We start from the raw sequence: 40,487 nt of genomic DNA, 5'->3' as shown, positions 1-40,487 counted from the left end.
AAGATATATTCATAATTTATAAAATTCACGAAATATATAATATGCAATTCACATAACTTTTTCGTTTGGGTAATAATTTACATTTGTTTGATTATATACATTTTGCAGAACTTATTTGAAAAATATTCTATAATTTCAATTATTACAAAAACTCATTACAAGATACTGCAATGAGTTTTAAGCTAATCTCTCAACATTGAGGGCAACAGAAAACCCCCGACTTTCACAATCCTGTGAAAGCCGAGGGCTAATGATTTCAGTATAAAATTATTTACGGCCCATAGATTTACGTACGTCGAAAGCAACCGCTACGACAATGATTAAACCTTTGATAATCAATTGCCAGTATGGTCCCATACCAACGAATGTTAAACCGTAGTTGATAACTGTGAAGATCAATACACCTGCGATGATACCAGGTACAGTACCGATACCACCTGTGATAGATACACCACCTACAACAGATGCTGCGATAGCATCTAACTCGTACATATTACCATAGTTGTTAGTAGCACCACCTGTACGGGCTGCTTCTAATATACCACCTACGCCATACAAAGCACCAGCGATAACGTAGATAATCACTAACGTTACTGCCACATTGATGCCAGATACGACAGCTGCTTGTGGGTTACCACCAATGGCAAACATATTTTTACCAAGAATTGTTTTATTATATACCACATACATGATTAAAGAAATCACTGCGGCGATAATAACAATGTATGGAATCGTCATAAATCCTAGGTCTAATGAACCTGTACCGATTTGCGTAAACTCTGGACGCAAACCGCCGATTGGTTGAGAGTTATTTGGTTCCATATCAAAGTACAAGGAACAAATACCGTAGGTAATAACCATAGTACCTAGTGTGGAAATAAATGGTACAATTTTTAAATACGCTACAATGACGCCAGATACTAAACCGATGATAGCACCCACCACGATAGCAATCACGATTGGTAAAATCAATGGTAGTTCTGGTAAATGTTCAAAGAACGGACGTGGATAATCTGGCAATTGTGTTAAAGATGCAGATACCACAGCAGTCAAACCAACCACACGACCTGCAGACAAGTCACAACCTGCGGTGATCAAAATCATAGCAGAACCCAACGCAATAATAACACGTGGGGAAGATTGAATCAAAATATCACGAAAACTTGTGACGGATAAAAAGTTCGGGCTATACATAGAAATAGCCGCTACTAGTACTACTAGTACCAAATAGATAATATTCTGGGAAAGAAACTTTCCTAATTTACCTTGGCTCATACGATACCTCCTAGACTAAACCAGCTGTCGCTAGTTCCATTATTTTTTCTTCTGTCGCTTCATGTGCATCTAAGATGCCACTCATATATCCATTACTCATAACCATAATGCGATCACTCATACCCAATAACTCAGGCATTTCTGAGGAAATCATAATGATACTTTTACCAGCACTAGCCAGTTCATTAATAATGGAGTAAATTTCATATTTCGCTCCTACGTCGATACCCCGTGTCGGTTCATCTAAGAGTAGGATTTCTGGATTCGTATTTAACCAACGGGCAATCAATACTTTTTGTTGGTTACCACCAGAAAGACTTTGAATTTTTGTTTCAGTAGATGGTGTTTTTACTCGCAAGGAGGCAACACCCTCTTTTGTATCGTCTAGTCGTTTATTGTCGTTTAACAATTTAAACTTATTCTCGTATTTTGGCAACGCCGCCATTGTCGTATTATCTACAATGGTGAGCATCGGGAAGATGCCTGTTGTACGGCGCTCTTCTGTAAGCAATGCCATACCCAATTTTTTCGCATCTCGTGGATGACGGATGTGCACTTCCTTATTGTGCAGGTAAATCTTACCCTCTTGAAGGCCTCTGAGTCCAAATAATGCTTCGATAACTTCTGTACGCTGTGCCCCTACAAGACCACCTACGCCAAGTACTTCACCTTTACGAAGAGAGAAGCTTACGTCTTTAAAAGAGTGTGGGTGTATAGATGTCAAATTTTCCACGCGAAGTACTTCTTCCGATGGAGTATTGGTTTTTTCAGGGAATAACTGCGTCATTTCACGACCTACCATTCGTTGAATGATCAGGTCAGTTGTTAATTCATCAGCATGCCAAGTTCCTATATATTGACCATCACGCATAATCGTTACTTCATCAGATATGCGTAGGATTTCTTCCATTTTATGAGAAATATATATAATTGCAACCCCTTTTTTGCGTAAGGAGTTAATGATTTTGAAAAGATGTTCTACTTCATCGCTTGTTAGAGAAGAGGTAGGTTCATCCATAACAATAATTCTAGATTGATGAGATACTGCTTTTGCAATCTCAATATTTTGTAGCTTAGAAACAGATAAATCACCAGCTAATTGTTCTGGATCGATGTCTACATCGATTTCATCAAACAATGCTAGTGTGTCTTCTTTCATCTTTTTATGGTCTACAAATTTGAAAGGACCAATTTTTTTGGTTGGGAATCGACCTAACCATAAGTTTTCCATAACATTCCGCTGTAACACAGGGTATAACTCTTGGTGGATCATGGAAATTCCCATTCCAAGAGCTTTTCGGGAATCTGTCATTTCTACTACTTCGCCGTCAATGACAATGTCCCCTTGATCAGGCTTATAAATACCGAACAGGCATTTCATAAGAGTAGACTTTCCCGCGCCATTCTCTCCCATTAGAGCATGTACGGTGCCTGGTCGGACTTTGAAAGTGACATTATCCAAGGCCTTTACGCCAGGAAATTCCTTCGTAATTTGGCGCATTTCTAATATGTACTCGCCCATACATTTTCCTCCTACTAATCAGATAATTAAGGGGGCAAAATGCCCCCTTACTGCATTTTCTTATTTGTCACCTAAAATCTTATCCGCATTTTCTTTCGTTACGATTTCGTAAGGTACCCAAATATATTTACCGTCAACAATCTCAAAACCTGTATTGTCTTTATTTGGTGTTTCGCCTTTAGCTAACACATAGGAAAGATTGAATACAGCTTGACCTTGTTTTTTAGCATTGTTTAATACTGTACCCAATAATGTGCCGTCTTTCAACGCTTGTACTGCTGGAGTTGTAGCGTCAACGCCTACTACTGGAATGTATTTGCCATTTGTGAAGTAACCTGCTGCTTTCAATGCTTCGATAGCGCCTAATGCCATGTCGTCATTGTTACAGATAACAGCATCGATTTTGTCGCCGTAACGGCTCAAGAACGCTGCCATTTTTTCTTGACCTTTAACGCGGTCCCACATACCTGTATCGCTAGCTAATTCTTCAACTTTCATACCTTCTTTTTTAAGGGATTCTACAGAGTATTGTGTACGAAGTACCGCATCTTGGTGACCTGGTTCACCAGTAATCATTACATAGTGAATAACACCATCATTGCTATGGTATGCTTCTGGATGTTTTTTGAAGTAATCTGCCAAGATTTTACCTTGCATTTCACCACTTTGTTCAGCTTTTGCGCCTACATAGTATACTTTGTCCCATTTAGCCATATCTTCTTTCAATGGTTCACGGTTTAAGAATACCAATGGAATGTTAGCTGCTTTAGCTTTATCAATGATAACGCCTGCTGCTGTACGGTCTACAACGTTAACGCCGATTGCTTTGTACTTCTTATTGATGAATAAGTCAATCTTTTCATTTTGTGTTGGTTGAGAGTTTTGGCTGTCTACAATATCCACTTTCGCTTTATCTTTAGCGGCTTTGTCAATTTCTGCACGTACGCCACTCATGAAAGTGTCATCAAATTTGTAAATCGCAACCCCAATTTGAGGTTTGTCACCGCTTGCTCCTTGATCGCTTCCGCAACCACCTAACACAAGTGCACCTACTGCTGCTGATGCTAGCAACGCTGCTTTCCAAGATCGTTTCATAATAATATCCTCCTTAATTAGATATCCTCTATACCTATAAGACTAGTTGTCTAGTCGTGGTACCTACCCTAACCAAGCTTCTTCAGCTCGTTTTGCACTCACGATATCAATCATTCCTAGCAATGTATAATAAGAACCATTGCCAGAATACTCAAGATTAATCGCATGAGTCTTATACGAATTGCGTTCTAACACTCCTCGTAATATAGGATCCATCACACCTACTGCATTGCCCATAGCACTACTTAAAATAATCCGTTCTGGATTAAATAAATTCGCAATATTCGCCAGTGCAATACCGAGGTAATGGCCTACCCGAGATAAAGCTTCCAAACACACTTCGTCCCCTTCTACTGCCGCTTCATAAATAGGCTCAACGCGAAAGGCTTTACTGGTCACTAATGGATTATCTTGTACCGATGTGTATCGGCCCTTCTCCATTTGTTCCATCACATACCTGTGAATCGATGTCTCTGATGCAATGTCTTCTAAACGAACTTCATTGCCTTCTTGATCCAACCGTATCACACCATAGCCTATTTCGCCAGCACTATCGTTCACTCCACGATACAGCTCACCGTGGTAAATCAAGGACACTCCTAACCCATAACTAAACTTAAGGACAATTAAGTTATCCATCTCTTTACCACTGCCAAAATAATATTCACCCGTTGATAAACAACGAACATCGTTTTCTACATATACAGGTACATGGAATCGTTCTTCTAAGATATATTTGAAAGGAATATTATTCCACTTTCCATTTGGTGAATAAATAGAAATTCCTTTACTAGAATCTACAGGGCCTCGTAAAATCAAGCCAATGCTTTTGATTTGATAGTCCCCATTGAAGAGTTCCTGCATACCTTTATACATATGTTGCATAATTTCATCTGCCGTACATCCAATGATAGACGTCTCAGCCTGATATAAAATACGCTGACCCACCGTCGTCACATAATACACAATCGCATGGGTTCTAACATGTACAATCAAGATAGTTTCAATATCGGTGTTAAAGCCCAACAACATAGATGGTCTTCCCAAGGCAGACCGTTCTTGACGATCTTCATAGACCAACCCTTGTCGAATCAAATTCGCACAAATGTTAGTCACTGTAGGAGGAGTTATCTTAGTCTGTCTAGCAATCAATGCCTTTGATACAGGGCCATGACGCCTGATGTAATTCAAAATTATTTCATCATTGCTAATCTGCGGCTTTACCATGATTCTATCTCCTTTACATCGAATACACCCCATCACCGATATCTGCAATGTATAGACTAGGGGTAACACCAATTTGTTTCTCGTACTCTTCTGGAAGAGCTCTCATAAAAGCCTCTACGTGTTCATCTTTTACAAGGGCAATTGCACATCCACCAAATCCTGCACCTGTCATACGAGACGCAATACATCCCTCTTGAGCGCGTGCAATAGTAACAATCGTGTCTAATTCTTTTCCTGTTACTTCAAAATCTACTTGCAAGGATCTATGAGACTCATTCAAGCAATGGGCAATACCTGTTAAATCAGCAGCTTCCAAAGCCTTCATGAATTCTAAAACCCGTAGATTTTCAGTAATAACGTGGCGTGCTCGACGTTGTAACACATCATCGGTAATATAGTCTAAATCCTCTAGTGTAGCTAATGCTAATCCAGAGATATCTTTATGCTTTTGAATGATTTCATGGGCTGCATCACATTGGCCTTTGCGTTCGTTGAACTTAGAGTCTACAAGACCACGTTGTTTATTCGTATTCATAATGATCAATGTATAGCCATGCCAGTTTAAAGGAACTAATTTGCGTTCCATTTTTGTACAATCCAATAGTACACCATGGCCTTCTTTACCATGAGCAATGGCATACATATCCATGATGCCTACTTTTACACCCACAAAATGATATTCTACATGCATGGCCATTTTAGCTAGTTCAGTTCGATCAATCGGTGTCAATCCCAACTCTGAAAGCAACATATATCCAGTCAAATCTAGCATACATGCGGAAGAAGACAAACCTGCTCCTGCTGGTAAGTTACCATTAAAGTAAATATCCATGCCTGGCACTGTATGTCCTTTATCTTTTAAAAATTGGATAATTCCCAATGGATAGTTAGCCCAATCGTGTTCAATATTGTATTGGAACTGTTCGTTTACATCGACAATCACAGTTTTTTCCATGTTATCAGAGTGTAAACGTACTTTACTATCTTCGCGTAAACGAATAGCTCCGTGGATACCCACTTTTAATGCTGCTGGGAATACATGTCCACCGTTATAATCTTGATGTTCACCAATTACATTTACTCGACCTGGAGCAAAGTAACAGTGTACATCACCAGGACCCTCTCCAAAAAAGGAAAGAAATCGCTGTTGTAGTTCTTCTTTAACCATTAGATTGTTCAACCTCACTATATAATTTGCGCAATTCTGGCGCTGTTTCTTCTACAGCACTCGTATTGGCTGCTGCCCATGCTCCCATTTCTGAAGATGCATAGTATTTGATTTTATTTGCTTCTCTGAATGGTGGGTAGAATTGAATATTAAAGTGATAATATTCTTCATGACCTTCATATTCAGAACTATTCACTGGATTTTGGTGATATACCATCATATATGGGAATGGCATATCGAACAAACGATCAAAGGCTTCCGTTAATGTTTTTAACATGTGCGCCAAATCTTTCGTTTCTTTTTCATTACAGTCTGTAATGTAATTCATATGTCGTTTAGGAACTACGAATACACCATATGGATAATCTGTAAAGAACGGAATATACGCCAAGAAGGAGTCATTTTCACCCACAATACGAGCATCCTTTTCCTTCTCTACTTGATTCATCTTACAGAATAAGCATTCTCCATGCTCATGATGATGATCTTTGGCACTCTCTAACTCCACTTGTAATTTTTGTGGTACAAAGGAGTAACCATATAATTGACCATGCGGATGAGGCATCGTTACGCCTACCGCTTCACCTTTATTTTCAAAAGGATAAATATATTTAATCTTTTCATCTTTTGCTAATTCGCTATGACGCTCTTTGATGAGGTTTAGCAATTTAACAATGTGTTCTTCCGATAGTTCGTAAAATTTAGCAGTGTGCTCTGGAGAGTATAAGATAACTTCGCATTTCCCATAGTTCTCTTGGCTTTTGTAAAAATCATTGCCATCTTCATATGGTACCTCTGGCGTTTGCGTCAAGGCAGGAAAATCATTATCATATTTCAACACATCATACTCTGCAGGGACTTTCTTATTAATACCTGGGCAGAATGGGCACCAATCCTTTGGCATCGTTGGGCGTGCTTTACGGTTTGAAGCGACCATTGTCCAAGTCCGCAGTAAAGGATTCCAGCGTAATTCCGACATGGAATACCTCCTATCTATGGATTTATAATTTAATTACTATAAGGATAATTTTTTATATAGTTCTATTCTTTCATATTTTAACATTTTTTTCAATACTTAATTAAATAATAAGTTATATGATTTACTCATAATCTGATGAGCAGCATGATTTTTATCACAATTTTTCCTTATTAGATACAAAACCGGCGCCACATCCCCCTTCTCTCACTGCATTCTGAATGTTCGTTCAAGGGAATATGGCACCGGTTCCTTATTACTTTGGTGTGATTTGTATAAAATTCTAATGATCCATAGATTATGTGTACATCATATGGGGCGCTTATTAGGGATACATCATCCAATGGTATCACTAAATGTAATAGATATATAAACTTTCCTTACCTATGCATCGCCTTAGTAGATACTATAGCAAACTAAAAGAATGCGTCTTGTGTACCGCTTTGTTTGACTTCCATTTGGGCCCGTCGTTCATCTGTGATAAACGAATCGGTCTTCATGTTGAGCACATGTAATAAGCCCTTCAATGAGTCCACATGTTTTTCTTTCGCTGCGGCGATGGCAACTTTTGCACACACCTCAGAGTCATCGAGGGCATTATGATGATTAAAAGTAATACCTAAAAAGCCACCCAATGTATTGAGTCGATGGTTCACAAGATCTGGCCATACTTTGCGCGTAATACGTACGGTACAAGTATATTCTAAATCCGGCCACTCTATATTGTAATGATCTAAGGTAGCTCGCAATACATCAATATCAAATTTGGCATTGTGAGCCACTAATAGTTTTCCTTTTAAATGATTGTTGTAAATAGCCGGCCATAATTGGTCAAATGTGGGTTTATTGAGCACCTCTTCTGGTTGAATACCATGGATGCCGATAAACTCTTGGTTGAACTGCATCACCGGTGGTTTAATCAAACTGTATCCACGTTTTGTAATACGACCATCTTCTACGGTGACAACCGCCAAAGAGATAGCACTATTTTTACTTTCATTAGCCGTTTCAAAGTCTAAGGCAACAAAATTTAACATATATCCTCCTTCCACAGCCTACTCAAGACTGCGGCCTATATCTGAAAAAAGCAGATGCACGTAATGGCATCTGCTCTTATTATATAGTATTTTTCAGCAAAGTGAAATCAACAGTTCTATTGAATTGCTTTTTCGAACACAGCTTTGATCAATACTTTTGTTTGTTCGTAACTTTCACCTGGTTGCGCTTCATATTGTTTGTCCAAGTCGAACCATAAATTTGGATAGTATTCATATGGATGTGTTTTGAACAATTCCACTGCATCTTGATCTTCTACCCAGTTAATCTTGATATCTTTGAAAGCAGGGTTCTCTGCTTGAAGTTCTTCAATAGCGCGGAATGCGTTAGCGCAATATGGACAATGATGTAAATGGAAACCTAAAATTTCTTTCATGTTATACTCCTTTCATCGAATCGATCTATTATATCGAATTTATTCAATTATAAGATTAGTATACCACAAGAAAATGTATGTTACAACTATAGACCTGCTTGGTATGTCATCACAGTTATCCAAGATGTATGAATCCAACTAGGCACATCAAATGAAGTGTGCAAAACAATGGCTAAAAACATGGCTCCTGTAATCACTGTCGTTGCAGTGCTACTTAACATCGTATCAATTCGTTCTAACATAAGAACACATCCTCTCTCCTTAACAGTCTATACCACTAATGAGTTCCATAACCGTCTATGATATAGCCATGGATTCTTTCAACTCATTATCTTATGATATATTCATATATACAAAGATATGAAACACTTTGTTACTTATGATATACTACTAGTATAAGGGAATTGAGAAAATTTACAAGAATCACTTTTTCTATTTTGTTATTTACAGAACATATATAAAAAAGTATCCAATATTGAACAAGTATCTCATTTTGTTTGATTCATATGTGTAAGGAGAAACGATGGATAAGCGACAAGTAAAAACTAGAAAAGCCATTTTTGATGCCTTTGTAAGGCTTTTAGAACATAAAAATTACAACTCTATCATCGTGCAAGACATTATTGATGAAGCCCTGATTGGGCGCAGCACATTTTATGCCCATTTTGAAACGAAAGAGGATTTATTAGAAGCTCTATGTCAAGAACTATTCTCGCATATTATCGATACTGCTTCAGACTTCTCTCATGCTCATGGTTTATACAAAAACAGCCATATCAAGGAGGCCATCTTCCTCCACATCTTGCAGCATTTAGAGGATAATGACAATAATATTTTAGGCCTACTTTCCTGTGAAAGTAATGAACTCTTCCTTCGCCACTTCAAGAATAGTTTAAAAGAACTCATCCAAAGTCATTTTTTAAACAACCAAACATGTCCACATAATAATATCCCTCATGATTTCATTTCTAACCATATTGCAGGATCCTTCGTGGAAATGGTCCTATGGTGGTTAGAAACAAATCGCCAGTACTCTATCGAAGATATGTCACGGTACTTTTACCATATTACAGAGCCATTGATCTTAGAACATCAACACGAATAATTCCGTACATACAACAAGGCGCTACCTTGAGCATACTCGCTCATCGGTAGCGCCTTGTTATTATAACATCAACTGTATACCTTTTTACTTATCATTAAGATATTCTTCATAGTATGTGCCAACTAGAATATAAAGCATCCATCTACTATCGATTACGATACTTTGTAAAATAGCAACCTTCATCAGAAATATACTACACCGACAAGGAAAACCGTTTTTTTGCTAACGGCAAGAACAACACTAAAATGATAGATTCTAATAGGTACGTGAGCACATAAGTCATCCATATGCCGTCATTACCAAATAGAGGGATAAGCAATTCTTGCATACCCACGAAGAAGATAACCGCAATAAACATCATATTCCGGACAGATGCAGTCTGACCGATACCATTGTACATACCATATAATAATAAGCCTACTGCTGCACAGATAGGATAGAGCAATAGATAATGGGAATATTCCAAGGCCATCGTGTAAATCTCTGGTACTGAGGTCATAAGCATAATGGCATCGTTACGGAATAATCCTAACACCACTTCTACGATCACCACGTACACGGCTAAACAGACTAAGGAAATTTTCAAGGTATCTTTCCAAAGCACCAAGTCTCGTTTTCCAAAAGCTTTGCCTGTAAATACGCTAACCCCATTGGCCTGTCCATCTGTGAAGTATGCCATGATGAAGATAATCTCCAAGATGACTGCATTCGTGGCTAACACATCACTGCCCATAGCACTGCCTGCTTTAGCAAACAAATTGTTGATGGTCAATAAACAAAATGTACGAAGCATAAGGTCTGTGTTGACTTTCATAATAGATAGGAATGGTTTCACCTGTTTCAATGTGCTCCACATACGGGAAGTTAAGTCTAATCGCTCACGTACTAAATACATAGCACCTAGCCCTACTAAGGACGCATAGATTTGGGAAATCAAGGACGCCCAAGCGACCCCTTTCACACCGAAATCAAAACCAAAGACAAAGAGAAAAGACAACACAATGTTGAGCACGTTCATTGAAATTTGCATAATCATAGTGGCGCGTATCATCATCTGTCCCATGAGCCATCCTAAGGTAACGTAGTTAACCAATACAAAGGGAGCTCCCCAGATTAAAATATCTGTATAATCCGCCATCAGGGCAATCACCTCTGGGTCGGGATGCATAAAACTTGCATAGTAATCAAATATCCAAGGATAGCCAATAATAAAGGCCACGCTAATCAGCAAGGCAATGATGAGAGGGCGAAAAAAACTTAAGGATGTACTTTCCTTCGATTGTTCTCCCAAAGCCTGTGCAGAAAATACAGTGGTTGCTACCCGCAAGAATCCAAAGAGCCAATACATATTGTTAAATAAGATAACTCCTAGGGCTACAGCTGCAATGTACATTGCATTGTCCATATGCCCCATAATCCCAGTATTCACAGCGCCTAATAAAGGTTGAGTCACCGTAGAAATCATAAATGGAATCGTCACTTTTAAATAGTCTTTATAGGTCAATCGTTCTTCCATAGTACCCTCATAAAAAAGAGGAGCCCCTTACGGCGCTCCCCTTGAAACATTCTATTTACACACCTTTTGATGCAATCATTATATCAAAAAGTATTCATGTTTAACAAATATCCATTATTCATAGATTTTGTACTACTTTGCAAAACAATCTATTCAGTTGTTGAATATTGCTATCGCCAACTGATTACCGATCTAAGTTATAAACCGCACTTAATAATTGTTTTGTATACGGATGCTGTGCTTCTGCTAAGGCATCTCCATTGAGGCGTTCCACTACTTCCCCTTTATGCATGACCACAACTTTGTGACAGAATAAATGGACTAGTGCCAAATCATGACAGATAAATAAGTAGGTAATACCTTTCTCTTTTTGCAAACGCACCAATAGCTCGATAATCGTATCTTGTACAGATACGTCAAGAGCACTTGTGGCTTCATCGCAGACGATAATTTCTGGTTCTAATGCTAAGGCTCTAGCAATGGCCACACGTTGCCGTTGTCCACCACTCATATTGTTCGGATAGCGACCAGCAAAGTCTTCTGGTAGGTCTACCATTTGTAACAACTCTTTAGCTTTTGCATCCACATCAGCTTTATTGATTAATCCAAAATTACGCAACGGTTCACAGATGATGTCACGTACTTTCATCTTTGGATTAAAAGCAGCTGTTGGATCTTGAAATACCATTTGGATATGACGATAGTTTTGGCGTTTTTCTTCGCCTTTTAATTTCGTAATATCCTTGCCGCGAAACATAACCGATCCAGAAGTAGGTTCATGCATGTTCATGATTGTTTTTACCAACGTAGATTTACCACAGCCAGATTCGCCTACGATAGCTAGGGTTTTCCCCTTTTCCACATCGATAGAAATACCATTACAAGCACGCAAGGTGGAACCATCGGCAAGAGGAAATTCTTTCACAATATCTTGAATTTGCATAATAATCTCAGACATAGCGTTTTCCTCCTATTTCTGGCACTGCATTGAGCAATTGTTTCGTATACTCTGCTTGTGGGTTACGAATGATTTCCTCAGCTGTACCATATTCCACCACAGCCCCTTGTTTCATGACCATGATTTTATCAGACATGTGAGCCGCTACACCGATATTGTGAGTCACAATAATCATAGATGTTTTATTTTCACGATTGATACGTAATAATTCTTCTACAATTTGTGCTTGTGTCGTTACATCTAGAGCCGATGTCGGTTCATCACCTAGCAATAGTTTAGGAGAGAATGTAATTGCCATCGCAATCCCTACACGTTGGCGCATGCCGCCACTGAGTTCAAATGGATAGGACTTCATAATCGCTTCAGGATGTGGCAAGTTTGTACGGGCCAACATCTCAATCGCTTTTGTCTCAGCTTCTTGTTTCGACATTGTACTATGTAATTGAATGAACTCTACGAATTGCTTGCCTATCGTTTGAATAGGGTTCATCATATTGCCACTATCTTGGAAAATCATAGCAATATGATTGCCTCGTAAATCTAACCAATCTTTGGTTGAAAAGGCCAATAGATCTTGTCCATCAAAGGTGATGCTTCCTTCTGATACCCGACCTGTATTTGGCAATACGCCAAGCAGTGCACGGATGACTGTAGTTTTACCACTACCAGATTCCCCAACAATGGAAACAATCTCTCCCTCTTCCAAGGTCAAGTTCACCCCAGAAATTGTTGGCTTCGGATTATTTCCATAGGTAACTGCTAAATTTTTAATATCAAGTAACATATATATCCTTTCTACTTAGTTCTCAGAGATGCTAGTGAAAGTTACTATTTCATACATACAACAAGGGGAGGCAAAGTGCCTCCCGATTGTTGCGGACATCTGCAAAGGATTATTTTGCTGGTTTTACGTCTTTAGTCAACCAGTAGTAGTCTGTTGGGTACATCACTACATTTGTTAACCAAGTATTGTTGACGATGTTTGTTTTAGGGTAACCTAAGAACAATGCCGCACCATCATTCAATAAGATTTGTTGTGCTTCGATAATTAAGCTTTGACGTTTAGTTTTGTCGAATTCAACTGCTAATTGATCCATGATTTCATCAAATTTAGGGTTGCTGTAACCGGAACCATTTTGAGGATTTTCACCGTTCATGTTAGTTTTCCAGTACCATTTCAAGAAGATTTCAGGGTCACCAGTATTCGCTGTTACGATGTTGGAGATCAACAAGTCATAGTCCCCATCGATACCCATTTTATCGATTAAGTTATAGTCCACGGATTCGATGTTTACTTTGATACCGATTTTTTTCATGTCCGATTGAACAGCTTCTGCATAGATAGGAAGCTCTTGACGGCTGTTATACACTACGAAACGCACTTCTAAGTTTTTGCCATCTTTGTCTACGAAACCATCTCCATCAGTATCTTTCCAACCGGCTTCTGCCAATAATTGTTTGGAACGCTCAGGGTTGTACGCATTAGGGTCTTTCAAGCTATCAAATCCATAATCCAAGCTTGGTGGAATTGGTGCTTTACCAGGAATGAACGTATCTTTTAATAATACTTTGTTGTAGGATTCACGATCTGTACCACTGATGAAAGCAGCGCGAACTTTTTCGTCACCTAGTACACCTTTTTGGTTGATACGAGCTAATACTGTACGTAAAGACGCAATTTCATCTACTTTGAATTTGCTGTCATTACGCATGGACTCAAGGTCGCCAGCACCGATATTAACTGCGAAGTCTACGTCACCGTTTTGCAATGCCAACGCACGTGTAGTTGGGTCATCGATGGATGGAATTTCTACTGTTTTGAAAGGAACTTCTCCATCCCAGTAGTTTTCGTTAGCTTCTACTACTGCTTTTTCTTTTGTGAAGGATTTCACTTTGTACGGGCCAGTACCAATAGGACCTTCTTTTGCGAAGTCACGACCCGCTTTTTCAGCAGACACATCTACGATGATGAATAATGGGTCAGCCAAGAAACCAGGCACATTTGGATACGCTTTATCAGTAGTGATGATCAAGTTTTGACCTTCTGCTTTGATATCTGTGTATTTGAAGAATGTAGCGGCACGTTTATTTTTCTCGAAAGCACGCTCAATAGATTCTTTTACCGCTTCTGCTGTTACTTTGTTACCATTGGAGAATTTTGCTTTATCACTAATTTTGAAAGTCCAAGTCAATTTATCGTCAGATACAGACCAACTTTCAGCCAACCAAGGTTGCGTGTTCATTTTATCGTCAAATTTAGCCAAAGTTTCGCCAATACCATAGCGCATAACTACCCAACCGAAGTAGTTTTGTGTAGGTTCTAATGTGTCAGCGAAGTTTGTAACACCGAATTTTACTACACTTTTGTCTGCAGGTCCATTGTTATCGCTACCACAACCTGCAATCACACCTAATGCTGCTACGGCCATAACGCCAAATGTAGCATTACGAAGCCACTTTTTCCAACTTTGTTTCATCTTAAGTTCCTTTCTACAAAACTTGTTACTAACACATTTTAATGAGAGTCTGTACTACGAGGATCTAAAATATCTCGCAGTGAATCGCCCCACAAGTTAAAAATCGTTACGACAATAAAAATTGCCATACCTGGATATAACATTAACTCTGGTGACGATAAAATATATTGACGGTTCTCATTGAGCATTAAGCCCCATTCTGGTGTTGGTGGCTGTGCCCCAAATCCCAAAAAGGAAAGACCCGCAATTTCCATCATCATCGTACCGATGTCCATCGCCCCCGTAATCACGATTAAAGGCAATACATTCGGCAATACATGGCGCCATAAAATAGTAAATTGCTTCGTACCATTCACTCTAGCTGCCGCAATAAAGTCATTATGGCGAAGTTTGATGACTGCAGACCGTATAAGTCGTGCATATTTCGCCCAGCTCACCACTACGAGAGCCAAGATCGCATTGATGGCACTACCACCCATAATTCCGGCAATGGCGATAGCCAGTACCACTCCTGGGAAAGACAACATAATGTCTGTAAAGCGCATCAATACTAATTCTACTTTACCTCCAAAGAATCCAGACAAGATTCCTACTACTGTACCAACAACGGCTGTTAAGATAACAAGGATGATAGTCATGAACAAGGAAGTTTGTGTACCGTAAATAATACGGGAGAACGTGTCACGTCCCAATTTATCCGTCCCCATCAAATGCTGTGCAGAAGGTTTTAAAAATGCTTTCGACATATCTGCATTGAACGCATCATGCGGTGTAATATAAGGAGCAAATATAGCAATTCCCACTACAATAGCCACTAAGAGGGAATAGAAAGAGAATCGTTTATGCTGCAATATAAAGTCTTTCATCTTATCCCCTCGCTTTCAATCGTGGATCTAATATAGAGTACGAAATATCGACTAAGAAATTAATCACTGTGTACGCAAGAGCAATCCACAATACAAAGCCCTCAATCAATGGATAGTCACGCATAGCGATGGCATAGACTGCCATTTTACCCATTCCTGGCCAAGAAAATACGATTTCAATCACCGCAGAACCAGCTAGTAACCAACCAATCCCCATACCCATAATTGTAATTAAAGGTAATAAAGCATTTGGCAACACGTGCTTCCACAGAATTTGAGACTCACTCATACCACGAGCTCTAGCACCCATCACATAATCTTGATGTAGCTCTTCAATGATCACAGTCCGTACTTGACGCGTAAACTTAGCAGCCATCACACCGGCAAGTGTAATTGCTGGTAAAATCAATGCTTTGAAACTAATCGTAGACGTCGCAATCGGCACCCAGTGCAATTTCAAACCAAAGATGTACAGTAAAATCATACCTAACCAGAAACTTGGCATCGATACATTCACAAAGGCAAAGAAGCGAATAATAAAGTCGGGCAGTTTATTCGCTTTCACCGCCGAATAAATCCCCATTGGTATGGAAATGAGCACATTCAATATAAAGGCTGATACTGCTAATAGTGCCGTCGCACCCAAACCTTCCGATAATTTTTCTGTAACTGCTTTTTTACCAGAATAGGAGGTCCCTAAATCACCTTGTACAGCCCCCGCTACCCAACGCACATACTGTTCCATAAATGGACGATCTAAGCCCATCTCTTTTCGTGTCGCATCAATCATTTCCTGTGATACAATGGTGTCCCCTGCTTCCAATACCATTAAGGCTGGATCTCCAGGAGCAATGTAGGTCAAGCAAAATGTCAGAAACGTAACACCAATTAATGTAACCAGCAGTTGTGATACCTTACTTACTATGGTTTTCAATCATCCACGTCCCTTCTAAATAGTACTTGGGCTTCCCCTCTACCACTATGAAACATCTGGTCATAAAAAAAGCCACCTTTGAGGTGGATCTTCTACATAAAGTCAGCAAGGGCTACAGCTCAGACAATCTTGCTCCATCTTGCCCATAACCCCATACAACTTTTAGCAATATCTTCCCCAAAATATTCTTCCCTTATTTAAGGCATTCATAGTCAATATCTACGCCCAACTATATTATAGATATTACATAAATATGTTAATTTCTTTTATCAAAATTGTCAAATGACTAATGTGAATATTGCAAGACATGGAATGCATGCTTGTTTGAAAGTGTACATTTATAGGCATTTATCTGTGATTTATATCATTTTAAATCATTATTTTTACACAAATCGAAAAATATCTATATATCAAATCTATTCATTTTGTTTAATTTTTATAACTTTAAAAATAGAAATAAAAAACTTTCATAATTAACCTGAATCATAACATAGAAAAACACACCTAAAGGTCTCGCCCTCAGGTGTGTTTTATCATATATAGTATTACTAAAAGAAATCATTTTTCCAGAGCCAATAGCCTGCCAGCGCTGCAAAACTAATACCAATGCCAATCACATACTCAAAACCATATGGAGTATCAGCAAATGGAACAGGCACATTGATGCCCCATAAACTAAATATCGCTGTCGGCACCGCTAACATAATCGTCATGGCTGCCAATAATTTCATAACTAAATTCAAATTGTTAGAAATAATAGATGTGAAGGCATTCATCATATTCATCAAAATATTAGAATACATTTCAACCATTTCCACGGCCTGCTTGTTTTCGATAATCACATCTTCTAATAGGTCTTCATCTTCTTCGTACATTTTTAGTAAGTATCGTACATCATCATGACGACGAATCCGCAAAATGCGTTCCATCACTGTTCCATTACCACGCAAAGCAGAGGTAAAGTACGTCATAGATTTTTGCAACTCCAAGAGTTGGAATAAATCTTTATTACGTGTTGTATGGCGCAGTTTCTTTTCAATATCATCAGTACGGCGATCAATTTGTTGCAAGTAACGTAAATATAATACGGCCGTGCGATACATGATTTGGAATAAAAATCGTGTCTTTTTATAAGTATAGAACGTCGGCATCTGATTGCTCAAGAATGGATAGAGCACTTCTGCTTCTTCTAAACACACAGTAATGAAAAAATCTTCTGTTACAAAAATACCTAATGGTACTGCATCATATACGTCAGATCCGCGTAGCACTGGAATATTAATAACGACAAAGATATATTCGTCTTCAATTTCCACGTGAGACCGTTCTTCCGTATCTAAAGCGGCTTTCAGTACATCCGTTGGAATCTGTGTCATCATATTGACGATAGCCAACTCATCGGGGTCTGGGTTCACCAAATTTATCCATGAACCTTTTGTAGCATCTTGTACAGTGGAATCTGTAAACAATTCCCCCTCTACGTGTTTGTGTACCGTTAACATGTGACACCTCCTTAACGTCTTAATAACCCTACCCTTTATCTTAATCAATCGTGGCCAATTCGTCAATTTTTTTATGATTTCTTGTGAAAGTTTCTAACAAAAAGGACCTAGCCTCATGACTAAGTCCTCTTTGCTGTATAGTTATTATGTAGTGATATATACCTTGTATAACTACAAGGGGGGGAAGATATCACAATGCCTCCTGCTACATAGTAGGGCGTACATGCTAGCAGGAGGACTTATATTATTTACTGTAGAAAATACGGATAGAATTCAAGATACAAAGAATGGATACCCCTGTATCTGCAAAGATAGCTACCCACATATTGGCAAAACCAAATACGCCTGCTACCATAACGATAATTTTTATAGCAATAGCGAAGAATATATTTTGCCATGCAATAGACAAGGTACGACCCGCAATACTCAAAGAACGCCATACAGACTCTAGGTTAGAATTCATGTATACTACGTCTGCTGCTTCAATGGCAGAATCTGCACCACTACCCATAGCACCACCTACATCGGCACCTGTCAATACAGGAGCGTCGTTGATGCCATCGCCTACGAACATGACAGAACCATGATCGTTGCGAAGAGATTGAACTACCTCTAACTTATCTTGTGGTAATAATTCAGCACGCACTCCTTGGATGCCTACTTGTTGAGCAATGTACTTCGCACTAGCTGCCACATCACCTGTAAGCATCACTGTTTGATATCCTTTTCCATTCATGCGACGAATGGCTTCCTTGGAATCAGCTTTTAAAGCATCGGCAATGATGATACGACCTGCGTATTGACCATCAATGGCTACGAATACTTCACTACCATACACATAATCAATCAATGGCGTTGCCACATTTTCTTTCGCCAATAAACGACCATTACCGACTAATACAGTATGACCTTCTACAGTGCCTACCATGCCGTGACCAGAGATTTCTTTTACATCCTTGGCTGTATTAAATTCTACACCTCGACGTTGTACTTCTTCTACGATAGACATGGCAATTGGGTGTGTAGATACGGCTTCTAAGGCTGCTGCATATTGCAACACTTCGTTTTCTGTATATTTACCAGCTACTTCTACAGTTTGTACGTTGAAAGTACCTGTTGTGATGGTACCAGTTTTATCAAATGCAATCGCTTTCACACGGCTCATAGCCTCGATTGCTTTACCACCTTTGAATAAGATACCTTGTCGAGAACCAGCACCAATGCCAGAGAAGAATGCCAATGGCACAGATAATACTAAGGCGCATGGACAAGATACTACTAAGAAAGTTAAAGCTGTATAAATCCAATATTGCCATTCTCCTGTGAATAAAGGTGGTACCACGGCAACGATAATTGCCAATGCCACTACGATTGGCGTATATACACGAGAAAAACGAGTAATAAAACGATCAATCTTTGGTTTCGATGCTGCTGCATTTTCCACAGCATCTAGAATACGCATAACCATGGAATCTTTTAATTCATGCGTTACTTCTAAGACAATGCGACCATCTACATTGATGCAACCAGACATCACTTCAGTGCCTACCGTAGCACTCACAGGAACTGGTTCACCAGTTACCGCTGCTGTGTCGATACGTGTAGTCCCTTCTACAACACGACCATCCAATGGAATACGATCACCAGGACGAATTTCGATATGAGATCCGACTTGTACATCTTCTGGGTTCACCACCTGCACGCTGCCATCACAAGCGATTAAACGCACTTCTTCTGGGCGAAGATCCACTGCATCCATAACCGCATTACGACTGCGTTCTGTAGCACGTTCCTCAAAATAAATGCCCACTTGGAAGAACAACATAACCCCAACTGCCTCTGCATATTCACCAATGATTAACGCACCAATAGTAGCAATGGACATCAAGAAATTTTCATCGAACAGTTTACCTTTCATACCATTCTTAATTGCTGCCCATACAATGCGCCATCCTAGTATAACAAAAGTCACCACCATCAATGGAATCATATATTGCTCAGACACCCAATTGGTAAACTCTGCTACTACCATCACGATAGCGCCTATAATAATCCCCACTAAACTAGAATTATGCTCATGGTCATCCTCTGCTTGTTGTGCTTTTTTAGATGCACGCACAAATGGTACCACTACTACACCATCTTCCGTAGCATCACAAACCGCTTGGATTTGTTCTTGCAAAGCATCCGTATCTTCTACGGTAGAAGTAATCCGCAATTGTTTCGTACCAATTGTGAAAGTCGCTGCCGACACAGATTCTAGTTGATTTAATTTTTCTTCAATGACACTAGCGCAATTTGCACAGTTCAAATTTTGTAATGTAAAAATGCGTTCCATCGTATCTCCTTTATGAATTATAATATGTAACCTTACTACTTGTTTTAAAGTTTGTTTTAACACTGTTTTAACACTTGAGTGTTTGTTCACATGTTTATTATATCTATAATTTTCTATTTTGTCAACATATGATTGTGTATTCATTTATATTTTTTTATCCTATTTTCATCTTACCTCTATAATAAAAAAGCACCCTATTACTTTAGAGTGCCAAATAAATTATTTTTATAACCAAATCTACCAATCAGGAAAAGAAAATATTTCTACCAACGTTCTATGTAAAGACGAAATATTTTGGATGACACAAAAAGATATAGCAACAAAGAGGACTTAGCCTAATAGCCAAGTCCTCTTCGGTGTATAGTTATTATGTAGTGATATATGCCTTGCGTAACTGCAAGGAGGGGAAGATATCACAATCCCTCCTGCCACATAGTTGGGCGTACATGCTAGCAGGAGGACTTATATTATTTACTGTAGAAAATACGGACAGAGTTAAAGATACAAAGAATGGATACCCCTGTATCTGCAAAAACTGCCACCCACATATTTGCAAAGCCAAATACACCAGCCACCATAACGATAATTTTTACAGCAATGGCGAAGAAAATATTTTGCCATGCAATGGACAAGGTACGCTCTGCAATACTTAAGGAACGCCATACGGAATCCAGGTTGGAGTTCATGTATACTACGTCTGCCGCTTCAATGGCAGAGTCTGCACCACTACCCATGGCACCGCCTACATCAGCACCAGTTAACACAGGCGCGTCATTGATACCATCACCTACGAACATGACAGAACCATGTTCGCTGCGTAGAGATTGCACCACTTCTAATTTATCTTGTGGTAATAACTCGGCACGCACACCTTGGATACCTACTTCTTGGGCAATATGGTTCGCACTGGATGCCACATCACCTGTGAGCATCACTGTATGATATCCTTTTCCATTCATGCGACGGATGGCCTCTTTAGAATCCTCTTTCACAGCATCGGCAATGACGATACGACCTACATATTGACCATCAATAGCCACGAATACTTCACTACCATATACATGTTCAATGATTGGTACCGTTACATGTTCTGTTTCTAATAAACGACCATTACCAACCAATACGGTATGGCCTTCTACAATGCCTACCATACCATGACCAGAGATTTCTTTTACATCCTTAGCCGTATTAAACTCTACTCCTCTACGCTGTACTTCTTCTACAATGGACATAGCAATCGGGTGTGTAGAACCAGCTTCTAGAGCCGCTGCATATTGCAACACTTCATTATCTGTATAAGTGCCAGCTACTTCTACTGTTTGTACGTTGAAAGTACCTGTTGTGATAGTACCTGTTTTATCGAAGGCAATCGCTTTCACGCGACTCATAGCCTCGATCGCCTTGCCACCTTTGAACAAGATACCTTGTTTAGAACCAGCGCCGATACCGGAGAAGAATGCCAAAGGCACAGATAATACAAGAGCACATGGGCAAGATACTACTAAGAATGTTAAAGCTGTATAAATCCAATATTGCCATTCTCCTGTGAATAGAGGAGGTACTACGGCAACGATAATCGCCAATGCTACTACGATTGGCGTATATACGCGAGAGAAACGAGTAATAAAACGGTCGATCTTTGGTTTCGATGCCGCTGCATGCTCCACAGCATCAAGAATGCGCATAACCATGGAATCTTTTAATTCATGCGTTACTTCTAAGACAATGCGCCCATCCACATTGATGCACCCAGACATCACTTCTGTACCTACGGTAGCGCTCACTGGAACTGGTTCACCAGTTACCGCTGCTGTATCGATACGCGTAGTACCTTCTACTATACGGCCATCCAATGGAATACGATCACCAGGACGAATTTCGATATGAGACCCTACTTGTACATCTTCTGGATTCACCACCTGCACGCTACCATCACAAACGATTAAACGCACTTCTTCTGGGCGAAGATCCACTGCATCCATCACCGCATTACGACTGCGTTCTGTAGCACGTTCCTCAAAATAAATCCCTACTTGGAAGAACAACATAACCCAAACAGCCTCTACATATTCACCGATGATTAACGCACCAATAGTAGCAACAGACATCAAGAAGTTTTCATCGAATAATTTACCTTTCATAACATTTTTAATCGCTGCCCATGCAATGCGCCAACCTAATATAACAAAGGTTACAATTAATAATGGAGTCAGGTATTGCTCTGGCACCCAATTTGTAAACTCTGCTACCACTATCACGATAGCGCCTATAATAATCCCCAATAAACTAGAATTATGCTCATGGTCATCCTCTACTTGTTGTGCTTTTTTAGGTGCACGCACAAATGGTACCACTACTACGCCATCTTCCGTAGCATCGCACACCGCTTGGATTTGATCTCGTAACATATCTGTATCTTCTATACTAGAGGTAATGCGCAATTGCTGGGTGCCAAGCGTGAAAGTTGCTGCTGACACAGATTCTAGTTGATTTAATTTTGTTTCAATCACGCTAGCGCAATTGGCACAATTCAAATTTTGTAGTTTAAAAATGCGTTCCATAGTATCTCCTTATACTTTTACTTCGCCTTTATATGAATGTTTATCCATATATCTTGTGGCGTTATTATATCGAATATTTTCTAATAGCCAATATATGATTACTTATTTATTATTGCATTTTTGCAAATGTTTTACAAGGATTTAAAATTATTTCTATCACCAACAGCCTATCATGTCGCCCCATACCACATATCTATTTTCATATAAATATGTAGTATCTATAAAAACTATCTATATATGCTCTTATTCTATTCCAAACGATGTTAGCATATTGACAATATCTTGTTGTACAAGCACATCCAAAGCACTCGTCGGTTCATCGACAATGAGCGCAAATATTTCATTCATTTCTATGGAAAAGGACACAGAATCTACAACTTGTATGTATGACTAGATTAATGATCTTCTTTTACTGCGAAGATTTCACCTGTTATTGCATCAATTTTAATTTCTACATCACGAGTCATTGTTTCGCCATCAATTTCATAATGAGCACGACCATGATCCGTATCAAATTTTACTTTTTCAATTCGATAGTCTGGATAAGCCCCTTTAAAAATTTCAATAGCCTTCTCCTGTGTAATTTGCACTTGTTGAGTTGTTTGTTGTGGCGCTACTTGTCCTGCTTGTTGTGACACAGTTCCATTCGTTGTCGTACCTTGTGTGCCATTGGCAACTTGTACTAGTTGAGGTGGTACACTTACAGCTGGAATCGTTCGTGTATATTGCTCACGATCATGGTACCAAAAACCACCCATGACACCCGCATTAACAACTGCCCCTATAACAAAAGAAAGTATTGCTTTTTTCATTAATTTGCTCCTTGCTCATTCTTCATTGACTATCTCACCTATAACAATAGATATCCCACAACGTACACACTTATAAAACGTCATAAATTTTATAATGTCCTAGCACTTGTAAATAATCCGTCAAATTACGTACTTTCTCAAGCGCTTGCATCAATTCAACCTGTCGACCTTCTCCTTCAATATCTATGTAGAAAAAATATTCCCATGGTGTATGCATAGAAGGACGGGATTTGATATTCACCATATTTAGCTGATGGTCTTCAAAGACACGAAGGACTTTCACCAAAGCGCCTGGCGTATTCGGAGTTTGTACAATAATACTCAGTTTATGTGCATTATGAATCACCACATCCTTATGGGTAATGATGAAAAATCTTGTATAGTTTTCTTTAAAGTTTGCAATATCGGGAGCCAATAGTGTGAGGCCGTATAATTCTTTAGCCGATGCATTGGCGATGCATGCTTTCGTTACGTCTCTAGTGTCACTGACAAACTTGGCACTCACTGCTGTATTACTCATAGGTCCCAACTGCCACGAACTATGGGTCGCCAAAAATTGAGAGCATTGCATGAGAGCTTGCTCGTGAGAATACACTTCCTCAATCGCATCTAATGTCGCCTCTGGTACACCTAGCAAGCTATGACTAATACGATGGCGGACCTCCCCTACAATGTGGATGTTCTTATCTTTAATTAGGTCCGTACTATCCCGTACTTCCCCAACAATGGAATTTTCAATAGGCAATATGGCATAATCGATGCGCCCTTCATGAACAGCCTGTACCAACTCACGGTGACTTTGACATCGCTCAATTCGTTGCCCCTCTATAGACCCACCTTTTTCTTTATACTTTGAAAGTAAATTCTGTAACACTTCATAGGCATAGGCACCTGGCACACCCGTATAGCCTAGTACAGCATGAGCAAGCTGTAAATCCGTTACTCGTTCATCTGCCATAGTAACTCCTTCCGTTCCCTATTTTTCAACATTGACATATGTAATCTATTATACATAAAAATACACAAAAAATTAAATGCAAAGTATAGCTTCTATATAGATACACCTATGCTAGAATATGGTTAATCGATTAATAAATAGTTCTTCATCCTAATTGACATGCCTATATTTCTGTGATAGGATGAACTTGTAAATGTATATCTAAAAGTGCGGAACTTTATCGTTGGTGCTCCCCACCATAGAATGCTCTATCATTCTAAAAGCGAGGAACTTTACCGTTGGCGCGCCCCGCCATAAAATGAAGTATCATTTTTAAAGAGAGAACCTATAAGTATGGTGCCCCCCACCGTGGATATACTTTATTTGCAATGTAAGCCAGGATGTACCTCGGCTTTTCTTTTTTTGGATAAAAGAGCATACATAATATTGTTGCAAAAAAACGCGGCATACTCCGGAGCAAACCTAATGATAGTATCAGTTTGTGGAGGAGTGTGTCGCGATTTTTATACCTTATATACTGCGAAAACTTACCTTAAATGCGCTATAACAGCATCAGTCATGCCTTGGGTATTCACTTTTGTGAATCCTTCGCGGTACATATCACCTGTACGGTAGCCCGCATCAAGAACAGCTGTCACCGCTTCTTCAATGGAGTCTGCTACTGCTGGCAAGTCCAAGGAGTAACGACACATCATAGCAGCAGACAAGATTGTTCCTAGTGGATTAGCAATGCCTTGTCCTGCAATATCTGGTGCCGATCCATGGATTGGTTCATACAAAGAAGTACCTGTACCGATGGAGGCAGATGGCAACAAGCCAAGGGATCCAGAGATAACAGCCCCTTCATCGCTCAAGATATCTCCAAATAAATTCGTTGTCACTAGTACATCAAATTGACCTGGGTTTGTCACGAGTTGCATAGCTGTATTATCTACATAGTAGTAATCCATGTTGATATCTGGATTCGCTTCTGCTTTTTCTTTTGCAATTTTACGCCATAAACGAGAAGACGCCAATACATTAGCTTTATCTACGCTCACCACTTTACCAGATCGTTTACGAGCTGTTTCCACAGCTACATCCATAATACGTTCTACTTCATAACGAGCATAGGTCTCTTTGTCCCAAGCAAACTCTGTTGGACCTTCTCCTTGTGCTTCTTCCCGCTCCCCAAAGTAGATGCCGCCTGTTAGTTCACGAACAATGACAAAGTCAACGTTTTCTACCAATTCTGGTTTCAACGGAGAAAATTCACGCAATGCTGGATAGATTTTCACTGGGCGCAAGTTACAGAACAAGCCCAATGCTTTGCGTAAACCAAGGATGGCTTTTTCTGGACGGATGGACGGATCTACGTCATCCCATTTAGGGCCGCCTACAGCACCTAATAATACAGCATCTGCTGCTTGGCATGCATCGATGGTATCTTGTGGCAATGGTTCACCGAAGGCATCGATGGCCGCACCACCTGCTTTTTTCTCAATCCAGTTTGCTGTTACACCAGCTTTGGCAAAGGCTGCATCCACCACAGCGCGTGCCGAATTTGTTATCTCTTCCCCAATACCGTCACCAGCAATTAGGACAATTTGTTTTTCACTCATCATATTACTCCTGCCTTGTTTTTGCAAAATTCACCAGTCCACCTGCTTTGGCAATATTTTGCACAAATTGTGGTAGCGCTGTTCCTTGATAGCTTTCACCAGTTGTCACATTATGGACAACACCTGTGGCCATTTCCACAGCGATTTCGTGACCTTCTTGAATGCGGTCCACAGCTTCGCCAATTTCGATCACTGGTAAACCGATGTTGATGGCATTGCGGAAGAAAATACGAGCAAAGCTATCTGCTACGATACAAGAAATACCTTTTTCTTTAATCACTGCTGGCGCATGTTCACGAGAGGAACCACAACCAAAGTTTTTGCCAGCTACCATAATTTCACCAGCTTTCACATTCGGTGCAAATGTAGTATCAATGTCTTCCATAGCATGTTCTGCTAGTTCCGCCATATCCGCTATGGCCAAGTAGCGCGCTGGAATGATTACATCTGTATCTACATTGTCACCGTAGCGCCAAATTGTTCCTTGAAAGTCTGCCATATTATACCTCCTCAGGGCTTGCTAAATACCCTGCTACTGCACTTGCTGCCGCCACATAGGGGCTTGCTAAATATACTTCGCTGTCCACGTGTCCCATACGACCACGGAAATTACGGTTAGTCGTGGAAACCGTGCGTTCTCCTTCTGCCATAATTCCCATGTAACCACCTAAGCAAGGACCACACGTTGGTGTACTTACGGCACAACCTGCTTCGATGAAGATGTCCATTAAGCCTGCTTTTACAGCTTGGTTATATACATCTTGGGAACCTGGGATCACGATGCAACGCACGAAGTCCGCTACCTTGCGACCCTTAAAAATTTCTGCGCACATTTGTAAATCTTCAAAGCGTCCATTCGTACAAGAACCGATGATAACTTGGTCGATTTGAATGCGCTCTTCTTTCACGATATCTTTCATGTAATGCGTATTGGAAGGAAGATGTGGGTACGCCACCACTGGTGTTAATTCATCTAATTGGATGGTCACCACTTGGCAGTATTCTGCATCTTCGTCTGCTGCAATCGGTTCAATAGGACGTGTGATGCGACCTTGGATATACTCCTCTGTCACTGCATCGTAGGGAAATACCCCGCATTTACCGCCCGCTTCGATAGCCATGTTGCAGATGGTCAAACGGTCTGCCATCGTCATGTATTGCACACCAGAACCATGGAACTCAAGGGCTTTATAACGAGCGCCATCCACACCAATTTTACCAATTAAGTCCAATACAATATCTTTACCGGAAATCCATTTCGCTGGTTTTCCTTCTAGAACAACCTTAATAGTTTCTGGCACTTTGAACCAAGTTTTGCCTTCTGCCATAGCTACTCCGGCATCCGTAGATCCAACGCCTGTAGCAAAGGCATTCAACGCACCATAGGTACAAGTGTGAGAGTCGGCACCGATGATCATTTCCCCTGGCCCAATCAAACCTTGTTCTGGCAACAATACATGCTCAATGCCCATACGACCTACTTCAAAATAGTGTGTAATCTTATGTTGTCGTACGAAATCGCGCATTACTTTGGCTTGTGTGGCAGATTTAATATCTTTATTTGGCGTAAAATGATCCGGTACTAAGTAGATCCGGTCCGCATCGAATACAGGTTTACCGATTTTTTCAAACTCTTTTTTCGCTGGTGGAAATGTAATATCGTTCATCAAGATGAAATCTAATTGACACTCGATCATTTGACCTGCTTTTACTTCTGCTAGCCCTGCGTGACGAGCCATATTTTTTTCTGTTATGGTCATACCCATGACATTAACCCTCCTGGTTTCCAAACTCTTGTTCTAACTCTTTTGCTAAATAAATAGCGTTTACTGCATTAATATAAGCGTTTACACTAGATTTTACAATATCTGTGCTCACCCCACGGCCTTGGAATCTGCGGCCATTATAGTTGACTTTTACAACCGCCTCACCAAGGGCATCCTTACCCACTGTTACGGAACGGATTTGGAAATCTTCCAATACAAATGGTGTGTTCACTAATCGTTCGATGGCTCTGAAAGAAGCATCTACTGGGCCATCACCGACAGCAGCATCCATACGTTCCCCATTCGGAGTTAATACACGAATGCTAGCAAGAACGTATCCATTTTGATCGGAATGGTAATCATGTTGTATCACGTGGAATGCTTGTTCGTGATGCATAGTATCCATCACCAAGGCATAAATATCTTCATCATAGACTTGTTTTTTCTTATCTGCTAAGGCTTTAAACTGCACAAATAGCTCATTCACTCGTTCTTCTTCTAACTGAAATCCCAGATTCACTAGATGATCTTCAAAGGCATGACGACCAGAATGTTTACCCAATACGATGGACGTTTTTTCTGCCCCTACACTAGCTGGTGTCATGATTTCATAAGTCGTTGGATTGTTCAACATACCATGTTGATGAATACCAGACTCATGTGCGAAGGCATTCGCACCTACGATAGCTTTATTAGGAGATACAGCAACACCACAAAGTTTGCTCACCAATTTGCTAGTACGAGTGAATAGTGGTGTGTCGATGTGTACATCGAATGGGTAGTGGTCATGACGAGTTTTGATAGCCATCACTACTTCTTCAATGGCCACATTACCAGCTCGTTCGCCTAAACCATTCATAGTACATTCCACTTGACGAGCCCCAGCTTCAATAGCTGCCAACGTATTGGCATTCGCAAGGCCTAAGTCATTGTGACAATGTACACTGATGATGGCTTTTTCGATACCTTTCGTATGCTCTTTAATGTAGCGAATACGATTGCCAAACTCTTCTGGTGTCATGTAACCTACTGTATCTGGTACATTCAAGATCGATGCGCCACCTTCGATAGCTACTTCAAAGACACGGCATAAATAATCTAAATCTGTACGAGATGCATCTTCTGCGGAGAACTCGATTTCATCAAATTTACCTTTCGCAAACTCAAGGATGTGTTTCACAATGTCTAACACTTCTTCACGAGTCTTTTTCAATTTATACTCTAAATGTATATCGCTAGTAGCGATAAACACATGTAGACGACTGCGCTCTGCACCTGCAAGTGCTTCTGCCGCTTTTGTCACATCATTCTCATTGGATCGAGCAAGCGCTGCGATAGTACATCCACGCACTTCTCTAGCAATCGTAGCTACTGCTTCAAAGTCACCTTCCGATGCAGCTGGGAACCCAGCTTCTATAACATCTAACCCAAGACGCACAAGAGCTTGTGCAATTTCTACTTTTTCTGGTGTTTGAAGGGACACACCTGGAGTTTGCTCCCCATCGCGTAATGTAGTATCAAAAAAATAAATTCTGTTGTCCATAATTGTTCCTCTTTCTGACTAATCTATATCTGTTCGTATTTCTATTCTAACGAATAATTCTAAGAAAACTGAATATGTGGCCTCCATATCTCACCTTTGATAAAATCATTCCTATGGTGGTTTTAAGTACGTGCCGCTAAAATTACTTTCAGAGAATAAAAAACGCCCCCAGAGATGACTATGCATCCCTAGGGGCGTTATATGTAGCGTATTGGTTTCATAGAGGTTTTTACATTTTACATACTATAGTTCTAGTCGTACTACATCACAGATTTTTCTCTATCTTGTGTAGCGGTTTGTTCACAACCACCCGCATATTCTACTGCTAGTAAGCTATGCTTACAACTATCAGAACATTCTAATAGAGTCTACTTGTACTGTATACCTTATACAGATCTCATCGTAAAATGTAAGAAACACTAATCAACCTATGATACAAAAAAGCCCCTCAATGTGCAGCGCACATCAAGGGGCATTATCATTTCAATAACACGGTCCCACCCTAGTTGGTTCTCACAGTTATAACGGAACTACCGTCGATGACTACTTGATTTCACCATCGCTGCTCACAGGGGAGTTTCAATATAATCGTTCTACTACTTCGCACCAACCAGTAGCTCTCTGAAAGCAACTAACTATATCTTTATACCTGTTCATCGCATTTACTTTATCTAACTGAAGATTATTTTATAGTATTTTTAGTCGCTTGTCAATAGACTAATGTGTTTTTTATTTTTATATATACACAATACGAATAGATTTTGCTATAATGAAATTATAGAAGAGTCTTCAACGTGCGTTGGGCTCATCTCTTCCTACTCTATAGGAGGAGGTGGTACTATGAAAAAGTTTTTTAGAAAAATCAATGTATTGATTTTGATTTTAAAGCTAATAGTACAAATCATTGATTTGTTTAAATAATTAATGATGAAGCCTAACGAAAGAGGTTCGCACCCTCTATACGTTAGGCATCATTTTTTCTAGCTTGAGATGAGCCTAACGCCTGCACACGTTGACGGCTCTTCTTATTTATGTCTTAAGTATAGCATTGTTTGAGATAAAAAACAATAGAGTGACTATATCAAACAATATATGTTATATCATTCTAATAACTGCGCAGTGGTTCTTCGCGAACTGCTGCGGTTTTGTATTTTCTGATATAGATTTTAGCCTACAACTCTTCTGTTTTATACACGGTATACCCTTCATAGTAATAACTATGGTCAATGCCCTTCATATAAACTTCCCTATCATCTATCCGATCAGTTAATGCTCTTTTTAAGAGGTGCTTGATTTCAATATCTTTAATAGGGCTTCGTTCCATGGCTAGCAAATAATCATCTTTATCTACTAAACTCCAATCTACAACGAGATGTAGTTCTTGTTTCAGTATTAGGTCTAGCCAGATTCTAGCACTTCTTCCATTGCCTTCTCTGAAAGGATGTGCTACATTCATCTCTACATATTTATCAACAATCTCCTCGAATGTAGATTGTGGCATGTTCTCTATACTTTCAAGGGCCTCCTGTAAATACATAACAGAAGCAAATCTGAAATTACCTTTTGCTATATTTACAGACCTAACTTTTCCTGCAAAGTCATAGATATCTTCAAACAAATATCTATGTATCGCAGCTAATTGCGCAAAAGAACCTACAGGATACTTCTCTAATACAGTAGTATCAAACAGATCTAAAGCTTTCTTTTTACTAATCCGCTCTTCCTCTCTAGCAAGTTCTACAGAGTTAGTAAGACCCAATTTATTTTGTAATATCATGTCATCACCACCTGCCAGCATAAATTAAGTGAATTTCTCTAATATTCATCATTTTTATAAAAATCTTCTAAGATATATATTGTCACTAGTTCTATAACCAAGTCATATACATCGTATATTTCAATAAGATCATCGTCATCTATTCATACAAAAGGACTGCAACCAGAATCTATTATATTCTGTTACAGTCCTTTCTATGTTACATAATCACTATGTCTTATTTTTTATTCTCAATGGCCGCTTTCACGAATCCTTTAAACAATGGATGGGCATTGTTTGGACGAGATTTCAATTCTGGATGGAATTGTACGCCTACGAACCAAGGATGATCTGCTACTTCAACGCATTCTACTAAACGATTGTCAGGAGATGTACCAGAGATAATCAAGCCTGCATCTGTCAATTGTTGACGATAGGCATTGTTGAATTCCCAACGATGACGATGGCGTTCATAGATCAAATCTTCGCCGTATGCTTCATGTACTTTTGTACCAGGTACTGTTTTACATGGATATACGCCAAGACGCATTGTACCGCCTTTTTCATCCACATCTACTTGATCGTCCATTAAGTCGATCACAGGGAACTCACAACTTTCATCAAATTCTGTAGAAGTAGCGCCTTTCATATCCAATACAGAACGAGCAAACTCCATAACAGAAGATTGCATACCTAAACAAATACCAAGGAATGGCACTTTATGTTCACGAGCATATTGGATAGTCGCAATTTTACCTTCTACACCACGGCAACCAAATCCGCCTGGTACTAAGATACCGTCCACATCTTTATATACTTCTGCTAGATCAGTACCTTCTGCTTCTACCGCTTCAGAGTCAACCCATTTAATGTTAACTTTTGTATCTTCTACGATACCTGCATGGCCCAATGCTTCGGCTACAGAAATGTATGCATCATGTAATGCTACGTATTTACCAACAAGAGCAATGGTAATCTCTTGTTTAGGGTTCAAGATTTTATGAACCATTTCTTTCCATTCTGTCATATCTGCAGGACGATCTTCTAGGTTCAATTTGCGCACTACAATGCTATCTAATCCTTCATCTTGCATCATCAAAGGCACTTCATAAATGGTACTGCAAGTACGGTTTTCTACGATAGCATCTGGATCTACGTCACAGAATAATGCCAATTTATCTTTCATGTCACGAGAAATTTCTTTTTCCGTACGACATACGATGATATCTGGTTGAATACCAATACCGCGAAGTTCCTTTACGCTGTGTTGTGTTGGTTTTGTTTTCAACTCACCAGCTGCGCTGATATATGGTACCAATGTCACGTGGATGTATAATACATCATCACGGTTCACTTCTTTTTTCACTTGGCGGATTGCTTCTAGGAACGGTAAGCTTTCAATATCTCCAACAGTACCGCCGATTTCTGTAATTACCACATCAGCATTATCTTCTTTACCTACGCGGAACACGGCATTTTTGATTTCATTCGTAATATGAGGGATAACTTGCACTGTAGAACCTAAGTATTCCCCTTTACGTTCTTTATTGATCACAGACCAATATACTTTACCAGCTGTGATATTGGATGTTTTACCTAAATTAATGTCGATGAAACGTTCATAGTGACCTAAATCTAAGTCAGTTTCTGCACCGTCGTCAGTGACGAACACTTCACCATGTTGATAGGGACTCATTGTACCTGGGTCAATATTGATATATGGATCAAATTTTTGAATTGTCACCTTATATCCACGGTTTTTCAACAAACGTCCCAAGGATGCTGCAGTAATGCCTTTACCTAATGATGATACGACGCCACCTGTTACGAAAATATACTTTGTTGACATGATGCCTCCCTAATAATTATAGCTTCTGATTACATTTTTTCAGGAGCGGAAATACCTAAGATACCAAGACCATGTTGCAATACATGTGCCGTTGCCGTAATCAAGCCTAATCGAGCTTGTTGCAATTCTGGGTCAACGCCCATAATACGGCCTTGTTTATAGAAGGAATGGAATAGACTTGCTAAATCATATAAGTATTTAGCTATACGATGTGGAGCTTTGTTATTAGCAGATAATTGAATTTCTTCTGGGTAGGCTGCTAATTTTTTAATCAATTCCACTTCTTGTTCACTTTGCAATGCTGTGAAAGATGTATTCGCCCAATCACCATAGGCAATACCAGCTTCTTTCACTTGGTTGAAAATACTATGAATACGAGCATGTGCATATTGGATATAGTACACTGGATTGTCATTAGATTTAGAAGATGCCAAGTTGATGTCGAAGTCCAATTGGCTATCTAAGGAACGCATCAAGAAGAAGTATCTTGCTGCATCTACCCCTACATCTTCGATTAATTCATCTAAAGTAATGGTTTCACCAGTACGTTTAGACATTTTTACAAGTTCTCCATCACGGTATAAGAATACCATTTGTAACAACAGAACTTCTAATTTATCTGGATTGAATCCAAGCGCTTCCATAGCTGCTTTTACACGAGCAATATAACCATGATGGTCAGCGCCCCAAATGTTGATTAATTGTTTGTAACCACGTTCGTATTTATCTTTGTGGTACGCAATATCTGCCGCTAAGTATGTTGGTTCTCCATTGTCACGGATAACAACGCGATCTTTGTCATCGCCATATTGCATAGATGCCAACCAATAGGCGCCATCTTTTTCATACATTCCGCCAGATTCTAATAACTGATTCACTAATGTGCGAATCTCCCCGCTTTTATGCAAGCTACGTTCGCTAAACCAACGATCAAACCCTACACGGAAATTGCTCAATGTTTTACGTAAACCATTTAATTTTTCTGTTAAAGCAAATTCTTTGAAGAATGGAACACGCTCTTCTTCTGGCAGTGCAGCGAAGAAGTCACCTCTCCAATTGATCAATTCTTGCGCTGTATCAATGATATCCTGTCCACGATAACCAGACTCTGGGAACTCGTGTTTCATATCTAATAACTCTAAATAACGAGCATTTACAGAGGCCGCTAAATTATCGATTTGTTTACCTGCATCATTGATATAGTACTCAGCAAATACATTATATCCTGCAGCACGCATCAAATTCACCAAAGCACTACCGTAAGCAGCACCACGGCCATGACCTACGTGTAGCAAACCTGTTGGGTTCGCACTCACATACTCAATTTGCACTGTATCTTCTTCACGAAGTGGCGCATTACCATACGATTCACCAGTCGTTAAGATATTTTTTAAAGTATCATAAATCACATCAGAAGCTAAGAAAAAATTAATAAATCCTGCTCCTGCCACTTCTGCACGCTCTAACCAATCATACTTCATATGGGAAATGATGATGTCAGCAATCGCACGTGGATTGGATTTTGCCACTCTAGCAGATTGCATCGCAATATTCGTAGAAAAATCACCGAACTCTTTTTGTGGTGGTACTTCTAATTGTGCCTCTGGATAGGTTCCTTCAGGTAATTCACCTTGTTCCAATGCTATCTGTAAAGCATCCTTAATGGCTGCTTTCAAAACTTCTTTCATGTCCATAATGTATATCCTCCCGAATCTCTACATACAGTTGATTATAGAATTGCCATTCCCCACCAACCGATATATCATATCCTAACAGAACATGGCCCTCGCCATCCTCTAAGTCTATTTCTAATTCATGTGTTAACATCGCTAATTCAACGGCACCATAAGGTGTTTCTAGACTCGCCACATTCGTCTTGCCTAATTGGTATTCATGGCGCATAGAAAACTCTCCTGTCCGCAAAAGAACTACAGAATCTTTGTACACCTTAATCGTCGTTTTCGTATTACCTAATCCAGTCACTTCACTTTCATCATAGATAATATGCTTGGCTAGCGCCGTCTCATAATACTTGCCAGAGGATACTAATTCCACCACCGTATCTTCTCCATCCGCATCACGTTGCGTACTCTTCACAGACACAATCACTCGTTTCATTAGCATACCTCCTCTCGTATACACATTATTTGTATCATTTAATTATATCACAATTTGCTGCAATGAGGGCGTCTTTTTGAGACCGTTCCATGCGTTTCACATGTTGCTCCATAGACTGGGCATCTTGCTTTCTTGTGAAAGCCGTACTCCACACTAGTGTCACCGGTCGTCGACCTCTCGTATATTTTGCACCACCTTTAATTTCGCCATTATGAGCTCGTATCCGCTTCTCTAAATCCGTCGTCCATCCTGTATAAAGAGAGCCATCTGCACAACGAACCATATAGGTGTAAAACTTTTCATCCATCTTACTCACCAGCTGGAATAGGAGCTAACTCAACAGATTGAATCACCACAGGTTCTTTCGGAGCATCACGTTTATCTCTTGGCACTCGGCTAATCGCCTCTACTACATCCATCCCTTGTACTACAGTACCGAAGATCGTATGCTTATTATCCAACCACGGTGTAGGAGCTACGGTAATAAAAAACTGTGCATTTCCCGTATTAGGACCAGCATTTGCCATGGCTAGCACGCCCATTTTATTAAAGTGCAAATCATTACTCACTTCATCCGGTATGTTGTACCCCGGTCCACCTTTTTTATTGTCCCCCCCTTGGATCATAAATCCATCGATGACACGGTGAAAGGTTAAGTTATTATAATACCCTTGTTCAATCAAGCTTTTAAAATTTTTCACTGTAATAGGAGCTTTGCTACCAAATAGGCGTACTTTGATATCACCTTTATTCGTATGCAAAACAGCATACTCATCAGCAATTGGTGTAGCATCAAACTTTGGCATCTTAGCTTCTACCTTTACATCTTTCGTCACATTTGATTTTGCTTGCTCAGCTGCATCAGTCCCACAAGCAGCAGTCACCACTAACGTGGCCCCTAAGACAGCACTTAGCAAGATACGTTGTATATTCATTAGTTGTCTCCATTTCTAAAATAAAAACCACCGTTAGATGAAACCTCTAACGGCGGTCTTTACTTATTATATCATACTTGGAGAAGATGTGCAAAACGAATCTACCTTATCTCACTAAGACTTGGCGAATAAAATAGCCACGTTCTCGCAAAGAACCATTCAAGTAAACAATCTTATTCGATTTTACACGAATCAAGTACAATGCATCATTACGTTCTAATAATTTTTCCATACCAATCTCGTGTAACACTTTCGCATAGTCTTCATCATCAGGACCTAACACAGTTGCCACGCCTTGAATCTGAACACTTCTTGCCGTACCTGGACCCTCATAAGGATCAAACACAGTAAGCGATACATTTTTATCTTCTTCTAAGTGAAAGAACTTCTCACCACCTTCAGAAAAAATATCAATGTATCCACCATGTACAGTATACGATAAAGGAGTACAACGTACACCCGTTTCACTATGTGTCGCAAACGCACAAGTATGATGTGCTTTCAAAAAGTCAACAATCTCAACATGCAATTCACGTGGGTCCATCTTTCTTGCAGTTGTATCCCTCTCTGTCCAAAAAGAAGCTGCCACTTTATAATCCATGAGTTCTCCTTTCAACTCCTGCACGAACTTACCTCATCTTATTATAACACTAACAGGTATATCCATTTCAAGTATCAAAAGATAATTTTGAAAATTATTCTTAATAATAATCCATACTACAACAAAGTAAATTCGATACTTTCGAAGCAAACTAAGCAAAGCGCAAGTTTGCAAACGATACCACCACCCCATCCTAAGGAACGCAGTTACGAGTAGTAGCCTTGTGGCATCCCTTACTGACTAAATCACACAAACACAAAAAGAGCACGACATGTTCCGGAGCAAACCTACCGTAGGATCAGTTTGTGGAGGAATATGTCGTGCTCTTTCCTTTGCTTGATTTAATTAAGAATGCCACAGGCTACATAGCATAATAAGTAACGACCCTACCGTAGGATCAGTTTGAGAAGGAGTATGTTGCGGTCTTTCATTACTCTAAATTAGACTGGAACACCATAGGCTACATAGCATTACAAGTGACGAATTACGAGATACGTCACTCCCAACATAACAAAGAACGCCAAATAATCTATTTCTCGAAGACTTACTTTGCGCATAAATGTATGTTGTTGATTTCCAAAGCCTCTAAGCTCCAAGGACAACGCCATTGTCTCAGATCGTCCCAAAGATTTCAGCATCAATGGCTGGATAACTGTCATATAGGATTTAATTTTAGCCATCCAATTGCCTTCCAAAGACATACCACGACAAGCTTGTGCCTCTTGCACTGCTTTACTTTCACGTAAAAAGTCTGGAACAAAGCGTAGGGCCGCTGTAAACATAAACGCATAGGCATACGGAATACGGCATTGTTGCACAAGAGCTACTGTCAAATCCTGTGTTTTTGTAGTTACAATGAGCATCATAAAGATGGTAGTCATTGTCAACATGCGCAATGCTGTCACAATAGCAGAATCCACAGACCAGCTACCCAAATACTGTACGATACCTAAGAAGGCAGAAAACCCGATCAAAGCAAATAAAGCTTTCCATTGACGGAATAGAATGCCACCAATCAGCATCAACAACAACTCTACCCCAAATAAGGCCAAGAGTAGCTCTGGGGTTTTCATAGCAATAGCTAAGATGGACACGAAGATAGTAGCCCAAATTTTTGTTAATGGTACAAATGTCATCGGTCTCCTCCTAACCTTTCACATACTCTGCGTAACGCAGTTCAAATTCTTTCATCGATTTACAATACCCTAAGGCTGGTACTGTTTCACTGAGCACAACGCTCGGTGGTTTTGTTAACCCTAGTTCCAACAGATCATCACGATTTGTAAATAGCTCTTCTGGTGAACCATCGAAGGCTTTTGTTCCATACCCCATGATGATCACTCGCGTAGAATATTCCGCCATGATTTCCATATCATGAGTAATTAATAGTATAGTCAATCCTTGTTGTTGTAACTCTTGTAACAACGCCAATAACCCTTTTGTTTCTGTTCCATCTTGGCCGCTCGTTGGCTCATCAAGAATCAACAATTTCGATTGCATCGCCAGCGCGGAGGCGATAGCTACCCGTTGCTTTTCTCCACGGCGCAATCCCAATGGATACGCCTCTGCCAGATGGGAAATACCTACTCGGTCTAACGCATCTTTTACAATACTTCGTACAGTTTCTTTGTCATACCCTAACTGCTCTGGCCCAAATGCCACTTCTTCTGCCACCGTTTGGCGGAACATTTGGCGATCTGGTTGTTGGAATACATAGCCAATAAAACGGCCTCTTTCAGAGGTAGCCATATTCGTAATATCTTGGCCATCGTAGGAAATCTTACCTTCTACAGGCATTTCCAAACCCACTAATAAACGGGTTACCGTAGTTTTACCACAACCATTACGGCCACCTAATGTAATGAACTCTCCATCTCCTATAGTAAAAGTTACATCTTTCATAATGTCTTGTCCTGGTACATAGGAAAAGCGCAAATTTTCAACTGTTAACATATTAGCGTTCTCCTTTCATAAGACTAGACTGAGCAGATGTTAAGGATAACCAAGGTGTGTCTAAGGCAATTCCTTTCGCTGCTAAAGATTTATAGGTCACAAATAAAGATGGTAATGCATCTACGTATGTATTCGTATCGTACATATATGACAATACGTCTTCTACAGAACTATCAATTTTCAATGTTCCACCATCGACTAATACCATACGATTTGCATACGGTAATACGGCATGTAAATCGTGGTCGATAACAACCACTGTGATACCATGGTCACGATTCAAGGAACCAACTAAGCGATACAACTCTTCTGTGCCTTCTGGATCTAAAGAGCTAGTAGGTTCATCTAAGACCAAAATAGATGGGTTGACAGCTAACACTGAAGCAATCGCTAAACGTTGACGTTGTCCGCCAGACAAGCTATATACATTACGATTTTCTAAACCTGTTAACCCCACTTGATCCAATACGATAGCCGTGCGTTCTTGGATAGCTTCCGCTGTATAGCCACGATTTTCGAGGGCAAAGGCTACTTCTTCTGCCACCGTCATGGTCACTAATTGTGTATCATAGTCAGCCAAGACAATGCCAATATCATCTGCCACATCTGGAATTTCTAATTGCGTCACTGCTTTTCCATTGATGAATACCATACCTTCCATAGTACCACCATAGAATTTAGGCACTGCGCCTGCCATAGCCATACAGATAGTAGATTTACCACATCCGGCTGGCCCTGTAACAACTAAGAAGTCACCTTCATATACCACTAAGTTAATATCTTTCACAGCATACTCACTTTGATTGCCATAGCGAAAACTCATATGCTCGATAACGATAGGCGCTTTTACAGAAGGTACAATGCGCAAATCACTATGGTCACTGCTATCTGTCAATTGCTGCCCCTTTGCTGTTTGACGAGCTAACAATTTTTGCGCTGGAATGTACAAGAACGGCGCTACAACAGCATTACAAAGGGCTACCATCAATACCAATGGCCACATCGCATTCCAGTATACATTACTAGGCAAACCTAAGATTAAATATAGGCATGTGATGAAAGCCCCACCAGAGGCAACGGTACTAACAAAAGCACTTAGAATTGGCATCAAATTGAGCTTACCAATTTTTAAATTGTACATATAGTGCACCAATACAGCACATGTGAAAGCCCCCAATGGTTCACTCACAAGGTTACCATAAGGCAATGCAGATTTCGATGTAAATACATTGATCAAGGCTGCTACCAAGCCAATGCCTAAACTTTGTCGAAGGGTTGGGCGCGTTAAGTTAATCGCCACGCAATACGTAGCAATGGTCCAGTTCGGCGTGACCCCTGCCACACTTGGCGATACTGCATGCAAAATCGTTCCCAATGCTAGCATGATAGTACTCACCGTTATCCAACGAAACTGACCACCCTGCACATGGGTATAACTCAGTTTCGACACATCTTTGATTTCTTTCATTCGTTCCTCCCTACAATCCTCTATATAACATATAACTTTAACTGTATCGAGAATACAGTAAAATGTCAAGCTGTATAGTACAATTACACTGAATTTTTTCTACGGTAGTCAAACATTTGTGACACAACCTCCTAAAAGTTTATTTAAGAAGTACTCTGCTATATATTCATTGGGT

Annotated in this window: 36 protein-coding genes and 1 other annotated feature; of the genes, 1 reads left to right on the top strand and 35 read right to left on the bottom strand. The window is 39.8% G+C overall.

The genetic code is table 11. The annotated features are described in order from the left end of the window. Positions 1 to 267 precede the first annotated feature (267 nt). The 9 genes from mglC to EO122_RS08245 form a co-directional block, all read right to left on the bottom strand. Positions 268 to 1,275, bottom strand: a complete 1,008-nt coding sequence (mglC, locus tag EO122_RS07440; RefSeq protein WP_127010028.1) for a galactose/methyl galactoside ABC transporter permease MglC — start codon at positions 1,273 to 1,275, stop codon at positions 268 to 270. Positions 1,276 to 1,285: 10 nt separating this feature from the next. Further along, the gene (locus tag EO122_RS07435; RefSeq protein WP_127010027.1) at positions 1,286 to 2,797 is read right to left on the bottom strand and encodes a sugar ABC transporter ATP-binding protein; all 1,512 of its coding nucleotides are present in this window, start codon (positions 2,795 to 2,797) and stop codon (positions 1,286 to 1,288) included. A gap of 60 nt (positions 2,798 to 2,857) precedes the next feature. Next, positions 2,858 to 3,892 (bottom strand): galactose ABC transporter substrate-binding protein, encoded by a 1,035-nt coding sequence (locus EO122_RS07430; RefSeq protein WP_127010026.1) that lies wholly within the window; start codon positions 3,890 to 3,892, stop codon positions 2,858 to 2,860. A gap of 63 nt (positions 3,893 to 3,955) precedes the next feature. Beyond that, a complete protein-coding gene (locus tag EO122_RS07425) occupies positions 3,956 to 5,119 on the bottom strand; it encodes an ROK family transcriptional regulator (RefSeq protein ID WP_240632679.1) in 1,164 nt (387 codons plus the stop codon). Between the two features lie 13 nt (positions 5,120 to 5,132). Continuing rightward, a complete protein-coding gene (locus EO122_RS07420) occupies positions 5,133 to 6,287 on the bottom strand; it encodes a galactokinase (RefSeq protein ID WP_127010025.1) in 1,155 nt (384 codons plus the stop codon). After that, positions 6,280 to 7,266 (bottom strand): galactose-1-phosphate uridylyltransferase, encoded by a 987-nt coding sequence (gene galT / locus EO122_RS07415; RefSeq protein WP_127010024.1) that lies wholly within the window; start codon positions 7,264 to 7,266, stop codon positions 6,280 to 6,282. Before galT ends, EO122_RS07420 begins: the two co-directional genes overlap by 8 nt. A gap of 413 nt (positions 7,267 to 7,679) precedes the next feature. Then, positions 7,680 to 8,300, bottom strand: a complete 621-nt coding sequence (locus EO122_RS07410; protein WP_126937708.1) for a 3'-5' exonuclease — start codon at positions 8,298 to 8,300, stop codon at positions 7,680 to 7,682. A 116-nt stretch (positions 8,301 to 8,416) separates the two neighbouring features. After that, positions 8,417 to 8,695, bottom strand: a complete 279-nt coding sequence (locus tag EO122_RS07405) for a glutaredoxin (RefSeq protein ID WP_127010023.1) — start codon at positions 8,693 to 8,695, stop codon at positions 8,417 to 8,419. 86 nt (positions 8,696 to 8,781) lie between these two features. Beyond that, on the bottom strand, positions 8,782 to 8,937 hold the full coding sequence (locus tag EO122_RS08245) for an amino acid adenylation domain-containing protein (RefSeq protein ID WP_164725991.1): 156 nt from the start codon (positions 8,935 to 8,937) through the stop codon (positions 8,782 to 8,784). A gap of 281 nt (positions 8,938 to 9,218) precedes the next feature. Between EO122_RS08245 and EO122_RS07400 the strand changes: the two genes are divergently transcribed. Further along, positions 9,219 to 9,800 carry a TetR/AcrR family transcriptional regulator gene (locus EO122_RS07400; protein ID WP_127010022.1) on the top strand — a complete coding sequence of 194 codons (582 nt, stop codon included), beginning with the start codon at positions 9,219 to 9,221 and terminating at the stop codon, positions 9,798 to 9,800. 193 nt (positions 9,801 to 9,993) lie between these two features. On the opposite strand, the gene EO122_RS07395 is transcribed toward EO122_RS07400, so the two are convergent. From EO122_RS07395 to EO122_RS07275, 26 genes are all read right to left on the bottom strand, one after another. Next, positions 9,994 to 11,316: an MATE family efflux transporter gene (locus EO122_RS07395; RefSeq protein WP_127010021.1), complete on the bottom strand. Its 1,323-nt coding sequence runs from the start codon at positions 11,314 to 11,316 to the stop codon at positions 9,994 to 9,996. 184 nt (positions 11,317 to 11,500) lie between these two features. Further along, positions 11,501 to 12,274, bottom strand: a complete 774-nt coding sequence (locus EO122_RS07390; RefSeq protein ID WP_127010020.1) for an ABC transporter ATP-binding protein — start codon at positions 12,272 to 12,274, stop codon at positions 11,501 to 11,503. Then, entirely contained in the window at positions 12,267 to 13,058 is a 792-nt protein-coding gene (locus tag EO122_RS07385; protein WP_127010019.1) for an ABC transporter ATP-binding protein, read from the bottom strand. Before EO122_RS07385 ends, EO122_RS07390 begins: the two co-directional genes overlap by 8 nt. Before the next feature lie 109 nt (positions 13,059 to 13,167). After that, a complete protein-coding gene (locus EO122_RS07380) occupies positions 13,168 to 14,751 on the bottom strand; it encodes an ABC transporter substrate-binding protein (protein ID WP_206168522.1) in 1,584 nt (527 codons plus the stop codon). A gap of 38 nt (positions 14,752 to 14,789) precedes the next feature. After that, positions 14,790 to 15,617 carry a nickel transporter permease gene (gene nikC / locus EO122_RS07375; RefSeq protein WP_126937714.1) on the bottom strand — a complete coding sequence of 276 codons (828 nt, stop codon included), beginning with the start codon at positions 15,615 to 15,617 and terminating at the stop codon, positions 14,790 to 14,792. Position 15,618: 1 nt separating this feature from the next. Further along, entirely contained in the window at positions 15,619 to 16,551 is a 933-nt protein-coding gene (nikB, locus tag EO122_RS07370) for a nickel ABC transporter permease (protein WP_127010018.1), read from the bottom strand. A 548-nt stretch (positions 16,552 to 17,099) separates the two neighbouring features. Further along, positions 17,100 to 18,053 (bottom strand): magnesium transporter CorA family protein, encoded by a 954-nt coding sequence (locus tag EO122_RS07365; RefSeq protein WP_126937716.1) that lies wholly within the window; start codon positions 18,051 to 18,053, stop codon positions 17,100 to 17,102. A 244-nt stretch (positions 18,054 to 18,297) separates the two neighbouring features. Next, positions 18,298 to 20,391, bottom strand: coding sequence for a heavy metal translocating P-type ATPase (locus tag EO122_RS07360; protein WP_127010017.1), 2,094 nt, complete (start codon positions 20,389 to 20,391; stop codon positions 18,298 to 18,300). Positions 20,392 to 20,858: 467 nt separating this feature from the next. Continuing rightward, positions 20,859 to 22,952, bottom strand: coding sequence for a heavy metal translocating P-type ATPase (locus EO122_RS07355; RefSeq protein WP_127010016.1), 2,094 nt, complete (start codon positions 22,950 to 22,952; stop codon positions 20,859 to 20,861). A 243-nt stretch (positions 22,953 to 23,195) separates the two neighbouring features. Then, on the bottom strand, positions 23,196 to 23,318 hold the full coding sequence (locus EO122_RS08390; RefSeq protein ID WP_256359610.1) for a hypothetical protein: 123 nt from the start codon (positions 23,316 to 23,318) through the stop codon (positions 23,196 to 23,198). Positions 23,319 to 23,347: 29 nt separating this feature from the next. After that, positions 23,348 to 23,764, bottom strand: a complete 417-nt coding sequence (locus tag EO122_RS07350; RefSeq protein WP_127010015.1) for a PepSY domain-containing protein — start codon at positions 23,762 to 23,764, stop codon at positions 23,348 to 23,350. 70 nt (positions 23,765 to 23,834) lie between these two features. After that, positions 23,835 to 24,722 (bottom strand): prephenate dehydratase, encoded by an 888-nt coding sequence (pheA, locus tag EO122_RS07345; RefSeq protein WP_127010014.1) that lies wholly within the window; start codon positions 24,720 to 24,722, stop codon positions 23,835 to 23,837. Between the two features lie 527 nt (positions 24,723 to 25,249). After that, positions 25,250 to 26,323, bottom strand: a complete 1,074-nt coding sequence (leuB, locus tag EO122_RS07340; RefSeq protein WP_127010029.1) for a 3-isopropylmalate dehydrogenase — start codon at positions 26,321 to 26,323, stop codon at positions 25,250 to 25,252. Between the two features lie 4 nt (positions 26,324 to 26,327). Further along, positions 26,328 to 26,822, bottom strand: a complete 495-nt coding sequence (locus EO122_RS07335; protein WP_127010013.1) for a 3-isopropylmalate dehydratase small subunit — start codon at positions 26,820 to 26,822, stop codon at positions 26,328 to 26,330. A 1-nt stretch (position 26,823) separates the two neighbouring features. Next, positions 26,824 to 28,089 carry a 3-isopropylmalate dehydratase large subunit gene (gene leuC, locus EO122_RS07330; RefSeq protein WP_127010012.1) on the bottom strand — a complete coding sequence of 422 codons (1,266 nt, stop codon included), beginning with the start codon at positions 28,087 to 28,089 and terminating at the stop codon, positions 26,824 to 26,826. Positions 28,090 to 28,093: 4 nt separating this feature from the next. Continuing rightward, on the bottom strand, positions 28,094 to 29,632 hold the full coding sequence (locus tag EO122_RS07325; RefSeq protein WP_127010011.1) for a 2-isopropylmalate synthase: 1,539 nt from the start codon (positions 29,630 to 29,632) through the stop codon (positions 28,094 to 28,096). 465 nt (positions 29,633 to 30,097) lie between these two features. Beyond that, positions 30,098 to 30,298: a binding site (T-box leader), on the bottom strand. Positions 30,299 to 30,803: 505 nt separating this feature from the next. Beyond that, the gene (gene fic, locus EO122_RS07320) at positions 30,804 to 31,409 is read right to left on the bottom strand and encodes a protein adenylyltransferase Fic (protein WP_127010010.1); all 606 of its coding nucleotides are present in this window, start codon (positions 31,407 to 31,409) and stop codon (positions 30,804 to 30,806) included. Between the two features lie 217 nt (positions 31,410 to 31,626). Beyond that, positions 31,627 to 33,237, bottom strand: a complete 1,611-nt coding sequence (locus EO122_RS07315; RefSeq protein ID WP_127010009.1) for a CTP synthase — start codon at positions 33,235 to 33,237, stop codon at positions 31,627 to 31,629. A 29-nt stretch (positions 33,238 to 33,266) separates the two neighbouring features. Beyond that, complete coding sequence (argS, locus tag EO122_RS07310) at positions 33,267 to 34,931, bottom strand: arginine--tRNA ligase (protein ID WP_127010008.1); 1,665 nt, start codon at positions 34,929 to 34,931, stop codon at positions 33,267 to 33,269. Further along, positions 34,897 to 35,355, bottom strand: a complete 459-nt coding sequence (locus EO122_RS07305; RefSeq protein WP_127010007.1) for a DUF1934 domain-containing protein — start codon at positions 35,353 to 35,355, stop codon at positions 34,897 to 34,899. The genes argS and EO122_RS07305 overlap by 35 nt, the downstream gene beginning before the upstream one ends. A gap of 34 nt (positions 35,356 to 35,389) precedes the next feature. Next, positions 35,390 to 35,662: a GIY-YIG nuclease family protein gene (locus EO122_RS07300; RefSeq protein WP_126937728.1), complete on the bottom strand. Its 273-nt coding sequence runs from the start codon at positions 35,660 to 35,662 to the stop codon at positions 35,390 to 35,392. Between the two features lies 1 nt (position 35,663). After that, entirely contained in the window at positions 35,664 to 36,290 is a 627-nt protein-coding gene (locus EO122_RS07295; protein ID WP_127010006.1) for a peptidylprolyl isomerase, read from the bottom strand. Positions 36,291 to 36,396: 106 nt separating this feature from the next. Then, positions 36,397 to 36,891, bottom strand: a complete 495-nt coding sequence (locus EO122_RS07290) for a pyridoxamine 5'-phosphate oxidase family protein (protein WP_127010005.1) — start codon at positions 36,889 to 36,891, stop codon at positions 36,397 to 36,399. A gap of 470 nt (positions 36,892 to 37,361) precedes the next feature. Then, on the bottom strand, positions 37,362 to 38,027 hold the full coding sequence (locus tag EO122_RS07285; RefSeq protein ID WP_127010004.1) for an energy-coupling factor transporter transmembrane protein EcfT: 666 nt from the start codon (positions 38,025 to 38,027) through the stop codon (positions 37,362 to 37,364). Positions 38,028 to 38,037: 10 nt separating this feature from the next. After that, positions 38,038 to 38,844 carry an energy-coupling factor ABC transporter ATP-binding protein gene (locus EO122_RS07280; protein ID WP_127010003.1) on the bottom strand — a complete coding sequence of 269 codons (807 nt, stop codon included), beginning with the start codon at positions 38,842 to 38,844 and terminating at the stop codon, positions 38,038 to 38,040. A 1-nt stretch (position 38,845) separates the two neighbouring features. Further along, entirely contained in the window at positions 38,846 to 40,312 is a 1,467-nt protein-coding gene (locus EO122_RS07275; protein WP_127010002.1) for an energy-coupling factor ABC transporter ATP-binding protein, read from the bottom strand. Positions 40,313 to 40,487: the final 175 nt, after the last annotated feature.

Source organism: Veillonella sp. CHU110, assembly GCF_003992255.1.
Taxonomy (GTDB): Bacteria; Bacillota; Negativicutes; order Veillonellales; family Veillonellaceae; genus F0422.
This window is presented reverse-complemented; position numbering and strand designations above follow the sequence as displayed.

Coding starts and splice junctions, on each gene's coding strand:
- EO122_RS07295 (WP_127010006.1), bottom strand. CDS start 36,290: ATGAATATACAACGTATCTTGCTAAGTGCTGTCTTAGGGGCCACGTTA.
- EO122_RS07350 (WP_127010015.1), bottom strand. CDS start 23,764: ATGAAAAAAGCAATACTTTCTTTTGTTATAGGGGCAGTTGTTAATGCG.
- EO122_RS07400 (WP_127010022.1), top strand. CDS start 9,219: ATGGATAAGCGACAAGTAAAAACTAGAAAAGCCATTTTTGATGCCTTT.
- EO122_RS07335 (WP_127010013.1), bottom strand. CDS start 26,822: ATGGCAGACTTTCAAGGAACAATTTGGCGCTACGGTGACAATGTAGAT.
- EO122_RS07420 (WP_127010025.1), bottom strand. CDS start 6,287: ATGGTTAAAGAAGAACTACAACAGCGATTTCTTTCCTTTTTTGGAGAG.
- EO122_RS07425 (WP_240632679.1), bottom strand. CDS start 5,119: ATGGTAAAGCCGCAGATTAGCAATGATGAAATAATTTTGAATTACATC.
- EO122_RS07380 (WP_206168522.1), bottom strand. CDS start 14,751: ATGAAACAAAGTTGGAAAAAGTGGCTTCGTAATGCTACATTTGGCGTT.
- EO122_RS07410 (WP_126937708.1), bottom strand. CDS start 8,300: ATGTTAAATTTTGTTGCCTTAGACTTTGAAACGGCTAATGAAAGTAAA.
- galT (WP_127010024.1), bottom strand. CDS start 7,266: ATGTCGGAATTACGCTGGAATCCTTTACTGCGGACTTGGACAATGGTC.
- EO122_RS07355 (WP_127010016.1), bottom strand. CDS start 22,952: ATGGAACGCATTTTTAAACTACAAAATTTGAATTGTGCCAATTGCGCT.
- leuC (WP_127010012.1), bottom strand. CDS start 28,089: ATGGGTATGACCATAACAGAAAAAAATATGGCTCGTCACGCAGGGCTA.
- pheA (WP_127010014.1), bottom strand. CDS start 24,722: ATGGCAGATGAACGAGTAACGGATTTACAGCTTGCTCATGCTGTACTA.
- fic (WP_127010010.1), bottom strand. CDS start 31,409: ATGATATTACAAAATAAATTGGGTCTTACTAACTCTGTAGAACTTGCT.
- EO122_RS07430 (WP_127010026.1), bottom strand. CDS start 3,892: ATGAAACGATCTTGGAAAGCAGCGTTGCTAGCATCAGCAGCAGTAGGT.
- EO122_RS07325 (WP_127010011.1), bottom strand. CDS start 29,632: ATGGACAACAGAATTTATTTTTTTGATACTACATTACGCGATGGGGAG.
- EO122_RS08245 (WP_164725991.1), bottom strand. CDS start 8,937: ATGTTAGAACGAATTGATACGATGTTAAGTAGCACTGCAACGACAGTG.
- EO122_RS07285 (WP_127010004.1), bottom strand. CDS start 38,027: ATGACATTTGTACCATTAACAAAAATTTGGGCTACTATCTTCGTGTCC.
- EO122_RS07385 (WP_127010019.1), bottom strand. CDS start 13,058: ATGTTACTTGATATTAAAAATTTAGCAGTTACCTATGGAAATAATCCG.
- argS (WP_127010008.1), bottom strand. CDS start 34,931: ATGGACATGAAAGAAGTTTTGAAAGCAGCCATTAAGGATGCTTTACAG.
- EO122_RS07305 (WP_127010007.1), bottom strand. CDS start 35,355: ATGAAACGAGTGATTGTGTCTGTGAAGAGTACGCAACGTGATGCGGAT.
- leuB (WP_127010029.1), bottom strand. CDS start 26,323: ATGAGTGAAAAACAAATTGTCCTAATTGCTGGTGACGGTATTGGGGAA.
- EO122_RS07360 (WP_127010017.1), bottom strand. CDS start 20,391: ATGGAACGCATTTTTACATTACAAAATTTGAACTGTGCAAATTGCGCT.
- EO122_RS07315 (WP_127010009.1), bottom strand. CDS start 33,237: ATGTCAACAAAGTATATTTTCGTAACAGGTGGCGTCGTATCATCATTA.
- EO122_RS07390 (WP_127010020.1), bottom strand. CDS start 12,274: ATGTCTGAGATTATTATGCAAATTCAAGATATTGTGAAAGAATTTCCT.
- nikC (WP_126937714.1), bottom strand. CDS start 15,617: ATGAAAGACTTTATATTGCAGCATAAACGATTCTCTTTCTATTCCCTC.
- EO122_RS07435 (WP_127010027.1), bottom strand. CDS start 2,797: ATGGGCGAGTACATATTAGAAATGCGCCAAATTACGAAGGAATTTCCT.
- EO122_RS07395 (WP_127010021.1), bottom strand. CDS start 11,316: ATGGAAGAACGATTGACCTATAAAGACTATTTAAAAGTGACGATTCCA.
- EO122_RS07405 (WP_127010023.1), bottom strand. CDS start 8,695: ATGAAAGAAATTTTAGGTTTCCATTTACATCATTGTCCATATTGCGCT.
- EO122_RS07275 (WP_127010002.1), bottom strand. CDS start 40,312: ATGAAAGAAATCAAAGATGTGTCGAAACTGAGTTATACCCATGTGCAG.
- EO122_RS07280 (WP_127010003.1), bottom strand. CDS start 38,844: ATGTTAACAGTTGAAAATTTGCGCTTTTCCTATGTACCAGGACAAGAC.
- EO122_RS07300 (WP_126937728.1), bottom strand. CDS start 35,662: ATGGATGAAAAGTTTTACACCTATATGGTTCGTTGTGCAGATGGCTCT.
- mglC (WP_127010028.1), bottom strand. CDS start 1,275: ATGAGCCAAGGTAAATTAGGAAAGTTTCTTTCCCAGAATATTATCTAT.
- EO122_RS07290 (WP_127010005.1), bottom strand. CDS start 36,891: ATGGATTATAAAGTGGCAGCTTCTTTTTGGACAGAGAGGGATACAACT.
- EO122_RS07365 (WP_126937716.1), bottom strand. CDS start 18,053: ATGTTAACGGTACACAAACACGTAGAGGGGGAATTGTTTACAGATTCC.